The 57671-nt window shown below is 40.8% G+C and carries 45 protein-coding genes (1 of these 45 running past the window's edge); 23 read left to right on the top strand and 22 right to left on the bottom strand.

Going from position 1 to position 57671, the window contains the following annotated elements:
* The 5 genes from H5163_RS15360 to H5163_RS15340 all read left to right on the top strand — a co-directional run.
* Positions 1-1282: the 3' portion of a DUF3570 domain-containing protein gene (locus H5163_RS15360; protein WP_182731993.1), read on the top strand. It extends 23 nt beyond the left edge of the window; only the last 1282 of its 1305 coding nucleotides appear in the window; its start codon lies beyond the left edge, outside the window; the stop codon is at positions 1280-1282.
* Between the two features lie 24 nt (positions 1283-1306).
* Positions 1307-2200, top strand: a complete 894-nt coding sequence (locus H5163_RS15355; protein WP_310736649.1) for an FAD:protein FMN transferase — start codon at positions 1307-1309, stop codon at positions 2198-2200.
* 131 nt (positions 2201-2331) lie between these two features.
* Positions 2332-2808 (top strand): MarR family winged helix-turn-helix transcriptional regulator, encoded by a 477-nt coding sequence (locus H5163_RS15350; RefSeq protein ID WP_182731992.1) that lies wholly within the window; start codon positions 2332-2334, stop codon positions 2806-2808.
* Positions 2809-2811: 3 nt separating this feature from the next.
* Complete coding sequence (locus H5163_RS15345) at positions 2812-3873, top strand: HlyD family secretion protein (RefSeq protein WP_145238909.1); 1062 nt, start codon at positions 2812-2814, stop codon at positions 3871-3873.
* Between the two features lie 12 nt (positions 3874-3885).
* Complete coding sequence (locus tag H5163_RS15340) at positions 3886-4929, top strand: DUF2955 domain-containing protein (RefSeq protein WP_145238906.1); 1044 nt, start codon at positions 3886-3888, stop codon at positions 4927-4929.
* Between the two features lie 158 nt (positions 4930-5087).
* Here the strand turns inward: H5163_RS15340 and H5163_RS15335 are convergent, their stop codons facing one another.
* Both H5163_RS15335 and H5163_RS15330 read right to left on the bottom strand, forming a co-directional pair.
* On the bottom strand, positions 5088-6245 hold the full coding sequence (locus H5163_RS15335; RefSeq protein WP_145238904.1) for a benzoate/H(+) symporter BenE family transporter: 1158 nt from the start codon (positions 6243-6245) through the stop codon (positions 5088-5090).
* Between the two features lie 239 nt (positions 6246-6484).
* Positions 6485-7486, bottom strand: a complete 1002-nt coding sequence (locus H5163_RS15330; protein WP_145238901.1) for a RimK family alpha-L-glutamate ligase — start codon at positions 7484-7486, stop codon at positions 6485-6487.
* Positions 7487-7946: 460 nt separating this feature from the next.
* Between H5163_RS15330 and H5163_RS15325 the strand changes: the two genes are divergently transcribed.
* Together H5163_RS15325 and H5163_RS15320 are read left to right on the top strand one after the other, a co-directional pair.
* Positions 7947-8648 (top strand): hypothetical protein, encoded by a 702-nt coding sequence (locus tag H5163_RS15325; protein ID WP_182735481.1) that lies wholly within the window; start codon positions 7947-7949, stop codon positions 8646-8648.
* Positions 8649-8706: 58 nt separating this feature from the next.
* Positions 8707-9450 carry a zinc-dependent metalloprotease family protein gene (locus H5163_RS15320; protein WP_182735480.1) on the top strand — a complete coding sequence of 248 codons (744 nt, stop codon included), beginning with the start codon at positions 8707-8709 and terminating at the stop codon, positions 9448-9450.
* Between the two features lie 58 nt (positions 9451-9508).
* On the opposite strand, the gene H5163_RS15315 is transcribed toward H5163_RS15320, so the two are convergent.
* Positions 9509-10720, bottom strand: a complete 1212-nt coding sequence (locus tag H5163_RS15315) for an ectonucleotide pyrophosphatase/phosphodiesterase (RefSeq protein ID WP_145238892.1) — start codon at positions 10718-10720, stop codon at positions 9509-9511.
* A gap of 203 nt (positions 10721-10923) precedes the next feature.
* Between H5163_RS15315 and dgt the strand changes: the two genes are divergently transcribed.
* Entirely contained in the window at positions 10924-12387 is a 1464-nt protein-coding gene (gene dgt, locus H5163_RS15310) for a dGTPase (protein ID WP_182735479.1), read from the top strand.
* Between the two features lie 74 nt (positions 12388-12461).
* Positions 12462-13976, top strand: coding sequence for a hypothetical protein (locus H5163_RS15305; protein ID WP_182735478.1), 1515 nt, complete (start codon positions 12462-12464; stop codon positions 13974-13976).
* Between the two features lie 74 nt (positions 13977-14050).
* Here the strand turns inward: H5163_RS15305 and H5163_RS15300 are convergent, their stop codons facing one another.
* The 6 genes from H5163_RS15300 to H5163_RS15275 all read right to left on the bottom strand — a co-directional run bounded on the left by H5163_RS15300 (position 14051) and on the right by H5163_RS15275 (position 21331).
* Positions 14051-14710: a hypothetical protein gene (locus tag H5163_RS15300; protein ID WP_182735477.1), complete on the bottom strand. Its 660-nt coding sequence runs from the start codon at positions 14708-14710 to the stop codon at positions 14051-14053.
* A gap of 364 nt (positions 14711-15074) precedes the next feature.
* Complete coding sequence (locus tag H5163_RS15295) at positions 15075-15740, bottom strand: class I SAM-dependent methyltransferase (protein WP_182735476.1); 666 nt, start codon at positions 15738-15740, stop codon at positions 15075-15077.
* Between the two features lie 9 nt (positions 15741-15749).
* Positions 15750-19391: an AAA family ATPase gene (locus H5163_RS15290; RefSeq protein WP_182735475.1), complete on the bottom strand. Its 3642-nt coding sequence runs from the start codon at positions 19389-19391 to the stop codon at positions 15750-15752.
* Positions 19388-20632, bottom strand: a complete 1245-nt coding sequence (locus H5163_RS15285) for an exonuclease SbcCD subunit D C-terminal domain-containing protein (RefSeq protein WP_182735474.1) — start codon at positions 20630-20632, stop codon at positions 19388-19390. The genes H5163_RS15290 and H5163_RS15285 overlap by 4 nt, the downstream gene beginning before the upstream one ends.
* Positions 20633-20708: 76 nt before the next feature.
* The gene (locus tag H5163_RS15280) at positions 20709-20948 is read right to left on the bottom strand and encodes a hypothetical protein (RefSeq protein ID WP_145238872.1); all 240 of its coding nucleotides are present in this window, start codon (positions 20946-20948) and stop codon (positions 20709-20711) included.
* 128 nt (positions 20949-21076) lie between these two features.
* The gene (locus H5163_RS15275; RefSeq protein ID WP_182731983.1) at positions 21077-21331 is read right to left on the bottom strand and encodes a hypothetical protein; all 255 of its coding nucleotides are present in this window, start codon (positions 21329-21331) and stop codon (positions 21077-21079) included.
* A gap of 305 nt (positions 21332-21636) precedes the next feature.
* Here H5163_RS15275 and H5163_RS15270 point away from each other — a divergent pair, with 305 nt between their 5' ends.
* The 4 genes from H5163_RS15270 to H5163_RS15255 all read left to right on the top strand — a co-directional run bounded on the left by H5163_RS15270 (position 21637) and on the right by H5163_RS15255 (position 26285).
* The gene (locus tag H5163_RS15270) at positions 21637-24078 is read left to right on the top strand and encodes a M1 family metallopeptidase (RefSeq protein ID WP_182731982.1); all 2442 of its coding nucleotides are present in this window, start codon (positions 21637-21639) and stop codon (positions 24076-24078) included.
* A complete protein-coding gene (locus H5163_RS15265) occupies positions 24078-24596 on the top strand; it encodes a DUF6702 family protein (protein ID WP_145238863.1) in 519 nt (172 codons plus the stop codon). The genes H5163_RS15270 and H5163_RS15265 overlap by 1 nt, the downstream gene beginning before the upstream one ends.
* A 160-nt stretch (positions 24597-24756) precedes the next feature.
* Positions 24757-25392 (top strand): HAD family hydrolase, encoded by a 636-nt coding sequence (locus tag H5163_RS15260; RefSeq protein WP_145238861.1) that lies wholly within the window; start codon positions 24757-24759, stop codon positions 25390-25392.
* 167 nt (positions 25393-25559) lie between these two features.
* Positions 25560-26285 (top strand): YebC/PmpR family DNA-binding transcriptional regulator, encoded by a 726-nt coding sequence (locus H5163_RS15255; RefSeq protein WP_145238859.1) that lies wholly within the window; start codon positions 25560-25562, stop codon positions 26283-26285.
* Between the two features lie 200 nt (positions 26286-26485).
* Here H5163_RS15255 and H5163_RS15250 read toward each other — a convergent pair whose 3' ends face one another.
* On the bottom strand, positions 26486-28663 hold the full coding sequence (locus H5163_RS15250; RefSeq protein ID WP_182735473.1) for a malate synthase G: 2178 nt from the start codon (positions 28661-28663) through the stop codon (positions 26486-26488).
* 256 nt (positions 28664-28919) lie between these two features.
* On the opposite strand from H5163_RS15250, the gene H5163_RS15245 reads away from it, so the two are divergent.
* Positions 28920-30521, top strand: a complete 1602-nt coding sequence (locus H5163_RS15245) for an isocitrate lyase (RefSeq protein WP_145238853.1) — start codon at positions 28920-28922, stop codon at positions 30519-30521.
* Between the two features lie 627 nt (positions 30522-31148).
* Here the strand turns inward: H5163_RS15245 and H5163_RS15240 are convergent.
* Entirely contained in the window at positions 31149-33173 is a 2025-nt protein-coding gene (locus H5163_RS15240; RefSeq protein ID WP_182735472.1) for a S9 family peptidase, read from the bottom strand.
* Between the two features lie 99 nt (positions 33174-33272).
* A complete protein-coding gene (locus tag H5163_RS15235; RefSeq protein ID WP_182735471.1) occupies positions 33273-33992 on the bottom strand; it encodes a 4'-phosphopantetheinyl transferase in 720 nt (239 codons plus the stop codon).
* A 245-nt stretch (positions 33993-34237) separates the two neighbouring features.
* Between H5163_RS15235 and H5163_RS21525 the strand changes: the two genes are divergently transcribed.
* Positions 34238-34369 carry a MerR family transcriptional regulator gene (locus H5163_RS21525; RefSeq protein ID WP_404936316.1) on the top strand — a complete coding sequence of 44 codons (132 nt, stop codon included), beginning with the start codon at positions 34238-34240 and terminating at the stop codon, positions 34367-34369.
* A gap of 397 nt (positions 34370-34766) precedes the next feature.
* Complete coding sequence (locus H5163_RS15225) at positions 34767-35759, top strand: WD40 repeat domain-containing protein (protein WP_182735470.1); 993 nt, start codon at positions 34767-34769, stop codon at positions 35757-35759.
* Positions 35760-35833: 74 nt separating this feature from the next.
* Here the strand turns inward: H5163_RS15225 and H5163_RS15220 are convergent, their stop codons facing one another.
* Genes H5163_RS15220 through H5163_RS15200 form a run of 5 tightly spaced genes read right to left on the bottom strand, consistent with a single transcriptional unit; the run spans position 35834 to position 40918 of the window.
* Positions 35834-36691 (bottom strand): aminotransferase class IV, encoded by an 858-nt coding sequence (locus H5163_RS15220; RefSeq protein WP_145238837.1) that lies wholly within the window; start codon positions 36689-36691, stop codon positions 35834-35836.
* The gene (locus tag H5163_RS15215; protein WP_182731975.1) at positions 36691-37557 is read right to left on the bottom strand and encodes a glutamate cyclase domain-containing protein; all 867 of its coding nucleotides are present in this window, start codon (positions 37555-37557) and stop codon (positions 36691-36693) included. The genes H5163_RS15220 and H5163_RS15215 overlap by 1 nt, the downstream gene beginning before the upstream one ends.
* Complete coding sequence (locus H5163_RS15210; RefSeq protein WP_182735488.1) at positions 37542-38273, bottom strand: 5-oxoprolinase subunit PxpA; 732 nt, start codon at positions 38271-38273, stop codon at positions 37542-37544. The genes H5163_RS15215 and H5163_RS15210 overlap by 16 nt, the downstream gene beginning before the upstream one ends.
* Positions 38274-38285: 12 nt before the next feature.
* A complete protein-coding gene (locus H5163_RS15205) occupies positions 38286-39083 on the bottom strand; it encodes a putative hydro-lyase (RefSeq protein ID WP_149980357.1) in 798 nt (265 codons plus the stop codon).
* Between the two features lie 17 nt (positions 39084-39100).
* Complete coding sequence (locus H5163_RS15200) at positions 39101-40918, bottom strand: glycoside hydrolase family 3 protein (RefSeq protein ID WP_182735469.1); 1818 nt, start codon at positions 40916-40918, stop codon at positions 39101-39103.
* Positions 40919-41292: 374 nt separating this feature from the next.
* On the opposite strand from H5163_RS15200, the gene H5163_RS15195 reads away from it, so the two are divergent.
* Positions 41293-44157, top strand: coding sequence for an FAD-binding and (Fe-S)-binding domain-containing protein (locus tag H5163_RS15195; protein WP_182735468.1), 2865 nt, complete (start codon positions 41293-41295; stop codon positions 44155-44157).
* A gap of 13 nt (positions 44158-44170) precedes the next feature.
* Here the strand turns inward: H5163_RS15195 and H5163_RS15190 are convergent, their stop codons facing one another.
* The gene (locus H5163_RS15190) at positions 44171-45247 is read right to left on the bottom strand and encodes a DUF5009 domain-containing protein (RefSeq protein ID WP_182735467.1); all 1077 of its coding nucleotides are present in this window, start codon (positions 45245-45247) and stop codon (positions 44171-44173) included.
* A gap of 675 nt (positions 45248-45922) precedes the next feature.
* Here H5163_RS15190 and H5163_RS15185 point away from each other — a divergent pair.
* Both H5163_RS15185 and H5163_RS15180 read left to right on the top strand, forming a co-directional pair.
* Positions 45923-47521: a sensor domain-containing diguanylate cyclase gene (locus tag H5163_RS15185; protein ID WP_259399828.1), complete on the top strand. Its 1599-nt coding sequence runs from the start codon at positions 45923-45925 to the stop codon at positions 47519-47521.
* 66 nt (positions 47522-47587) lie between these two features.
* On the top strand, positions 47588-48301 hold the full coding sequence (locus H5163_RS15180; protein WP_182735466.1) for a M15 family metallopeptidase: 714 nt from the start codon (positions 47588-47590) through the stop codon (positions 48299-48301).
* A 188-nt stretch (positions 48302-48489) separates the two neighbouring features.
* Here the strand turns inward: H5163_RS15180 and H5163_RS15175 are convergent, their stop codons facing one another.
* Complete coding sequence (locus H5163_RS15175; protein WP_145238813.1) at positions 48490-50655, bottom strand: M3 family metallopeptidase; 2166 nt, start codon at positions 50653-50655, stop codon at positions 48490-48492.
* A gap of 615 nt (positions 50656-51270) precedes the next feature.
* Between H5163_RS15175 and H5163_RS15170 the strand changes: the two genes are divergently transcribed.
* Both H5163_RS15170 and H5163_RS15165 read left to right on the top strand, forming a co-directional pair.
* Positions 51271-51480 carry a cold-shock protein gene (locus tag H5163_RS15170; protein ID WP_058559473.1) on the top strand — a complete coding sequence of 70 codons (210 nt, stop codon included), beginning with the start codon at positions 51271-51273 and terminating at the stop codon, positions 51478-51480.
* Between the two features lie 121 nt (positions 51481-51601).
* The gene (locus H5163_RS15165) at positions 51602-52348 is read left to right on the top strand and encodes a transporter substrate-binding domain-containing protein (RefSeq protein WP_310736650.1); all 747 of its coding nucleotides are present in this window, start codon (positions 51602-51604) and stop codon (positions 52346-52348) included.
* Between the two features lie 4 nt (positions 52349-52352).
* Here H5163_RS15165 and H5163_RS15160 read toward each other — a convergent pair whose 3' ends face one another.
* From H5163_RS15160 to udk, 3 genes are all read right to left on the bottom strand, one after another.
* A complete protein-coding gene (locus H5163_RS15160) occupies positions 52353-53072 on the bottom strand; it encodes an ABC transporter substrate-binding protein (RefSeq protein WP_182735465.1) in 720 nt (239 codons plus the stop codon).
* A gap of 193 nt (positions 53073-53265) precedes the next feature.
* Positions 53266-54489: a NupC/NupG family nucleoside CNT transporter gene (locus tag H5163_RS15155; protein ID WP_182731970.1), complete on the bottom strand. Its 1224-nt coding sequence runs from the start codon at positions 54487-54489 to the stop codon at positions 53266-53268.
* A gap of 18 nt (positions 54490-54507) precedes the next feature.
* Complete coding sequence (udk, locus tag H5163_RS15150) at positions 54508-55137, bottom strand: uridine kinase (RefSeq protein ID WP_145238801.1); 630 nt, start codon at positions 55135-55137, stop codon at positions 54508-54510.
* 191 nt (positions 55138-55328) lie between these two features.
* Here udk and H5163_RS15145 point away from each other — a divergent pair, with 191 nt between their 5' ends.
* A complete protein-coding gene (locus H5163_RS15145) occupies positions 55329-56561 on the top strand; it encodes a phosphopentomutase (protein WP_145238798.1) in 1233 nt (410 codons plus the stop codon).
* Positions 56561-57262 (top strand): purine-nucleoside phosphorylase, encoded by a 702-nt coding sequence (deoD, locus tag H5163_RS15140; protein WP_145238795.1) that lies wholly within the window; start codon positions 56561-56563, stop codon positions 57260-57262. The genes H5163_RS15145 and deoD overlap by 1 nt, the downstream gene beginning before the upstream one ends.
* The last annotated feature ends 409 nt before the right edge of the window (positions 57263-57671 follow it).

Below are 57671 nucleotides of genomic sequence, written 5' to 3'. Positions count from 1 at the left end.
CGAAAAGAACCAAACCAGTAATATTGCTTCAGCACTAGGGCTGGCTGCTTGCGCATTACTAGGCACAGCGCCTGCAGAGGCGCAAATAAACAAAGATTGGCAGTTTGACACCGCTGTGTTGTATTACGGTGAAACAGATCGTGTTATGGCAACAGAGGCGATGATCAACGCCAATAAAGAATTTGCTGACGAGCACTTTTTAAATTTACGGCTAACCTTAGATACATTAACGGGTGCCTCAGCAAATGGCGCGGTAGCACAACCGAATGTACAAACATTTACCCGTCCTTCAGGCAATGGCCAGTATGATATTCAGCCTGGTGAAACACCGCTGGATGATACCTTTCGTGATACGCGTGTACAGCTTAATGCCCAGTGGACTCAACCCTTGGCGCAGGATTATACCGTCAGTGGTGGCGTGCATATTTCAAAAGAGTATGATTATTTATCGTTAGGTGTTAATGGTAACTTAGCCATCGACTTTAATAAAAAGAACACTACTTTGTCGTTGGGCGGCAGTTATTTTAGCGATACCTTTACCCCCGAAGGTGGTATCCCGAAAGCATTTGCATCTATGCCAATTGGTGACAGTGAAAGTGCGGCTTGGGACGACACTTTTAACAGTACGCGACGCACAGATCAAGATGATAAAACGACCACCGATTTACTTGTCGGTGTTACGCAAATCATCAACCGTAGAATGCTAATGCAGTTTAACTATTCATATTCAATGGTGGATGGTTACCAAACGGATCCGTTTAAAGTGCTTAGTGTGGTAAATAATGATGGTTTAACACAAGATTATCAATACGAGAACCGCCCTGATGAACGTACCAAGCAAAGCCTATATTGGCAAACCAAATACCATTTTGACAACAGTATTGTTGACCTTTCATATCGTTATATGTGGGATGACTGGGAGATAACATCGCATACGGTTGATTCACGTTGGCGTCTATTACTGGGGGACGACAGTTACCTAGAACCGCATTTTCGCTACTATCAGCAATCGGCGGCAGAGTTCTATCAGCCATTTTTAAATGCAGCAGCGCCTTTGCCGCAGTTTGCTAGTGCTGATTATCGTATTGGTGAAATGGATACTTACACGCTGGGTTTAGAATACGGTACTAAGCTTAGTAATGGCCACAGTATGTCGGTACGTGCTGAATATTACACTCAGCAGCCTACCAATAATGGGTTTGAGCAACCTGGTGCGCTGGCATCACTTGATTTATTCCCAAGTGTGGATGCGGTAGTGCTACAATTTAGTTATTCATTCTAACGAGTTATAGGTTAAGTTACTAACGTGGCTGCACAAGTAATATCAATCCATCCGCAAGCCGCTGGTCTAAGTGTAAAATTTAACGCTATGGCCAGCCCTTGTGAATTGTTAGTCGATAGCGTCGATCAGCAGCTTGGCGAGCAACTTGGGCAGCTGGTTGCAAACGAAGTGTGGCGTATTGAACAGAAATACAGTCGTTACAATACTCAAAGTGTTTGCTCTGCTATAAATCAAAGCCAAGGGCTGCCACTTGCCATCGATGACGAAACCTATGCTTTACTTAATTTTGCCAAGCTATGCTTTGATTTAAGCGACGGGCTATTTGATATTAGCTCGGGTATTTTACGGCGTGTATGGCATTTTGATTGTTCCGACAACTTGCCAACTCCGGCACAAATAAGTGCATTATTGTCTAATATCGGTTTCAACAAAATTGTGTTTGATCAGTCCAGTATTATCTTGCCTAAAGGTATGGAGCTTGATTTTGGAGGGATTGGCAAAGAGTATGCAGTTGATAAATGCATTCAGTTACTCCAAGCACACAGCCCTGTTGCAGCGTTAGTTAATTTAGGGGGCGACTTAGCTGTCACCACTGAGCGTAGTGACGGTCAAGCCTGGCAAATTGGCATTGAACATCCGGGCTTTGTACAACAACAAACTATGGTGGTGTCTTTGCGCAGCGGCGCTCTGGCAACCAGTGGCGATGCTAAGCGTTATTTATTAAAAGACGGCATTCGTTATAGCCATATTCTTAACCCTCTCACTGGCTGTTCGATCACTGATGCACCGCGCTCTGTTACCGTCGCTGCGCCGCAATGTATACAAGCAGGCATGTTAGCAACTCTGGCCATGCTACAAGGTCGCGATGCGCAGATATTGCTCGATTCACAACCCCTCCCCCATTGGATCATTCGCTAATTTGCTCAACACAGTGATATTAAATCGTTTTTAAAGCCCTCTTTGCCGTTATTTTTTAAATCGTTTCGATATTTACTTAGCATGCTAAGTAATGTTAAACTAGTTAGCATGCTAAGTAACTAGGTACTATTATGATTTCATCACCTCCTTTTCATGAAACTTTAGATTTAAGTTTATGCGGTAGCATGGGGCGCGTTTTTCGACTCTGTCGCGATGCCGTTACTCTCGCTGTTGAGCCTTTAGGGTTAACACAATCTCGTTGGACTGCGATGATCCATATCCATCATTTAAAACAAGGTGTTACACAACAAGAACTGGCTAGCAGTTTGGGGATTGAAATGCCTTCACTAACGCGAACAGTTAAACAGTTAGAGCAACAAGCGATTATTGTCCGTCGCATTGACAGCGATGATAAACGTAGTCGTAAAATCTATTTTACTGAGCAAGGATTACTATTATTAGATGCGCTTAGAGACATTATGGCTGAAGTTAAAACACAACTTTATGCAGAACTTACAACGCAGCAGCTTGATACTATGGCCTATGGTTTAGTGCAAATGGAAGCCAATGCTCGACGTTGTATTAGCCACTTTTCTGGAGAGAAATAATTCATGACACCGGATCAGAAATTTGCCCGCTATGTAAAAATATCATTAGTTGGGTTTATTTTATTGTTCGCTTACTTTGTCGTTGCCGATATGTTTTTACCGGTTACTCCGCAAGCGCGCGTATATCACCCTGTAGTACAAGTAACGCCACAAGTAAGTGGCCGCGTGAACCAAGTATTGGTGAATAATAATCAAGCGATTAAAGCGGGTGAAGCGCTATTTTTAATAGAAGCAGCCCCTTTTAAATTAGCACTAGAGCAAGCACAACTGGCTTATGCTGATGCGCAGTTGCAAAACCAGCGCTTAGATAGCAGTGTTAAAGCGATACAGGCTCAGCTAGCTGCTGGAAATGCCAAGCTGCATGAGCAACAGTTGTTATTTGATCGCAGTGAATCGTTATTGAAAAAACGGTCTATTTCGGAGCAAGAATACGAAACAATTAGTGCTAATTATCAATCAAGTCAAGCGAATGTCGCAGCTATTGAAGCACAGTTAACCGAGGCAAAACTGGCGCGTGGACAATTAGGCGAAGACAACCTAGCATTACGCCACGCGCAAAACCAACTGGCACAAGCGAAGCTCAATTTATCATACAGCATAGTGACTGCTGATGCTGATGGTAAAGTCGCAAACTTGCAAGTAAGCACCGGAACATTTGCTAATAAAGGTCAACCGATGTTAGCTATTGTGGCCAATAAAGCTGATTTAGTGGCTGATTTTCGTGAAAAATCGTTAGTTAATATCAAAGTGGGCAGCAAAGCAAAAGTAACGTTTGATGCTCTGCCAGGCCAAGTATTTGCAGCTACAGTGAGCTCTTTTGAAGCTGGCGTAAGTAATGGGCAGCTCAATGCTAATGGCTTATTAAGCAGTACTGAAAGCAGTAATCGCTGGGTTCGTGATGCGCAGCGCCAACGTATTCACATTGATTTAGAGCAAGCACAGCTATTAAGTAAACTACCTAGTGGTGCACGTGCAACAGTGCAGCTACTGCCTGAGTCAGTAATTGGGCAATGGTTTGGTGTCATGCAAATTCGCTTTATCAGTTTACTGCATTACATTTACTAATAAGGCTTTATTATGTCTGCATCAGTCCCTGTAAAACTAGACCAGAATGGCCTTCGGCAAGCGTTGCGTATCGCTGGCGGCAGCGCGTTGGGATTTAGTTTATGTAAATTGATGAATTGGCCAAATGGTATTTTCTTCACCGTTTATCCTATGTTGTTATTAGGATTAGTGCCGATTTTAAATGCACATATCATTCGTCAGTTTTTTGCCAGCGCGGCATTTAGTGGGTTATTTGTATTAATAGTACAGGGTTTATTTTCTCATTTACCAGTGGCGATGACCTTGCTGTGCTTTTTAGCGTTTGCATTTTTGTTTTATCAAATGAGCTGTGGTGCTAACTTTTTGTTTGGTGCTTTAAGTGTCGTTAGTTTATCTATTCAACTGCACTTTTCTAGTTATGTTGGTAATGGCACGAGTATTTATCCGTTGATCATCAGCAATGGTTTAGCAGTCGTAGTGACCGTGTTAGCGGCGGTATTAATGCACTTTGTATTTCCTGATGTTGCACCACGCCAAGGTCGGGTGATGCCAACAAAAGCAAAAGAGAGTATTCGCCACGAAGTACTGTTGTGCGCTACGGTTGCTACACTGTCGTTTGTGATTTTTCAGGTATTTGATTTACAAGATTCAATTTCAGCACAAGCGGCATCGATCTTAATTTTGTTTCCTTTGTGCTGGAAAGCCGCTGGCATGGCTGGCTGGCAACGAGCAATTGGCACATTAATTGGTTGTAATTTAGCGTTAGTATCGCAGCTGTTTTTGTATAATCACACCGATATTCTGATTTTTCCGGCGCTGATCTTGTGGATTTTAACTTTTATATTTAGCCGTTATCATATTTTAGGTGGCGGTATTCCTGGTGTTGGATTTGGGGTTATTACCACATTTGGAATTTTATTTGGTCAGTCTCTCGGACCTGGGCAAGACTTGGTTTACAGTGCGCTTTATCGGTTTTCGTCTGTATCGGTTGCGATAATCGTGAGTTTATGTGCGGTGTATATTATGCATCATATTCTTAATCGGTTTAGTGTCACCCGTCATCATACTTTCGACTAATATAATAACCGCCTTAGTCAGTTCCTTATGCACTAGGGCGGTTATTACTTTGTTATACTAACTGTGTTTAAATAATGATCACTTTAGGCGTGAGTTTATAAACCACTAATTAACACAATCGCTACTCAACGATGCGTTAAGCTGATTTATTGCGAGTGTTATTTTCGCGGGATCAACCATAAAGTCAGCGCGCCTAACAATATCCCCCAAAATGCCGAGCCAATAGAAAATAAAGTAAGATCAGAGGCGGTGACCAAAAAAGTGATCATTGCCGCCTCAGTGTAGTAACTATCAGACAAAGCTTGCTGTAAGCTCGAGGCAATGGTGGTGAATAAAGCAATCCCCGCCAAGGCTAAAATAAGTGCTTGTGGCAAACTTGCCACTAAACCCACTAGAGTCGCTGCTCCAATCGCCATCAGGATATAAAAACCACCGCCCGCGATACTTGCCCAGTAACGCTTTTTAGGGTCGCTGTCGGCATCTTCACTCATGCAAATTGCCGCAGTAATAGCAGCTAAATTAATGGCATAGCCACCAAAGGGGGCAATAAGGATATTACTAAAACCAGTGACATTGAGCGCTGCAGAGACGGGTGCAGGGTAATTATGTGCTTTTAACACTGCAATGCCTGGCAAGTTTTGTGAAGTCATGGTGACGATATAAAGCGGAATACCTACGCTGATCATCGCTTGTAAATTAAATTCAGGAGCGATAAACGCAAACTCGCTCATTTTCCATTGCCAACTGCTGGTATCTATTTGCCCTGTAACGCCAGCCATTACAAACCCAGCAATCAGTACCATAAGCATCGAAAAACGTGGCATTAAACGCTTACAGACTAAATAAACCAGCACCATCGCACCAATTAGCAATGGTTTTTCACCCATAAAGTTAAATACATCTATGCCAAAAGTCACTAAAACACCGCCAAGCATTGCACAAGCAATTTGACTCGGGATACGTTGCATTATTTTTTCAAACCAGCCAGTGATCCCTGATATAAATACCAGTAAAGCACTGAACATAAATGCGCCTACAGCTTGATTTAAACTATAACCTTGGGCACTGGTAATGAGTAAAGCGGCACCGGTTGTTGACCAGGCAATTAAAATTGGGATTTTATAGTAGTACGATAAGCCAATTGAAGTGACACCCATCGCAAGACCTAACATAAGTACCCAACTTGCAACGAGCTCCGCTGTGCCACCTAGCACAATAACGACTTGGTAAATAAGTGCGATAGAGCTGGTAAAACCGATGATCACCGCAACTAAGCCCGCAGTTAAACGGTTTAATAGTTGATTTGAGAGTTGCATGTGGTTCCTAAATCGTTGAATTCAATCGTTCTATTTATACACAAATATTACTTTGATGCTAGGGCGTGTTTATCTTTCGAGGTTACTTATGACTAAGGTCTTACTGGTTGGAGAAAGTATTGATGTTCTGAGGTAGTGATAAAGTGTTAGATTTGTAATGGCGACGGTGTAACAGTTTTCACACGTCACCAATGACAGCTTAGTATACAAAGCAATAGTCGTTATTTACGACTAAAATTTTACTGTACTACAGCGCTTAATATGGGGCTTGGAGTAGGCTGTTCCATCGCTGCTTTACTGTCTTCATCCAAGGCTAAGCTTAAATTCTCTGGGCGGTCAAAAATACCCAAGCGAATGCGAATAAAATGCAAGATTTCACGAGCCACATTGATCCCCAGTGCAGCTTCTAAGCCTTCAAATCCAGGGCTTGAATTTGCTTCGCAAATTTTAAAGTGATTATCATCAAATAATAAATCAATACCAGCAACGTCTAAATTGAGTACATTAGCTGTTTGTGTAGCTAACCATTCAATCTCTGGAGTAATTGGGTGCGGTTTACCAGTGCCACCTGCACTCACGTTCGCTTTAAAGTTTTTACCGCCAGAGTTTCGCTCCATACATGCGACAGCACGGCCACCAATAGTGAGTACTCGCAAATCACGACCATGGCTAGATTTAACAAACTGTTGCAAGATGATATTAGCTTGCGGGTTGGCGGCTTCAATTAATTGCATTAAATCGTCAAATTCGCTTTTTGACTTTGATAAAAATACGCCACTGCCCTGCGAGCCTGAAAGTGTTTTAATCACCACTGGAAAGCCTATTTGCCTATCTACTAAGTCGATATTTACTGGAAATTTTACCAGCATAGTATTTGGTGTAGGTAAGTTACGCTCAGCTAAAATTTGCTGTGCAAACAGTTTATCTTTTACCGTCTCAATTGATTGTGAGCTATTAACGCAGTACACCCCTAGTCGCTCGAGATGGCGAATAATTGCTAGTGCAAAATAGGTGGTGCTGGCGCCCATGCGAGGAATAACAAAGTCAGGCAAAGTTGTGGTTACACCGTCAATTAGAATGCTTTTGCCATCTTCGCGGGTGATAGTTAAATCAAATTGATCGGGAGAGAAAACTTGTAAATCGATACCTTCTTCTTTTGCTGCGGCCAGTAAACGCTCTACTTCGTAGGTCTCTTGTTTTAGTAATCCAGCACTGTCTTTATAAATGATCCAGCCACGCATGGTATTTCCTCTTGAGTATTGATCCGCAGCTCACAGAAAAAATAGGCTCACTACGTTATAGATGTTCACAGTCACTTATGATGATGAGAGTCTGCGGCAAAAGACGCGGAGTATGAGGTTCATCTGATGTGCAGTAAAACAAATAAATTTTATCGTCACGATAATATTATTTTTCATATCTCATTTTGGTTAATCAATAGTAGGTGTTTTTTTATTGCAATAAAGTATGTATCTACAAAAGGTATAATTGATAAGTTAATGTTAACTTAACGCGTTGTATTTTTAGTATTAAAGTTATTCATTCATAACTTTTATATATTTAATTTATTAACTGTAAGATTAATATGATAAATATTGAAAGTTTCGTTTTTGTTTTCGGTAACAAATTTATGCTTGCGATTTAATTTACTCTGATGTAAAAATAACAATATATTAACCTTTAGATCTAAAAGAGAGACAAATGAAAAGGGCTATTGCATTTATTGTTATCGTTCCGATCAGTGCTTTTTTGCTATATGAGTTCGTTATCTACAAAGAAAGCAATGTAACCCATTCGGTTCCTACGAGTGACGTTCAGTTATCGACTATAGCGCCTAAGTTAGGGGCTAAAACATCACCAGATATATCGTTACCAAGAATTTTAGCTAAACCTAAAGTAGCTGTAAATCAAACACATGATGAATTTGATGCTATTAATCGACTCTCAGAGAAAGCAGAGCAGATTCTCAAAGCCTCAGGATTTTTGCCTACAGATTTACATAATGAGGTTTATATAGAATTTGACTTAGTTGCGCTCAGAAAGCTCAAGCAAGGTGATAATTTTGATCTAGCTATTCCACAAACCGCTGAAACCTTTAGCGCAGAGGTTACCAATGTAATTGCTGCTAGCAATGGTGATAAAAGTATTTTTGGCCGAGTGCTTGGTGCTGATGGGCGATTTCACACCACCGTGATGACTATTGGCGCAGACGCTATATATGGCCAATTAACTGCACCAAGCGGTAATTATGTATTTGAAGGTAAAGGGCAATATGGTTGGCTTGCGACAAAGCGAGATCTTTATAAAAACCACATGGAACATCAAGTCACAAATCAACCCACATTAGAGCCAAGCAATGGTGAGGATCCGTTTGCACCAAAAGCAGAAGGTAATAACTTATAGAAATTTTTCAGAGCAGACTTTAACACAGTAATACAACACAACCTGACAAGGAACTACTATGAATAAACGACTAACTACTTTAGCTGCATTATGTGCATTAGGTATGACTGCAACTAGCCACGCCGCGACTATTGATATTGCGATTTTATATACAGATCAAGCGGCGGCCGCCACTGCAAACATTAATACTAAAATTAACCAGTATATTGCTTTTAGTAATCAGGTTTATAGCCAAAATGGTATTGATATTTCACTGCGTTTAGTAGGCAGCGAAAACTTAGGTAATCATGCAATTACACCTTCTAGCAGCTGGCTAAATTCAGTCACTAACAGTAGTTATATTCAAGGTTTACGCAATAGTTGGGGGGCAGATATGGTTGCGGTGCTTGGTACTGGTCAAAGTGCTGGCAGTAACCTAATTTCGTGTGGTATTGCGTGGGTTGGCAATGGCAGTAATGGTAATTTATATAGCTCAGTAAGTAACAGTATGTACAGTATTACAGCGGTAGATTGTGGAGCAACAACCTTTGTACATGAATTAGGTCACAATCAAGGCTTAGCACACTCTCGTAAGCAAGGTGATACATCAGGTGGTGTTTATGTTGATGGTATGGGCCATGGCGTACAAAATCAGTTTGCCAGTATTATGGCGTACCCTCATGTATTTGGTAGTGCCACGCAGTATGATTATTTTTCTAACCCGAACTGGAGTGTTAATGGTATTCCTTACGGTGTAACTAGTGAATCGTTTGCATGGCGTACAGTAAATGCCACTAAAGACAGTATTGCTAACTTTAAATAGCGTTTATTTTTAGTGAACAGTTTTTCCCTTTTGAGCGCATTAGCGCTCTTTTTATTATTTAATTTAAAGCAGGCCAAAGTGTTGCGCCATCGCCATCGATTGCATTGAGTACTTTAATTCCCAGTACTTTGGCAATAAGTGGGTAAACATCTAAGTTATTTACTTCATCGATTACTAATGAATTTTTAAATGCTGGGCCATTGGCAATAAAGGTTGCCGCCATATCTTCGCTATAAGCATAGCCATGGGTACCTAAATAGCTTACTTTACCGGTATCAGCAAAACTTCTTGGTGCTGTGGTTTGTAAAATAATATCACCAGTTCGGCCATTGTTAGCATAGTGATAAAGCTTACGTTGTTCATCACTTAGTACGGTATAGCGCCCTTTTGCTGCTTTCGTTAAGTGTTGTTTATATGCTGTGATCTCAGCTTTTGTAGTGCCTTTATTAGCATAGATCAATACTCTCGGTCCGGTATTTTTAACCATAAACTTGTCGTCTTTCGGTAAGCTACTGATAGCAATACTTTGGTTTGGCTCAACGGTACTCATACCATGATCGGAGACAATCACTAAGTTAACATTTTGCTCTAGTTCATTGAGGCGTTGCTGTAATTGCCCCATTAATACATCTACTTCTTTTACCGCTTGCTTGGTTTGCTCCGCATCAGGCCCATATTCATGGCCCATACTATCTACCAGTGAAAAATAACTAACAACTAATTGCGGGCGCTGCGCTGCTGGCAATGTTAGCCATTGAATAATTTGATCAACACGATTTTGATAATTACTGTGTTTTGAATAATGGTAAAAGTAATTCGGCAGCATGCCATTAAATCGCGCATCTGATTCGGGCCAAAAATAAGCGGCTGATTTTAATCCCTGCATCGACGCCAAATTCCACAGTGGAATGCCGTTGAACCATGTGCTGTCGTCTTTCCCTTTTCCCATGCTATAGCATTCATTTCTTTGTGTATCGCAAAAGCGGTTATCTACTACGCCATGATTAATTGGCAATAAACCAGTAATGATAGATATATGATTAGGAAATGTTTTAGTCGGATATACCGGGCGCATTTTAGTTGCGCGAACTCCCGATTTAGCTATTGCGGCTAAATTTTCAGCACCGTGTTTTTCGATGTAATCCCAGCGGAATCCATCAAGAGAAACAAGTACTACGGTATTATTAGCAGAGTTTCTATCGTCTTTAGCGTGGCTAAAAGAGCCATAAATGAGCAATGCTAATAACAGAAAACTTAAAATAGGCTTCATTGTATTAATACCTTTGTTGGGCGTTATTGGTAATCAGAAAATAAACAAATACGTTACGATATGCTTATGCTTAATATGCAGTGTACCGCTATTTTATGACCGTGATAATTATTAATAGATAAATTTATGTGCGAACAGCAGTCATAGATATTAATTTAGTAAACAAGCTGTTAGATTAAAAGTAGACAATAAAAGGAGCGTCTATGATCGATTTCAGCAAAAAAATAACGTCAGCGCGTGAGCTGCGCTCAACCCCTAATTTACAGATGGCGTTAGAAAGCGATCGTGGCCGTATCATCAATAGTGCTGCAATTCGCCGCTTACAACAAAAAACGCAAGTGTTTCCGTTGGAGCGCAATGCTGCGGTACGCTCGCGGTTAACTCACTCTCTCGAAGTACAACAAGTTGGGCGTTTTATAGTGCAACGCATCTTTGCGAATTTAACGGCCAAACAACAAGCTGAATATGGCCTAACAGGATTAGAGAGGCCGCTAGAAAGTCTGGTTGAAATGGCCTGCTTGATGCACGATATAGGTAATCCACCGTTTGGTCATTTTGGTGAAGCGGCGATTAATCACTGGTTTAACGCAAATTTAGCAACGCTTACCCCTCAGCGCTGCGCCGATCCACACACGGGAATTGGCTTAATATTTAAACATTTAGCACAAGATATTTGTAACTTTGAAGGTAATGCGCAAGGTATCCGTATTGTACACTCACTGTTATCACTTAATTTAACCTATAGCCAAACGGCTGGTATTTTAAAATACACGCGTCCGGCAAGTATGGCTAAAGAAGATATACCACGAACTAAAAATTATTTGATGAAAAAAGTAGGCTTTTACTACAGTGAAAAAAACTTTGTTGAAAGATTGCAAAAAGAGCTATTGATAGAGCCACAATGTCGCCACCCCGCCAGTTATATAATGGAAGCGGCTGATGATATTTCATATTGCTTAGCTGATATTGAAGATGCCGTAGAAAAGGGCATCATCACTGTTGAGTTATTATGCGATAAACTCAAACAGCATTATCAAAAAGTGTTAACTAATCTTACTATTGACGATGCAGAACATCAGCACGTGGTCGAAAAAGCAGTTAACTATGCCCTCGATAAGGCCGCTCAGCAACCTTATAACTTTAATAGCGAGTTTTTTATTTATTTACGGGTAACTCTACTCCACCCTCTGGTTAATTATGCGGCCAAACGTTTTATAGATAATATTGAAGCGGTTTATCATGGTGATTTTAATCAAGCCTTGTTAGAAGACCGCAGTCATTTACACGCTATAACCACCACTTTGAAACAAGTGGCGTTTGAGTATGTGTTTTCACATAAGGAAGTCGGTAAACTTGAATTACAAGGCTATCGAATTATCAATGGATTACTTGATTGTTATAAGCCATTACTGCTGTTAAGTCATGATGACTTTAAACGGGTGGTCAAAGGGGATGGTCGCTTCTTAATTGAAACACGGTTGCTCAAAAAACTTTCGAAAAAGCATTTAAATAGCTATTTACAAGCCATTGAAGCGATGCAAGCTGAACCCGATCATGTACTCGCTTATGAGTTTTATTATCGCTGTCGATTTATTCAAGATTATATCAGCGGCATGACAGATCAATTTGCTTACGATGAATACCGTACCTTGATGGTAATTGATTAGCAAAACACACTGCTAGATAAATTTGCGCACAACTATTAAACTGGGTTTATTGTGTTATTTTGTTTAATAGATTTATGATGGCTCACGTATTACGACTTTGCTTATTTATTTTATTTACTTTTAGTTTCAATAGCTTTGCTAAATACAGTGAAGCTATGTGCATTTTGTATAAACAACAAATGCAACAATACAGCGATAATACAAGTAGCCGTAGTTATCGAAATGCGGCAAAAGATTATAAAAACAACTGCAGTAACCCACCTCCAGCGTCTCAAGCGCAACCAGCACCTGTAGTGGTTGCACCAAAAACACATGTTGATAATAAAATAAAATCTACATTAGAGACGCAAAACTCGACTGTAAACCCCCTTGACAGCAATTCGTCAGTAGCCAAAAATGAGCCAGCAGAAGTTCAAAGGGAGGCGTCTGTAATTGTTGAAAATGTTGAGAATGTCCAAAGTATTGAAGTTGAGCAAAAGAGCAGCGCAGAAACCACAGTCGAACAGCCGCTTGGGCAAAACAATGATGAAGTTGACGCTACACCCGAAGCCGTAATAACAAGCGAACCTGCGACGATAAAGGTAACAGCCCCAGAACCAGTGCGCACTGAGTCGGATTCGTTATTAATGCCAAGTTTATTGTTGTTAGTAGTTTTATTATTAGCTGCAATGTTGCTGCTGCGCTTACGCGCTAACAAAAAAGCAGCAGTTGAAACTGCACCGCTAATTCCTGCAACTGATGAGGTTTCAAGTACAGAAGCCGCTGTATCAAAATTAACCCCCGCAAAGGCTGAGCCCGTAGCAAGCGAATCCACTGTTGCGCCAAAAAAAGCGGTTATAGCAGAGCAAGTAGTGATTGCAACTCCACAAACTGAAATGATAAATTCAGACGATGTGAACGTAAAAGTTGAGCTAACGCAGCGGCTTTTTAAAAATGAGCATGATTTTAAAGAGCCTGAAGTGCGTATGTTTGATCCTGATGCGCCATTACCAGGTCAGAAACCACAACAACCTAAAGATGTCATAAAGTCTGCGACGATAAATGTTGAAGCTGATCTTGAAACTAATTTAGAACCACACCAAACGACCACAACAGAGCTCGATAGCGAAGCTGAGCAATTACCTAAAATGGATGATGAAAACGTTATTCATTGCGCAACGAATGAAGTAGTAAATGAAATTGTCCATTCGGATGCTGTTAATAGTAGTGGCCAAGTGCTCACATCAGGCCTTTCGCAAATGAGGGAAGTTAAGCTATCAACGACCGTCGATGTTCAACCACAAGCTGATACTTTAACGGTAACTGACAGTGATGATGAAATAGCACAGGCGCTTGCGGCATTAAACGATGAATTAGCAGCAGAGCAGCATAGTGCATCAGAGCAAGATGAAAGAGATGATATATCTGGCGCATCTGTAGCAGATCCAAATCAGAGTAAAGCTAACCCATTTGCTAATTTATCACTCGACCCCACTTGGGATCCAAATTCAAAAGAAAAGCCGACGATTGTCCCGAAAAAAACAGTGCCAAAATCAGCCAAATTAATTGCAGCACAAGAGCGTGCAAAACAGTTAAAAACCGACGATTAATTTATTAATTGTCGCTGGAGATTGATTCTCCAAAGCTCAGACTATTTCGTTTAGTAGCAGCCTGCTCTGGGCTGTTACTTGCTGCTATAAATTACTTTATTTGTATGAGTTAAGATTACGAACCGCTTCACCCTTTTAGCATGTCGCCAACTAAAAAATAAAATCACAACGGTAATAAACAAACAAATACAGACAATCCCCATTAATGAAGAGGCATGCTGTAATAAGCTTGTTTGGGGGAGTGACTTTACGTTTTGAGTAGCTAAACTAATCGATTGCATGCCTTTTCTGGGTAGGATGATTTCATAGACATGATCATTTGGTTGCACTTCGGCACGTTGTAAGTTGCCCGCTGTTTGCCAATGTAATTCAAACTGTTGGCGTTTTTTTCGCTGATGCTCCGTACACCAAAGTGCATTAATGGTGGCGTTTTCTTTAATTTTACAGCGCGCTGGCAACTCATAAAAACTGCGCCATGCAGTCTGTTTTGCCGTGTTGTTATATGAGTGTAGATAAAAACCAGCTGTTATTGGTGATTCAATTATATTCGCGAAGCTGTCTTTATCGGTTGATGTTGTGATGTTTTCTCTGCGATTACAAAAATCAGCTAGTCGAGTGAATAGTGTTGTGTCAGGTTGTTCTAATTGCGGTTGTGTCAAAGGGGAGTAAACAGCGGATGCAGTACATAGCGGGCTGAAACTGAGGGAGATTAATATAAAAATCCATTTTTTCATTAGTTACGTCCTGTAAAAGATGAACGTACAGCCTACCATTATTTTTTGTTATTGCAAACTTTATAGGTACAACCAAATAAGACGGTAACCGTTAAAAGCTTATATTTGGCTTAAAAGCACATGAAAAAATTATTGTTGATTCTAAGTGTGTCAGTACATTGTTGTTAGTGGGATGATACACAATCCCAAGTAATGGTGGTTTTATTAGACCTAATACGAATCTATTTGGTTAGGATAAAATATTGAAAAATAAAGTGTCAATATTAAAACCGTTAACCAGCGTTGGGTAAACGGTTTTAAAAATGCTTTAATGCATGTCTAAGTAGTAATAGAGCATTGTGAAAGGTAAATTATTAGTTTACGTTTAGCGTTTTTGTGCCACATAACCACTAAAACCAAGTGTTTTAAAATACAACTTGCCACTATTGAAGCCTGTTTCATCGAGTAAGTCGGCAAGACGAATTCTATCAAGTGGGAAAAACTCATGCTCAAAATTATGCTGCATGCGCTCTACCCCTGTTTCAGTTAAGCCTAATTGTTTGCTGAGTATCAATTGGGCATCACGCTCAAAAAGTGTTTCTGGACGCATTAAATCGGCTAAATATAATTGCCCATGTGCTTTTAGCTGTGCGCTAATTGCTTGCAACATGGCTTTTTTATCGCCGTTATCTGCCACAAAGTGCATCACTAATAAGCATAATGCGGCATCCGCTTGTTGTGTAAGTTCGGATGGCGAGCCTAAGTGTAAAGTAACCCGCTCACTGATCCCAAGCTCAACAAATCGTTGCTTTGCGATATCGAGCATGTCTTGTGAGGTGTCTTGTGCAGTAAAATGCCATTTAGGCTGCAAGGCAGCAAGGAGGGCGACTTCTTTACCGGTACCGGCGCCTATTACCAAAATATGCGCTTCATCGCCGAGCGTTGCTTGTAGTTGCGCTGCGGTACTGTTGTGCAGCAATTCATACCCCGGTACTAAACGAGGAATGCGAGAATCATACTGCGTTGCTTCGTCTTGTGTAAATGTTGGCATTACTATTCCTTAAATAATTGTAACAGTCGAATAGCCACCAGGTTTCTTGGCGACATGAACTTGGGTAGCAACCCGTTCTGTCATTTGAGATACATGGGAGATCACGCCCACTTTGCGCCCCTGCGCTTGTAATGAATCAAGTGCATCCATGGCAATGCTTAATGTTTCACTGTCTAACGTACCAAAGCCTTCGTCAATAAACAAAGAGTTAATACTTACTTTATTGGATGACAAAGATGCAAGGCCCAGCGCAAGTGCCAACGAGACTAAAAACGACTCGCCGCCGGATAAGGTATTAACTGAACGTTGCTCATCGGCCATGTCCTTATCAACAATGGCGATATCCAAGGTTTGCTCAATAGCTGTAAGTTCATAGCGTTTGTTTAACGTTCGTAAGTGGCTGTTTGCATAGTGTAATAATATTTTTAGCGTTTGCGTTTGTGCTAAGTTACGCATGGTTTTACCCGTTGCATCACCCAAGACTTTATTAAGTACATGCCATTGCTCGACGTGTTTTTGCACGGTTGCCAATTCAGTTTGCTTGCCTTGCAGCGCCTGACGGTTTTGATTGTGCTGTTCAAGTACAGTATTGGTTGCAAGCTGTGCTTTGTGCTGCGCAGCTTGCTGATCGTTTAAATTGGCTAACTGTTGAATAAGCTCAGCATGGCTTTGCTTAGGTTTGTCGCTGTTTTGATGCTGTAAGTAAGCGTGTTTGTGTTGCTTTAACGCGGCATTTTCATCTATTAAAGCTTGCGCTAATTGTTCATGTTGCTTTAAATGCGTTTTAATTTCATCGCTACTTAGTGTTAGTAAAATTGTGACCTGTTCGTGGTTTGCATCGCTGTAGCGGCTTTTAAATTCAGCAAACCATTGATTATAGCGAGTATCGAGGTCGGCTTGTTCTTGCGCATTTTCAAGTAACCGTTGCTCGAGGCCTTGCAGCGTTATCGCGTGCTCGTCGCGTTGTTTTATCGCGTTATCGTGCGCTTTTTGGCTGTGCTGAAGCTGTGCTTGGCATTGCTCTTGTTGAGCAGCTAGCTTCGTTTGGTAGTCGTCAGCACTAATGTGTTCATTATTAAATAGCGCTAAGCGCTCACTTTGCGAGCTGCTATGTTGTTGCTGTGCTTTGGCTAAATCATCTTTTAGGTTTTTTAAGATTTGCTCTGTATCACTGATCAGCGGTGTAAACTGCTGCATCTGTTGGTCAGCGCTATCGAGTTGTTTTTGCGCTTGCTCAAGCTGCTCTTGGTTGTGCTGATATTGCTCAACTTGCTGGTTTAACTCAATTAAATTAAGCGAATTATTTTGCAGTTGTTGCCAAAATTGAGCCTCTTGAAATTGTGAACCAAGGGTCGCGGTTAGCTCATTAATTTGTGTGCTTAGCTCACTTAGCTTGCTATTGAGCTGGCTTTGTTGATTGCTTAGTTCAAGGTGGCGTGTATGTAACTGTTGTTGAGCTTGCTGCTCATTTTTAAAGATACTTTGCAGTTGGTTTACCTGCTCTTGCAAGTTGCGCTGTTGTTTTTGCGTTGCATAATACTGTGTTTTTTGTTCATTGAGCGCAATGTAACTGGCCTCCAATTGCTCTGAGGTTAAGTCATTAAGTTCAGTACGGGCCGCTTGCATGGTATGTTTTATTTCAAGCTGTTTAGTCTGTGCAGTCTGTACCGCTTGGCTGTGTTGTGTGTGTTCAGCAACGAGCACAGCATGCTGAGTTTGATGCGAGTGAAGCTCTGCTAGGGCATTTTCGTAGTGCTGTTTTGCAGTTTTATAGTCATTTTCAAAAGCAGCGATCAAGTTAGTTAATTGCTGATCTGCGAATGGGTGTTCGGTTGCTCCACATACCACACAAGGTTCATTTGGCGTAAGTTGAGCACGTAAATGTTCGACACTTTCGCTGGCACGCAAGCGAGCTTGATTTAGTGCGTATTCACTGTGTTTAAGCGTTTGTTCTCTTGTTACAAGGTTCTGGGTTAGCGTTGTTTGTGTTTGCTCGCCCTGACTTAGTTTGCTTGCAATAACACTTTGTTGTTGCGTGCTTTGCTTTAGCTCTTGATTAAACTGTTTGTAACGTTCGCGTTGCTCTTTTAAGTAATCGATACTTTTAAGTTTGGCATCACATTGCTCAATATTAAATTGGCCGTGTTGCTTGTTGAGTTGATCAAGCTTTTGTTGTTCGCTTAAAAGTGTTTGTTCGCTTAGCGTCAGTTTTTTAGTTTGTGTTTCCAGCTGCTCGTTTTGCCGTATAAGCTCAGCTGCTAACTGTGTACTTTGTTCAGTCGTTGTTGCAAATTGCTGCTTAGCGTGCAAAAACTGATTAAAGCTATGCTGATAGTAATTCCAATCACTCGCTAGTTGCTTAAGTTGACTATGCTGGTTTAGCCATTGCTGGTGTTGCTCGGAATGTTTTTTTGCTTGTTGATGACTTGCTTGGCTTTGTTTAAATTGCTGCTGTAAATGAGTAAGTTGTTTTTGCTCTTTTTCATTTTGCCTTGTAATGCTGGTTATTGTTTGTGTTTGCATCGCAAGTTGATTGTCGAGCTCACGCGCTTTAGCAATGATTGGTTCTGCGCTTTTTTGCTGTTGTTTCGCCGTTTGCAAGCTCTCGTTGTGCTTTTCAAGTGCGCTGGCAAGATCAGTAATGAGTGCCATATGATCGATACTCTTTAAATCATTTACCTTGGTATTTAGTTCATTATTTTGCGCCGTTAAGCTTTTAAAGCGATTGCGATTGTCTTTAATTTCCAGTGCACTTTGCGCTTGTTTAGCCTGTTCACTTTGTGTTGCAATGGCTTTAAGCGCTGTACTGGCTTGTTGTTGATTTTGTTGTGCTAGATTAAGTGCTTGCTCTAAGCTATTGGCTTGCTTATACCAGTTTATACCCTGCTCGATGCCAGCTAAGGTTTTTGTAGTATCTTCAATTTGCTGTTTTAAATCATCAAGTAGTTGAGTTTTCGCGGCAAGTTCTTCGTCAGTGAGTAAGGTATAACTGGCTAAACTGGCTTTGAGCAATTCGAGTTTATTTAGCTGTTCTTTATGGCGCTCAAAAATACGTTTACCAATCAAGCTAAATTTATCTGTGCCAGTTAAGCATTCTAAAAGCTGGGCTCGTTCATCACCCGTTGCCTTTAAAAATGCCGCAAACTCATGCTGCGCTAATAATACCGCCCGCGAGAATTGTTCAAAGTTGAGCCCTATTTTACCTTCGACTTCTTTTATGGTGTTGCTTTTATCAGCTATTAGCGTTTCGTCTGGCAAAGTATAGAGGCTGTGCTCAGCTACTTTTAACTTGCCGGTTATTTTTTTATGAGTTCTTTGAATGGTATAGCGCGCGCGATAGAGCTGTTTATCTTGGCCTAAAAAATCGACCTCGGCAAAACCTTCCCATTTACCCTTGCGTAATAAGTTACGTGGATCATTTAACTTTATACTGTCGCCATTAAAATCTATTAAGTTACCTTTATCACCTCTTAATCGAGCTGTTTTGGTATAAAGGGCTAAGCAAATCGCATCTAAAAAAGTACTTTTTCCTGCACCGGTGTCGCCCGTTATGGCAAATAAACCAGCATCCCTTAACGGTGCTTTGGTAAAGTCGATTTCGGCGTCAACAATTGAGGCTAAGTTATGGATGCGTACTGCGGTTATTTTCATAGTTGTTCTTGCTCCGCAAGTTCGCTTATTACATCGTTTAAAAGGGCTTTTAGCTCATCCGGGACAGCTTGCCCCGCCATGTCTTTGTTATTGGCAAACGCTTGCTCTAATAACATTTGCGGGTTGAGCATTTCGACTTGGCTTAAATCTTCAAAGACAGTTAAACGCTGCTCTTTATTTTGCTGACGAACGCGTTCTATGCCGCAAAAGCGCACTTCTTTGTTCTCTAGTGCTTTTTCAATTTGTTCTCGAAAAGTTGTATCGGTATCCCCTGCACTGAGCTTTACTCTTAAATACGGAGCTTGGCTATATTGGCTTAGGTCTAGGCTCGATAGTTGTTGGCATAATTGTTCAAGAGGTACGCACTCACCTTCAGGTAATAGAATCACTTCTGTTGGGCGAGGAATGTAAAGGGGGTTTACAGTCACTGCAATCGTATCATCAGTGGTGGTTGTAAACTCAGCAACACTTACTTGGTGTTTATAGTTGCGCTCTGAAAACGACATCGGCATTGGTGTACCGCTATAGCGGATAGTCTCGGACTTTGCGACTATTTGCGCTTTATGCAAGTGGCCCAGCGCAACGTAATCAGCATGATTGCTAAACACGTTTGCTGTGACTGATTCTTCTCCGCCAATTATCAAATTTCGCTCAGAATCACTGGAGATATCGCCGCCCTTGGCATGTAAGTGCCCCATCACTATCAGCGGCGTTGTTGCAGGCTTATCAATGAGCGCATGCTCAATACTTAGCTGGTACGCCTTAGCTATGCCTTGAGCGTAATCGTGACCGTTTTCAGTGTGACTAAGTGAACTAACATCACTGGCACGTAAAAATGGCATTGCAACGATATGAGCTGTTACAGAGTTGCTATTTAAACGCAGTACCACATCTGCTGGATTATTCGCATCAAAACGGCCTACGACCTGAGTATCAAACTGAGCAAGCAGCGGCTGGGCGGCCATTATGCGATTTGCAGAATCATGATTACCGGCAATAAGCACTATTTGCAATGCAGGGCAGTGCTTTTTGGCATCTTTTATAAATTGGTAGAGTTGATTTTCACTGCTAGCAGGCGGGGTAGCTGTGTGATAAATATCACCAGCGACTAACAGCAGATCTATTTGTTGTGTGACGAGCGTGTCTATCAGCCAACTGAAAAACACCTGATGCTCTTGGCAGCGATTGTGTTCGTAAAATTGTTGGCCTAAATGCCAATCTGAGGTATGTAAGACTTTCATGTCACGCTCTTAAAAAACAGTTAAGAGCGTCAATATACCCAAGCTAAATTAAGATGCAAGGGCACAAGCTGAATCTTTAACTTGTTAGGTTATACCAAGCAAAGATCACCATGGGTAAAGCTAACAATGCCAGCACTAATGGTACTTTGAGTGCTTTGGTTTGTTTGGCCTGCAGTACTTTTAACGCATTCGTTTCGTTACAGGCAGCTACTTTATCAATATAAAAATAACCTGAATCTAAATACTGTTTACAACTTTGTTCATCTGCTGGAATTGCAATTACTTCTTGTTGTTTTTTTAGGATATAAAAATCCATATGCCCACCGCATTTTACTAGTATGTTGAAACACTTTTGAGGAGAAAAGCGATGCTTTTAACCCCCTCAAATCAAAAAAGTGGGCGATTTTAAATACAAATGACTATAAAGGTCAACTAAAGAATTCATTATTTAGCCATTAATACAAAAATAGCCGAAATTAAGCTAAAAGTTATGCTTATAACCACCAAACTACTGCATAAAACAAGCCACTTTTTACGTTTTTTACTATGTTTTGGAAAGCGATCGAGTGCGTCGTTTTTATCGCAAGCCGCAACGACTTCAACAAACTCGAAGCCCCGCTTTTGATATTCATTTAGTTGCTCAGTCTGAGCTGGAATTGCCGCAACACTATTATCTTTTTTTACAATGTAAAATTTCATTGGTTACCCCTGCAAGCTGTCAGCTAGCTTATTCAATACTATGGTAAGAGGGTTTACTACTCATCGTTTAGGTTAACGTGTTTACAAATTGTAAAGCTAACTGTAATAGACTTGCATTAATTAAGCCTGAATTTCGTACAAAAGTTGCTGTAAACCCCCTTTACAATAATTGCCTTGTTGTTAATCATCAGTATTTAAGAATAAGTTATTTTTTACCCTATAAATGCGGCGGTTTATCGCTATTTTATTGAATATATCTGACTATTTTGACAAAGTATGCTTACGAAAAATTAACAGGATTAATTATGAAAAAAGCAGTTGTAACTTTAGGGGCTATATTTTTACCGTTAGCTCTCTCAAGTACTGTCATGGCTTCTGCAGTTGAGCAAACAAAAGGCAGTTATGTTGATAAGTTTCGCCAACTCGATGAAGTGCTGCCTACACCGAATGTTTATCGCAGTGCAGCAGGTGAACCTGGTGAAAAATACTGGCAACAGCATGTTAATTACGACATCGATGTAAAGCTTGATGAAAAAGCGCGTCGCTTAACAGCAAGTCAAACCATAGAGTATAAAAATAATTCACCACACACACTCAAGTATTTATGGTTGCAACTCGATCAAAATATTTTTAAAAGTGACTCTATTGCAGAACGTACTGCTACATTTAATGGTTCTGCCTTGCAGGGAGATCCACAACCCAAAGCAACTAAATTAAGTTTAAGCCAGCTACGTCGTCAACAATTTATGAGTGACAATGAACTTGGCTTTACAATTGCTAATGTTAAAGATGACAACGGTAAAGAATTAAAAGTCACAGTTGTTGATACACTAATGCGTATTGACTTAAATGAACCACTGAAACCAGGCAAAGACACCGAATTCAGCATGGACTTTGCTTTTAACATCGTTGAAGAAGATGCCGTTGGCGCTCGCTCTGGTTACGAGCATTTTGAAAAAGATGGCAACGATATATTCTTACTTGCTCAATGGTTTCCACGTTTAGCTGCTTATACAGATTACGAAGCATGGACTAATAAAGCCTTTTTAGGCAGTGGTGAGTTTACGCTAGAATTTGGTGATTATGATGTTGAGATCACTGTTCCTGCCGATCATATCGTCTCAGCAACGGGTAAGCTTGATAATGCTAGTAGCGTGCTGACCCGTACTCAGCGAAACCGTTTAGAACAAGCCAAAAATACAAAGCGTCCAGTATTTATCGTTACTGAAGATGAAGCCTTAGAAAATGAAAAAGAAGGCACAGACAAGACCAAAACATGGCACTTTAAAGCGGAAAATGTGCGTGACTTTGCATGGGCGTCGTCGCGTAAATTTATGTGGGATGCAAAAGGTTACCAACAAGGAGGTAATGATCAGCCATTAGTGATGGCTATGTCATTTTTCCCCAAAGAAGGTGGCGATCTATGGAAGAAGTATTCGACCGAAGCAATCGTACATACAATGGAAGTTTATTCGCGCTTTTCATTTGATTATCCATACCCTGTTGCGCAGTCAGTCAATGGTCCAGTAGGCGGTATGGAATACCCAATGATCACATTTAATGGCCCACGAACTGAGTTACAGGATGACGGTTCGCGTACTTATTCACAAGCTGAAAAGCGCTTTTTAATTGGCGTGGTGATCCACGAGGTTGGTCATATTTATTTTCCTATGGTGGTGAACTCTGATGAGCGCCAATGGACTTGGATGGATGAAGGTTTAAACAGCTTTTTAGATGGTGTTGCTGGGCGTGAATGGGATCCAACTATTCCATGGGGGGTTGAACCGCGTGACGTTGTTGCCTACATGAAGTCTGAAAATCAAGTGCCGGTAATGACTCAGTCAGACAGCGTACTGCGTTTAGGGCCTAATGCTTATACCAAACCTGCGGCCGCACTAAATATTTTGCGTGAAGTGATTTTAGGCCGTGAGCTGTTTGATTTTGCGTTTAAAGAGTACGCCCAGCGTTGGAAGTACAAGCGCCCTACCCCTGCTGATTTTTTCCGTACCATGGAAGAAGCATCAGGTGTTGATTTAGATTGGTTCTGGCGTGGCTGGTTCTATAGCACTGATCATGTTGATATCTCGCTCGATAAAGTCTATCAATTACGTTTAGATACTAAAAATCCTGATATAGATTTTAATCGCCTACGTGATATTGAAGCGGCTAAACCTATGCCACTATTTGTGGAACGCAATAAGGCTGAAGCTAAAAAGCTATGGGTTGAAGAAAACTCCGACGTAACTGATTTCTACGATGAAAACGACCGCTTCACTGTTACTAACAAAGAGCGCAACTCGTATAATAAATTTTTAAAAGGCTTAGAGCCATGGGAGCGTAAAGTACTCGATCGCGCAGTTGCAGAAGATAAAAACTATTACGTGCTTGAATTTTCGAATTTAGGCGGCCTAGTAATGCCAATTTTACTTGAGCTTACCTATGAAGATGGTACTAAAGAAGATCGTATGATCCCTGCCGAAATCTGGCGTCGCAACCACAAACATGTGCAAAAACTTATTATTACTGATAAGAACAAGCCTTTGGTATCTGTAACGGTTGATCCTCGTTGGGAAACTGCAGACGTAGATGTTGAAAATAATAACTACCCTCGTCGTATTATTCCTTCACGTATTGAAGTGTATAAAAAAGAGCAAAGTAAAGCCAAAGTCAGCCGCGATATCATGCATGATATTAAAACTGAACTAAAAACAGATGACGAAAAAGATGACGCTAAGGAACAAGAATAATGCGTTTTATGCTTATTATTCTTGCTTTTATAGTTGCTATGCCAGCGACGGCACATCAACTTAAAGCATCAGTAACTACTGTTTTATTCAATAAACGTACTAGCAATATTGAGCTAATGCATCGTTTTTATTTACATGATACCGAGCATGCTGTGGAGCATTTATTTGCCGGTGGCGCCGATATTATTAGTAATAAAGAAGATCAACAACGCTTTGTAGATTACATCGAATCACATGTTGCTTTACAAACACTCGATGGAGAGCCGCTAGTGTTGAAAGAAGTGGGTGCGCAAGTTGATGGTAAGTTTTTTTGGGTTTACCAAGAAGCACCGATCCCAAAGGATATTAAAGGTATCCGTATGAGTCACGGCGCGCTGCGCGATTTATGGCCTGCGCAAGTGAATATGGTTAATGTTGAAGGTAAAGGCAAAGTGAAAACACTGCACTTTACCCAAGATGACACTTGGCTAGAAGCGCGCTTTGAACCAGCTAATACAGCGGTAGAGCAAACAAAGTAGGCAAGTTTAATAGTCCCCCAACCGACGCGCACAGTGGTTTTGTGCGCGTTTTTTATTAATTTTTAATTAAATACGAATATGTTTCTTTTCATATCCAATTGCTTAAACTATCTTAAAGTAAGTAATTTGGATGAAAATTAAATCATATACAAGGAGTGGTATGAACACGTATCAAAGTGCAGTAGCTGGGGTTATTTTTGATTTAGATGGCACCTTAGTATCATCTGAACTTGATTTTACTCTTATCAAAGCTCAAGTCGGGTGTCCTGACGAGCTTGATCTACTTAGTTTTATTGATGGTCTTCCTTCGCCTTACATGCGTGAGGAAGCAATGAATATTGTCCATCAACATGAGCTTATAGATGCTCAACATGCAACGTTGTTACCCGGCGTAGCGCAAGCTATCGCGTGTTTAAAAGAGCAAGCAATACCAATGGCAATCGTGACTCGCAATTACGATCGCGCTACTGCGCTGAAATTAAAAAATAATCCGTTGCCAATTCAAACAGTACTCACGCGTAGTGATGCCCCCCCTAAGCCAGATCCGAGCGCTTTGAATGCAATTGCAACGTTATGGGGAATAGATCAGCAACACATACTTTATGTTGGTGATTATCTTTATGATATCCAGGCTGCACATAATGCCAATATGCGTGCTTGCTTATATGCACCGAGTGATGTGCCTGCATATGCAGATCAAGCTGATTATATTCTGCACCATTTTTCTGAATTGCCTAACTTAATAAATAATTTAGGGCAAACACGACAATCACGTATTTTAAATGTCTCCATTTAAAGGTATTAAATATGTTATGTTAAATAGTGCGTTGTTTAACTTTTATAAACATGAGTACTGTCAAATGAAATGTCATAATTGTGATTTTGCAGTCATTTAATCACTAGCTCAATACCGCGCTAATTGTTAAAATGTTGCCAATATCGAGTTTCCAATAGAGGCATAAGATGGGCAGAGCATTTGAAGTACGTAAAAGCTCCATGGCGAAAACAGCGAATGCTAAAACCAAAGTTAATTCTAAGTACGGTAAAGAAATTTACGTAGCAGCAAAAAATGGTGAACCTGATCCAGAAGTAAACCAGTCGCTAAAACGCTTAATCGAACGCGCAAAGCGAGATCAAGTACCAGCACATGTCATCGAAAAAGCGATAGAAAAAGCTGCTGGCGGAGCTGGTGAGGATTATGCAACAGCCCGTTACGAAGGCTATGGCCCAGGTAACTGTATGGTGATTGTTGACTGTTTAACAGATAACCCAAATCGTACTATTAAAGATGTTCGCTTACCGTTTACTAAAACTGATTCAAAAATAGGTACGCCAGGCTGTGTAGCACATATGTTTGATCATTTAGCTGTACTTGGCTTTAGTGGTGACGATGATGAAGTGGTACTTGAAGCTTTAATGATGGCTGATGTTGATGTAACCGATGTAGAAGTTGAAGATGGCAAAGTATCGGTTTTTGCTCCACATACCGAGTATTACAAAGCAAAAACAGCATTAGAAGAGGCGTTTGAAGGTATTATTTTTGAAGTTGACGAAATCACCTTTGTACCACAAGTGCATATAGAAATTACTGATGCTGATGTTATCGCTAATTTTGATAAATTTATTGCAATGTTGGAAGATTGTGACGACGTACAAAACGTTTATCATAACGCCACGGTAGTGAATTAGGCTGAAGTTATAAAGTTAGCAAGTTAGTAGTTTCGAGAAGATGCAAAAGCGCATTTCATTGTTGGAATGTGCTTTTTTGTTGTTGATAGCTTATTTTTCTGAATGCTGATTATTCAGGAAAGTTATGGTTAAAGGATAATTTAAGCAAAAAAAACCAGCCCGAGGGCTGGCAATATGACACTAACAAACTCGAAGGGGAGCTATTGTTGCGCTTTATATCTTATACGAAACGCATGCAATAATGGTTCAGTATAACCACTGGGTTGTTTAACTCCTTCTAATACAAGGGCTAATGCAGCTTGATATGCAATACTTTGTGCTAAGCTTTGCACTGAATCGGCCATATTAACATAAGCCGGATCCCCTTCATTTTGGCCATCCACTACTTTTGCCATTTTCGCCATAGTAGTTTCTATTTGTGCCTGCGTGCATACACCATGCTGCAACCAGTTAGCCATATGTTGGCTTGAAATACGCAGTGTAGCCCTATCTTCCATTAATCCTATATGGTTAATGTCAGGCACTTTAGAACAGCCTACACCTTGATCAATCCAACGTACTACATAACCTAAAATACCTTGAGCATTGTTATCCAGCTCTGCCTGAATATCTTCTTTGCTCAAACTATTAGGATCAACCATCAAAGGCGGAGTTAATAGTTCTGTTAAACTAGCTTGTTGACGCTGGGCAATCGCTTTTTGACAGGCAAACACATCAACGTCATGATAGTGCATAGCATGTAAGGTGGCTGCAGTAGGGGAGGGCACCCAAGCAGTATTAGCGCCTGCTTGCGGATGGGCAATTTTTTGCTCCATCATCAACGCCATTTTATCGGGCATTGGCCACATACCTTTGCCTATTTGTCCGCGACCACTTAACCCGGTTTGCAAACCGATATCGACATTTCTGTCTTCATAAGCATTGATCCAAGGTTGTTGTTTAATGGCTGCTTTTGGTAATACTACACCTGCTTGCATTGAGGTATGAATTTCATCACCTGTACGGTCTAAAAAGCCAGTATTGATAAATACCACACGTTGTTTAGCAGCATTAATACAGGCTTTTAAGTTCACCGATGTACGGCGCTCTTCATCCATAATGCCCATTTTGATGGTGTTTTTGGGTAACTGTAAAAGCTGTTCAATACGACTAAATAATGTATTGGTAAAAGCAACTTCTTCAGGACCATGCATTTTCGGTTTGACGATATTGATACTGGCTGCAGTTGAATTTTTTACCGGGCTATTGCCATTTAAGTCATGCAGTGCGGCAGTGACCGTGATCATTGCATCCATGATACCTTCAAATACGTCGCGGCCTTGGCTATCTTGAATCGCAGGGTTTGTCATTAAATGGCCAACATTACGCACAAACATCATACTACGCCCTTTTAGACTTAGCGGTTTCCCATCAATACCTGAATAACTGCGGTCTTTAGCGAGTGTACGCTCAATCGTTTTGCCATCTTTTGTGAATGACTCAGCGAGAGTTCCTTTCATTAAGCCTAACCAATTTTGATACACTTGCACTTTATCTTCGCCGTCAACGGCGGCAACGGAGTCTTCACAATCCATAATGGTGGTAAGTGCAGCTTCGAGGAGGACGTCTTTTAAGCCCGCTTTGTCGGCTGCACCAATGCTATGATTATGATCTATTTGTAGCTCTATATGGAGGCCATGACTGAGTAATAAAATTGCACTGGGGTTTTGTGCTTCACCTTGAAAACCAATAAGTTGCGCTGGTTGTTTTAAGCCTGTTTGTGAGCTATCACGTAAGGTGATGATGAGCTGGCCATTAACTACCGAATAATTAGTACTTTCAATATGTGAGCCATTTTCAAGTGGTAACGCTTTATCTAAAAACTGCCTTGCGTAGGCCATTACTTTAAAACCGCGAACAGGATTATAGTTGCTGCCTTTTTCAGCGCCATCTTCTTCGCTAAGTACATCAGTGCCGTATAAGGCATCGTATAACGACCCCCAGCGTGCGTTAGCGGCATTAAGTGCAAAGCGTGCATTACTTACTGGCACAACCAGCTGAGGGCCAGCTGTGCGGGCTATTTCAGGCTCAACATTTTCTGTCTCAATGCAAAAATTATCGGGCTCAGGGACTAAATAACCAATGTCAGTTAAAAACTGTTGGTATTGCGCTGCATCCCAGTGTTTATTTGCTAGGTGATAGCTATCAATTTGGTGTTGTAGGTCTTCACGCTTGACTAATAATGCACGGTTAAGCGGACTAAGGTCATCAATAATTTCAGCAAATCCTTGCCAAAAGTGTTGTTCGCTAATACCTGTACCGGGTAGCAGTTGCTGGTTAACAAAATCGGCTAATTGGTTATCTACGGTTAATCCAAATTGGCTGTGAGAGAGTGTCATAATCGATATCCTTTTAAACGGTCGCGGTGCAATTGACTGCATGTGAGCAATCTTTTGTTAACCATAACCTAAAAATACGCAATAGGTGTTCTTTTAGCCATTCACTAAATATATAGCCAGCATAACAACTATAAATTTACTAAATCCAATAAATCGGCCTAATGTTGATTTAAGCGCTACAGAGCATTAACTCTTAGCCTCTCACACAACCATATAAATAAAATTTAGTTTTAACCCGTTCAGAGGATTTTTTATTATGACTACTTATCAACGTGAAACCGATACTTTAGCTACACTTTGTCAAGCACAAGGTAAAACATGGCAAGCAATTAATCCTGAATACGCAAGTCGTATGCGCTTGCAAAATCGTTTTCGTACGGGATTAGACATCGCCCAGTTTACAGCTGACATCATGCGTGAAGACATGGCTGCATATGATGCTGATACCAGCCAATACACACAATCGCTTGGTTGCTGGCATGGTTTTACTGCCCAACAAATGATGATGGCGATTAAACGTCACCAAAAAACCACTAAGCGTAGCTACGTATACCTAAGCGGTTGGATGGTTGCTGCGCTGCGCTCTGAGTTCGGCCCACTACCGGATCAAAGTATGCACGAAAAAACCTCAGTACCGGCGTTGATTGAAGAAATTTATACTTTCCTAAAACAAGCCGATGCTCGTGAACTTGACCATTTATTTAAAGACTTAGATAACGCCAAAGCAACTGGTGGTGATGTACAAGCGGTACTTGATAAAATAGATAACTTTGAAAGTCATGTGGTGCCGATCATCGCAGATATTGATGCTGGTTTTGGTAATGAAGAAGCAACCTACCTACTCGCTAAAAAAATGATTGAAGCGGGGGCATGTGCTATCCAAATCGAAAACCAAGTTTCAGATGCGAAGCAATGTGGTCACCAAGCAGGTAAAGTAACTGTGCCACACGAAGACTTTTTAGCAAAAATTAACGCCGTGCGTTATGCCTTTTTAGAACTGGGTATTGATAACGGTATTATTGTCGCACGTACTGACTCACTTGGTGCCAGCTTGACCCAAAAAGTGCCGGTATCACAAACACCTGGCGACCTTGCTAGTCAGTACAATGCGTTTTTAGAAACCACACCAATTAACGGTGTTGAAGATTTAAATGAAGGTGATACGGCAATGAAGCTGAACGGCCAACTATGTAAGCCGACTCGCCTTGATAATGGTTTATACCAATTCCGCGAAGGCACAGAAAAAGACCGTGTTGTACTAGATTGTATTACCAGCTTGCAATCGGGTGCTGATTTACTGTGGATTGAAACTGAAAAACCACATGTAAAACAAATTGCTGAACTGGTTAATCGGGTTAAAGAGCAAGTTCCTGACGCTAAACTGGTTTATAACAATTCACCTTCTTTCAACTGGACATTGAAATTCCGCGAGCAAGTTTATCAACAGTGGTTAGACGAAGGTAAAGACTTATCTGCTTATCCAAGCATTGATGATAATAAGGCGTTAATGGCACCAGAGATGGATGCAACTGAACTTGCAGTCGCAGCAGATGAGTTAGTACAAAACTTCCAACGTGATGGCGCGCGCGAAGCTGGTATTTTCCACCACTTAATTACGCTACCGACCTATCACACGGCTGCATTGAGCACTGATATTCTGTCAGAAGGCTACTTTGGTGACTTAGGTATGCTGGCTTATGTACGTGATGTGCAGCGTCAAGAAATTCGCCGCGAACAAGCATCCGTTAAGCATCAAGACTTAGCAGGTTCTAACATGGGAGATACCCATAAAGAGTACTTCTCAGGTGAAAATGCGCTTAAAGCTGGCGGCGAAGCAAACACTATGAACCAGTTTTAACATAACAGTCCAACTCAACAATGTTACCAAGGGCCGCAAGGCCCTTTTTTTGATGCTAGCAATTACAGAGGATATACAGCTTTACACTTGCTAACTTTACCGCTCAGATCAGATTTTAACTAAGGCTTGGATCAGTATTTAACTAGCATCAGATTTATTTTCAATTTTTGGATCAGAGTTTAATCAAGTGAATTTTTTGGCGGTATTTTTTATCAATTTAGCGATTTAATCAGCTTTTAGCTCTTTGGAAAGGGGGGATTTTGATAAAAATGGCCGTTATTAGCCATTAATCAGAAAATATAAACCGATTTTTTACCAACTCTAACCGACTACAAACCACTTTTTTACCAACTTAAACGCCATAAACAGTGACTCAAACCGATTTTTTACTAACTCGATGACCAAAAAATGTCATAAACCGAAATTTTACTAACTCGATTTTTTACAAAGTCCGATACTTGTGTAAACTTTAGAATATGTGAATGAGCACTCACTTTTTGTAAAGGGGGTTTACAGGGGATTTGACTAGTGACAAATTAGCGAGAGTAAAAGTTGTTAAGGACCAAGCTACGGTTTCTAGCTTCACACTTGCAACTTGTTAACTTTACTCTCGCCGCTAACTAATTTCTATTTACTATGCTTATCAAACCACCATTGAATATAAGCTACTTTAGCCATCAAGTTTGACGGCCGTTTTGTTATGCCATGTGATGCATCAGGAATACGTACCATTGCTGTATCAACTCCTTGTAGCTTTAATGCTTGATAGAATTGCTCGGTCTCAGAAATAGGAGTGCGGTAATCCGCTTCACCAGTGAGTAGCATGGTTGGTGTTTTAACATTACCAACATAGCTAATTGGCGAGCGTTTCATATAATGCTCAATATGATCCCATGGCTTACCTGGGAACCAGTAATCGGCAAAGAATGGGTAGAAGTCAGCAGTTAGTACAAAGCTGATCCAATTGATCACCGGCTTGGCAACAACAGCGGCGGCAAATCTGTCGGTATGGCCAACAATCCACGCCGTAAGTACACCGCCACCTGAGCCACCGGTTACAAACAGTTTTGACTGATCAATAAAACCTTTGCCAATAAGCGCATCAACGCCAGTCATTAAGTCATCAAAATCGTTACTAGGATAATTGTGATGAATAGTTTGCGCGAACTGCTTCCCATATGAATCACTACCACGCGGGTTCATATATAAAACCACATTACCTTTAGCGGCAAATAATTGTATTTCAGCGCTAAAGTGTGGACCGTAGTTAGCGACAGGGCCGCCGTGTATTTCTAAAATAAGGGGATATTTTTTACTACTATCAAACCCAGGAGGGTAGGCGACCCAACCTTGAATTGGTAAGTCGTCATAACTTGATTTCAGCCAAATTTCTTCTACTTTTGCCAGCTGTTTATTACCAAGCGCGTCGTCATTTAATTTTGTTAAACGTTGTGTTTTACCATTTTTAACTATTGCTATATCAGCTGGACGTTGGGTATCAGCAAGCGTGATTGCCACATCACCATCGTCGCTTATATCAAAGTCACCACCAGAATAAGGGCGACCGAATGAAACACTCCCTATTTTTTGTGTGATCACTTTTCGTTTGCCGCTACGTGGTTGATAAGCGAGTGCGGTTTGGCCTTCACTGGCGTAACTAAAATAAAGCCCTCTAGAATTATCAGCCCATTTAATTTGCTCGACACTGCGGTCAAAATCAGCGGTTAAACTTGTGGTATCACCCGATTTTAAATCGAGAATATATAGCTGGGTATTTTCATAATTGGTACGTTTATCATCATAACCGGTATAGGCAAGATAACGCCCATCTGGTGATATTTGCGGTTGCTGATCAGGACCTTCTCGGTCGGTAAGCGCTGTTATTTGTAGATCATTTAATGTCAGCTGATATATTTCAGAATTTGTTGGTTTGAGTTTAAAGTCAGCATGGCGATTAGCCGAAAAATAAAGGCTGTTACCATCTTCAGAAAAGCTAACTGGCCCGCCATGATCAAAGTCGCCAGAGGTTAACTGACGGGCATTACCGCCATTGGCATCAATAGTAAACAAATGACGAAAACCAGGCTTGGTATAACCGCCGCCATCGGCACGATAATATACGTCATCAATAAATTTAGCAGGCTCTGCCCAGCTGGCACCTTCAGGCTTGCCTGGTAAGTTAATAGGAGAACTAACTTTACTCGGTACAAATTGGCTAAACAGTAATTGCCGACCATTAGGTGACCACTGCAAACTTGCAGGGCTTTGAGTAAGATTACTAATTTTTGCAACAGCGCCTGTTTTTAGCCATTTTACATAAATTTGGCTACTGCCATCACGAGTTGAAATAAACGCTAAACGTGATTGGTCTGGCGACAAGACAGGGGAGTAATCCATATGTACACCCGATGTAAGCGGTTGTAATTGCTTTGAACTACTGTCGACAGACCAAATATTACTAACTTTACTATCTGATTTAATGTCCATCCGATTTCGAACAAAGTAGACGGTTTTACCGTCGTTAGTCATTTCAATTTGATTGGCATATTCAAGGTCGAATACATTTTCTAGTTGAAAAGTTTGCAGGTTATCATTGGCTAATACTGAAAAACACAGCGAGGTTAGGAGGGCTGCGGGGGCAATCAATTTCATTTTAATTCCTTGTTATTAATTATCGCACCTAACCGTTATAGAATAACAAAACCCAAAGGTACACCATCATGCGATGAATACCTGATTGATTATTAGTGGCTACTTGCCGACATTAGTATTTTTGAGTGGTTGAGCTGCGATAGTAAATTCACACTCGGTGAGTACTACACTTTTATTACATTGATAGAAAACGGTTACGTAAGTGTCTTGAGGCACTTGCTCTGCGAGCGTTTTAGTAATTTTAAACTGCAACTGTTGCTGATTAAAAGCAATTAGCTGTGCAGCTTCAAAACCAAAAAATTGCTTTACGCTTGGATATAGTGCTTTAAAAATACTTTCTTTTGCTGAAAAAATGACGGTTAATGGATGTGAAAGCTGCCCAGCCAATCGCCTAAACAGTGGATATTCATCAGGATGCAAAATTTGCTTTTGTAGCTCTAGCTCTTGTTTGGCACTCATTAGTTGCTCTATATCAATACCAATTCCAGCGATATCAGTGTGCTGACATGCTATAGCCATTGCGATCCCTTGCGTGTGGGTAATGCTACCAATAATGTTTTTAGGCCATATGGGCGCGCGATCGGGGCCTGAGATAATATCAAAACAGGGGATATTGAGGGCGGTTAACACCTGTTTTGCGCAAAAACGGCCGGCGAGGTATTCAGCTCTTCGTTTAACAACAGCCTTTTGTAGTTGTTGCGGTAACACAATCTGATAATTTAAAAAGTCACTGTCAATAAAACTGCTACTGTCGAACTCACAGCAATAACTATTATGACTAAGTTGTGGGCTCAGTTTAGTATAAAGAGAAAAATCCATAACATTTTGCTGTTTTGTTTAGTGTTATTAGTAAGACTTTGATAATACGCTAATAACTTCATAAATAAAGTAAAGGCTATGACTATTTAAGCTGAGCTTTGGTTAAGAGATTTACTAACATATTTATTTTAGCATTAATATTATTTTACTCCCCAGCCGGAAATTTTCAGGGATAACAAAGCGATTGAGCTTGGCGCTACTGATAAGGGCGCAGCCGGTCTACGTGAAATGGCAAGCATTCAGGCGTGTCAATTAAAGCAATTAGGCATTATGAAAATATAGGTCTACTGACAAACATAGAACGTCAAGGTTGTTACCGTATTTATGATAACGCTGATGTGGAATTTGTTTCGCTTATAAACGTGCACAATTATTAGGGTTAAGTTTAACTCAATTAAAACAGCTAAAAGTCACTAGACATGACTTAGATTGGCCTGCGTTAATGGCTTTGCCTTTCAATATCAACCTAATAAAAGCATTCCTGAAAAACTTCTTAAAGTACTTACCGCAGAGGTTGTACTAACGCTTGATACCCCCGTTTATTATCGTTATTTTCAAGGAGACTGTGTGACAAAGCAGTTGAAGCACACAATTTTAGGCTTGTGTGGCATTAAAGTGCTAAAAATAACGCATATTGGTCCAATCATCAGTTTAACGACAAAGTAGCGGGCTAAGTGCTTAAAACAGATGGCTAAAATGGCGATGAAATGAGAGTATAGACTTTACTTTATAGCTTGTAAGATCTTTAAGTACCGTTTAATAACAATAATATAAGTGAGAATACGTGTGCGCTTTTGTATTTTAACACTCGTTTTAATAGGGATTTTATCGGCACTGGTTGGTTGCTCAGGAGAGCCAGTTTTTGAAGCTCCATCAACATCACAATTTCGCCATACGCAAGAAATTGTTGAGTCAGCGGCGTTATCTAATGATGGCCAGCTAAGTGTTGTCTCAGAGCAAGGTAAGGTATGTGTATGGGATAATAAGATAAGCAAAACCTTGTTTAGTTGCATTTCCGGTGATGATGCAAAACATATTGAATTGCTTGGCTTTAGTGATGATAAAACTAAGTTTTATATTTCTAACCGCACGTCAGTACATTTATTTTCAGTTGCAAATGGTCAACTACTGGGTAGTTGGTCAACAGGGAAAAACATTGCTCGTGATATTGCAATATCAGCAAACGGTCAGTTAATAGTGGTAGGCTATCGTAGCGGTGAAGCTGATGTGATCAACTCTCTAACTAAGCAAAATACGCTATTTCAAGTTCATCGCCTTGATATTAATTCTGTAGCACTATCTGCAGATGGACAAACAGCATTAAGCGGTTCAAGCGATAAGTTTACTTATTTATGGTCAACGAAAGATGGCACTATTTTAAAAGAGTTCAAATTAGCGACTCGTGTTAATCATGTCAATATAAACGAAAATGCAAGTTTAGGTTTTGCGATAGATTCTGTTGATGATCGTATATTTCTTGATTTAAACACCGGTATTAAAAAAGCTGAACTAAATATATTTACTAATTTTATAGAGTTTAACCACTCGCGGTTTGTAAATGATGATAAATGGTTTTTAACCGGCTCACCGAAAAGCACGATACAATTATGGCGTGTAAAAGATGGTACATTATTGGCTGAGTATAAAGCGACACAACTGCGCATTCGTGGCTCAGTTTTAGCTGTAGCGTATGATAAAGAAAATAAAACAATTGTCAGCGAAAGCAGTGATGGAGTACTAGAAGTTTGGCCGTATCAGCCTAAGTAAGCGAAAACTTAATTGGATTTTAAAAGCCGTGTTTACTTAACAAACACGGCTTTTATAATTACCGCTTAGCGCTATTAATAATCAAACTTATGTTCAGTAAATAAGCTCTGTACTTGTTGCCATATTTTCCCAGGTTTGCCATCAGCGACCAGTTGACCGTTGAGTTTTACCACTGGGCCAACTTCTTTTGTGGCACTGGTGATCCACACTTCATCGGCTGCAAATAGTTCCTGCTTGGTAATAATACGTTCTTGGACTTTAAAGTCACTGTGGCTGTGTAATATCGTTAAAATTAACCAGCGAGTGATACCCGGTAAAATTTGGTTATCCAATGGGGGTGTGCTGATCACGCCATCTTTAACAATAAACACATTACTTGAGCTTGCTTCGGTAAGCTCATCTAAGCGATTGTATAAAATGGTTTCTTTATTGCCAGCCGCCGCACCATGCTGGTAATGAATCACGTTGCCGAGTAATGCGGTTGACTTGATGTGGCAACGCTGCCAGCGCTTATCTTGCTCAACGGATACAGTATAAGTCGTGGCGTTGTCGATATCACTAACGGGTTGTGCTGGAATTTCAAAGGCGTAGGCAAATACCGTTGGCGTAATACCACTCGGGTAGGCATGAGCACGCTTAGTATCAGCGCCACGGCTAACGTGCAAATAAATACCAAGGTTTTCGCCGTGATTTTTCTCACACAGCTGCTGGCAGATTTCACGCCATGTATCAGCTGTATAATCGAGTACAATTTCCAGTTCATTTAAACCATTCTTCATGCGTTCAATATGCGCTGCAAAGCCAAGCATGTTGCCATTATAGGCAGGGATCACTTCGTAAATACCATCGCCAAATAAAAAGCCTCTGTCCATTGGCGATATTTTTGCGTGCTCTGCGTTCATATAGTCGCCGTTTAAATACACCGTACTCATTATAAATCCTCATTCTGATTGGCAACATCGCTAAGCTGACGTAGTCTTGCGATGAGTTGTTGGCCATGCATAGCATGTAAGCCATCTTCGGTTAATTCGTTTTTGTGAGTAACGCCATCTACACTGCCACGTTCACTCAAATATTGCAGGATTGCTAAAGTATCGACTTCTGCGAGTAAGTCTTGGCTATGCCAGCGGCTTAAAAACGCAATAATGCCGTAAGCTGCCCAGTTTGATACATCCGCTAACAGCAGTTCATCGCAGCAAGTAAGGCACGGCATAATGCTCAGCTCGGTCATATATTGTGATAAATTGCCCATCCCTATTTCGTTACCGCCATCACCAATAGCTACCGTTGGGCAGGGTGCTTGGCTGACAAAAAAATCAAAACAACCACAATCAGCCGAAATATCAATACCACGCATATTGTAATATTTATTGCCGTGACACAGCCCGGGGCGCTCGATAGACAATACGCAATCTGGCTTTAATTCAGCCAGCGCAGCTTTGCTAAAAGCCATTGCATCAGTAAAATTATTCAGTGGCAATTCAAAACAGTTAAATTCATTTTTCAGTGCACTGTAAAGGGGGTTTCCACAGACTAAAATAGGATTTTTACCCAGCGTAATTAAAGCATTGTATAAAGCAATGGCGCCTACAGGGCCATCGGTTTCAAAGGTTTGCTTGACGGCAAAACCGGTACCAATGAGTACCGTACTTTTGGCATCAAATAACGACTTTGCAGCGCGCAGATAAGTACCTGTCTGTTGATAGGCATAGAGATTTTGCATACCACGTAGGTTTTGTTCTACCATCATGGTTTCGATTGCTTGACTTAATTGTTCATCACTTAACGAGTGTGGCATAACGCTTTGATCTCTTGAATAAGGGCAATGCCTGCAGCGTTATCGCCATGCACACATAAACTGTCTGCGTGTAAAGGCAGTTGTTTGCCCGATTGTGTGGTTACGCAGCCGGTGGCGAGTAACTGTTTAACTTGCGCTATTAGCGCAGGTTTATCATGCACACTACCAGCAATTTTCCGTGATACTAATTGACCGTCATCGGTATATTGGCGATCAGCAAATGCTTCTAAAATTAATTCAAGGTTATATTGTTGAGCAAGTTGTTGATGTTGCGCTGCTTTCGCAGTGGCGAGAAGCATTAGTTTTAAAGGGCTCGGGTAACTGGCAACAGCTTGTATCACCGTGGTCAAAATTGTTTTATCGGCCATCATATCGTTATATAACGCGCCATGTGGCTTCACATACTCTAAAGTGAGGCCTTGAACTTTTGCCATGCCTTCAATTGCGGCTATTTGATAATGCAGGCAATTGCTTAGCTCTTGTGGTGTTAATGCCATGGAGCGACGCCCAAAGCCCTGTTTATCAGGATAGCTGGGGTGCGCGCCTATAATGACGTTATGTTGTTTAGCAAGCATCAGGGTGCGTGCTAGAACATCACTATCACCGCCATGAAAACCACAAGCAATATTAGCCATATCAATATGCGGCATTACCTCTTCATCAAGGCCCATTTGCCATGCGCCAAAGCTTTCCCCTAAATCACAATTGAGCTTCATCATTATTTCCGTTTAAAAAGCCGAGATATGGGCGTTTTGAATGTCGGTGATCAGCATATGACCTGGGCTATGTGTAATGCAAAAATCAGGCGCAGCATTAGCGATGGCTACTTGCGGCGTGACACCACAGGCCCAAAATACCGGTACTTCACCGTCTTTAATGGTGACAGATTCACCAAAGTTAGGGCGATTAATATCTTTAATACCTATTGCAGCTGGATCCCCAAAGTGAACTGGCGCTCCATGCACATCTGGAAAGCGGCTACATATTTGGATTGCCCGAATCGCATCTGCCGGCTTCATCGGTCGCATACTAACGACCATGTTAGCATGAAATATACCGGCGCTTTCGCAGGGAATATTAGTCATGTACATAGGTACATTTTTATTTTCCGTAATATTACGTATTTCTAGGCCCGCCAACTTTAACGACTCTTCAAATGAAAACGAGCAACCAATTAAAAAAGTGACCAAGTCATCGCGCCATTGCTCTTTGATATTCGTTACTTCTTCAATCAATTGGCCATTTTTAAAAATACGATAGCGAGGTATGTCAGTCCTAATATCTAAATCATGAGCAACATTTGGAATGCTGGTAGCTCCAGGCGTGCGGCTACTTGCTACAATTGGGCACGCTTTTTTGTTTGCTTGGCAAAATTGTAAAAAATCAAACGCATAGCGCTGGGGCAAAATCACTAAATTAGCCTGTACAAAGCCGGGAACAAAGCCCGATGTACTACCGGTATAATCTTCATTCCTGATCATATTACGAATAGCGTAAGGCGTAGTAAGTGATGCGTTATGTTGCATAGTATCCTCGTAAACTTTTAGTTGTTGTTAATGCCACTGACGGTAACAGGCAAAGTACCTTGCGCTGGCTTTTTACCAACTAGTACTTTTGCAAGAGCAGTAAAAGCTGGCCCTGCTACTTTAACATCATTATCTACATCTATGTTATACGCATAAGTTGCTAAAATTGCATCCGCATATTGGCCAAATGTGGCAATATCGTATGGTGCTCGTAAACTAACAAAAACGGTTTTCTTATCAGCTTGTTGCGCTTGCTGAAGCAGTTTTTCAAGTGCCGGACCTTGCGCCGATTTTGCAATTGCAAATGCAGGGTTATCAGCAAGGTCATCCATGCCGCCAATTTCTACCGCGCTTTGGTTTGGTGATGCATTGCCTGCAATGATGATATCCGCTTCATTGATTGCTTTTAACGTCGCTGTGGGCTCAAAGCCTTGTAAACTGGTGCAGCTAAATGCAAGTGGTTGCTGAGTATTTTCTGCAATTGCCTGTTGTAGCGCCAAACACTTGCGGGTATCAGGCATGATGATATGTACTTTACTATTTGCCGTCAGTTTAATCGGTAAAGTGTGCTGGTCATTTTTAACTTGGGTAATGGCGGCAAGAGCCAGCTCAGCTTCGACTTTGCGATGATTATCATCACCGAGAATAAGTTGTGCTTTTTGCATTGCTAACGATTCGTCAAGCTCTGTGGTCAGTTTAAATTTACTTTTTAAATTGATGATGCGTTGAGCAGAGATAGCGACTTCGTCGGCTTGTAAATTACCTTTTTCAACTTCGCTCACTAAGCGGCTGATCAGTTTATCTAATACGACTAAATCTTTTGGACTACGAATTTCAATTGGCATCAAAGCAATATCAACCCCGGCAGCAAAAGTATTTACAACGGCTTCAATTGGTTCGAAAAAGTGGCTAATACCAGCCATATCTAGCGCATCGGTGATCACTACACCTTGATAGCCCATTTCATCGCGTAATAATTCGCTGATGATTTTATGCGACATCGTCGCAGGTTTGATCATGGTTTTGCCATCTTTACTAACAAATGTGCTGCTATCCAGTGCTGGGTACTGAATATGCGCAGTCATGATCATGCCAGGGTTTTGCTTTTTAATAATAGTTTGAAACGGAGGTAAATCTTTTTCCCAGATAGTTTCTTTATCGTGCATTACTTTTGGCAAGCCGGTGTGGCTATCAACGTTTGTATCACCATGGCCTGGAAAGTGTTTCAGTGAGGTAATTACGCCATTACCTTCAAAGCCAGCAACTTGTGCGCCACCTAAAATACTCACAAGTGTTGGATCTTCACCGTATGAGCGCACATTAATAACCGGGTTATCAGGGTTCATGTTTACATCAACAGTTGGTGCATAGTTAACATTCACACCAATGGCTTTTAATTCATCAGCAATCACTTGTGCAGATTGTGTAGCAAACTTGGTGCCGTGAACCGCATAACTTGCGCCAATCGACATATTACCAGTAAATGAAGTGGCAATATCACGAGGAATACGTGCAACACGTCCGCCTTCTTGGTCAATTGAAATAAATAATGGTGCGCCTAAGCTCGACTTTGCCGCAGCTTGTTGCATAGCATTATTTAATTTAACGATTTGCGCAATATTATCGATATTTTCAGCAAATAAGATCACCCCACCAATATTATGTTTAGTGATCACCTTGGCTAAATCTGCAGGTAATTCAGTGACTGCATTACGGCATTTTTGCTCAGGTGTGTTCTCGCTGTCTTGCTCACAATAATAACGAAAATCGAGCATCAGCTTTTGGCCAAGCTGTTGCTCAAGGGTTAAATTGGTCGCTGCAAAGGTCGATTTCATTGGTAATAAACACCCTAGTCCAAAGAGAATTGATGATATGGCAAACTTATTTAACACAGTAGGCTCCAAAGCTGAATTGCTTATTTTATTTATGAATATTTTATTCCTGATGGTAATGCCATTTTGGATTAAAATACAACATATTTTTGTCACATTAACGTTTTTTTTGCAGAACTGCAAAAACCACCGACGAATCACATGCTTGCCTGATCATTACATAAATATTAAGAGTTAATAGTTATTTAGATGAAAAAAAATAATATTAGACGAGCTTTTATTAATGGTAATTCGCTCTTATTTCAAGTAATAATATATTCCATAATGCTTGGTGGGTCGCCAAGCGAGTAAATTAACAGAACGCAAAGGGGCAAATAATGGCAACAGCACTGACACTATTTCAACAACAACTCAGTGATAAGCTGCCTGCCTCGGCGTTTATTGAAGATTACCCTAGGCGCTATGCTTTTGGCACTGATGCCAGCTTTTATCGTTTAGTGCCGCAATTAATAGTACTGGTTGCTGATCAGCAACAAGCGCAACAGGTCATCAGTGCCGCTGCAACATATAAAGTTGCCATTACTTTTCGTGCCGCCGGTACTAGCCTATCAGGCCAAGCAATTACAGATTCTGTATTAGTGCTGCTTAGTGATTGCTGGTCTGGTTATCAAATTGAAGATAACGGCGCTGCTATTCGGTTAGAGCCAGCTATTATTGGTGCTCGTGCCAATGCCGTACTTGCGCCTTTTGGCCGTAAAATTGGCCCTGATCCCGCTTCAATCAACAGTTGTAAAATCGCTGGCATGGCAGCCAACAATTCATCAGGTATGTGCTGTGGCGTGGCACAAAATAGTTACCATACAGTAAAGGACATGACCTTAATCTTCGCTGACGGTACAGTGCTTGATACACGCAGTGAGCAAAGCCGTTCTGAATTTTTACATAGCCATCAACCGTTTATTAACGATATCACTGCGCTTGCCCAGCAGGTTACAAATAATCCTGAGTTGGCACAGCGTATTGCTCATAAATACCGCTTAAAAAATACCACGGGTTATGGTTTAAACGCGCTAATTGATTACACTGATCCGATTGAGATCATTAAGCATTTAATGATTGGCTCTGAAGGTACGCTGGGGTTTATTGCTGATATTACTTACCACACGGTGATTGATCATGCTCATAAAAGCTCAGCGTTTATTATTTTTGATGACATAAGCCAAGTCTGTGAATTAGTAAAGCAGCTAGCAACGCTTGATGTAGCGGCGGTTGAGTTATTGGATAAGCGCTCGCTCCTGTGCGTCGCGCATCATGACATCATGCCTAAAGATGTTCATAACTACCCAGCAGATAGTGCAGCATTATTAATCGAAGTACGTGCAGAAGACGCAACAAAATTAGTTAATTTACAACAACAAGTGGATCAGCTTGTCGCACATTTTAGCGCCCATCAATTAGCGATTATGGCGTTTTCAACAGATGCTAAGCGCAATGCATCATTATGGAATATTCGTAAAGGTACGTTCCCGGCAGTCGGTGCAGTGCGCGAAAATGGCACCACTGTGATCATCGAAGACGTGGCTTTTGAGCTGGATGTATTAGCTCAGGGTGTTAAAGCTCTGCATCAATTATTTGATAGATACAGTTACGATGAAGCGATTATTTTTGGCCATGCCTTAGCGGGTAATTTGCATTTTGTATTTACCCAAGCGTTCGATACACCAGCGCAAGTAGCGCGTTATGAGCAATTTATGCGGGACGTGTCGCAACTGGTGGCGGTTGAACTTAATGGCTCATTAAAAGCTGAGCATGGTACTGGGCGAAATATGGCGCCGTTTGTGGCAACTGAATGGGGTACTGATGGCTTTGCTGTGATGCAGCGTATTAAACAATTGTTTGATAAAGACCACATTTTAAACCCAGGAGTGATCATCAATACCGATGAAAACTGCCATATTCAACATTTAAAAACCATGCCTAGCAGCGACGATATAATTGACAAGTGTATTGAGTGTGGTTTTTGTGAAACCGTATGCCCATCAAAAGGACTCACCTTAACGCCGCGCCAACGTATTACGCTGTGGCGACGTCGCACTGAATTGGTTAATCAACTTAGTAACACCCGTGATATTAGCGAAAAACAGCACATTAATCGTCAGCTCAGCAGTATCGAAAAAGATTTTCAATATTTAGGTATTGATAGCTGTGCAGCAACCGGGCTGTGTGGCATGAAATGCCCCGTTGGTATTAACACCGGTGAATTTATAAAATCCCTGAGGGCAAAAAAGCAACTCAATGCAAAAGTGGCGCCGCGCATAGCCAGTTTTGCGGTCAAACATTTTGCGATATTAGCAAATACAGCACGCTTTGGTTTAACCAGTATGGCGATGGTGCGAAACATCATTGGTGCACAGGCACTGCGTACTTTAACCAAACCTACTAATAAGCTGATTGGCACCCCACTTTATTACTCAGCGTGGCCAAGGGGGGAGCAGCCAATTAATCACAGCATAGTACACGCACAACAGCCTGATAAAGTGGTTTATCTTCCCAGTTGTGCCAGCAGGGTGTTTGCAGCCGATGAGCAAGCGGATGATCGCCGCTCAATTATGCAAGTTATGCATAGCCTCGCGACTAAAGCGGGAATTGAACTGTTACTGCCGATGCAAATTAATGAGCTATGTTGTGGCATGCCCTTTGCCAGTAAAGGCTTACCTGAACAGGCAAAAAGTAAAGCTGAGCAGTTACTCGATATCGCGCAGCAGGTGTCTGAAAATGGTCGTTACCCGATTATTTTTGACGCCAGTCCATGTGCATTAACAAGCAATGATGCAGCGCAACAGCGCGGTTTAACAGTACTCGAAAGCGCTGAGTTTGCTTATCAATATTTATTGCCTAAGCTGACCATCACAGCCCAACCAGAGCCGGTTATGTTACATGTTACCTGTAGTAGCAAACGCCGTGGCAGTGAACAACAACTTGTTGCCGTAGCTAAAGCATGCAGTGACGAAGTGATTATTCCGGCTGATATTGAATGTTGTGGCTTTGCCGGCGATAAGGGCTTTAACTTGCCAGAGCTAAATGCTAATGCATTAAAAACGCTGCGTAACCAAGTGCCTCAAAATTGCAGTAGCGGTATTTCTAATAGCCGCAGTTGTGAAATTGGCTTAACTCAGCACAGCGGTATTAACTACCAATCTGTGCTGTATTTATTAGATAAAGTGAGTCAAGCAGCCTCTTGATGAGGCTTAGACATTATACTTTCCAAAAAATCCCGCGTTTATAGCACGCATACATCACTAGATAAGAGGCGAGTAAAAATAGCAACGAATAGCTAAAAGAGCCTAAATAATTACCAAATAGCGGTTGTAATACTTGATTAAATATAGCACCTTTTAAACTTGTATCAGCCACTGGGATCATAATTAAAATACGCGCTACGATGCCAGCAAACATAAAGAACAAAATAGCGTTAGCGCCAAACACTAAAAACGGCGCACTCCACAAGCGAACTTTACGAATATCGAGAATATAGCTACACAGTGCATAGCATAACATCGCTAGTCCTGAGCTGATTATTACATAGCTTGGTGTCCATAGTGCTTTGTTTATTGGTATTAAAAGTGAAAGTAAGCACCCGCAAACAATGCTTGTAATAGCCACTAGGTTAAATATTCTGACTTGTTTGCCAAGGTTTTTTTCAGTGCTTATATAGTATCCGCACAATATTCCTGATAATGCCGTTGCAATTGCAGGTAAGGTTGAGAGTATTCCTTCTGGATCAAATGCTAAAGGTTTTGCTGTAGCATAGTAAACATGATTTGCACCGAGCAGTAAATTATCAAGCCAAGCGCTGAGGTTATTACCATGCAGCCACAGCCCTTTAACGATTTCACCGTTAGGCAATGAATAGGGCGTATATATCATTAATGCGCCGTACCCGATGAGTAAGCTAACAAAGGTAAGCGCAATATACTTTGGTTTTATATAAAGGTAACAAGCTAAGGCAATCAGATAAACTAGACCGATGCGTTGTAAAACGCCCATGATCCTAATACCTGCTAAACGTTCATCTAGCCAGCTGAAATTAGGATCGCGAAAATTATAGTAGAACAGGGCTAAAAACCAACCTAATGCAACTAGCTTTACCGTACGCACTACACCAGATCTGAGTATACTTTGTTTCGTAATTCCTTTTGCCTGCATGGCATTAACCGATAGTGTGATCGACATCCCAACAATAAAAATAAAAAATGGGAAAATTAAATCAGTGGGTGTTAGGCCATGCCAATCAGCATGTTTAAGCGGCCAGTACAGAGATACCCAAACCACCTCAAGATCCGAGTTTCAGTTGGAATTAAAAGCGATGTAGGCAAGGCATTGATTGCAAGTAATAGTGGTTCTATTGTTAAAATCAATAACGCAGTATAAATCGCTTTTAAACCAAACCGTTGGGCGTTTCACAGGCACTTACTCTCATCGTTGTTACTTCTTAAAAGGGACTGCCATTGTTGCAAAGTAACGCCTTGATATTAAGCCCCTGTGCAACGCTGAATTCTGTATCATGAGGTGGTTTGGGTATATAACCAACTTCCTGGGTTATTGACTAGAATCATCGCAGTGATAGTGAGCCCTCGCAGTACATCTAAGGCGAGCAAACGATGACTGGGTAATTGTGACAATATATTCTGACAGTGATGTTTAACCATAATGTTCTTTTATTTGTTTTTTGTTTTTTAATTGTAATAATTTATTCATTTTGCGCAAGGTAAATTTTCTTCGCTTATTTTGTTAAAAGCGCAAACAGATAAATTGATTTTTCTATGGGGAAACAGCAATCGCTTAGCGCCAGCGATTAGAACAAGTAAATGTTAATAAATACACTGTTAATTTGCGCTAAATCAAGTTTAGAGCGGATTGAGTTGTCGGTTGTGAGAGTAACTTGCTAGTATGGGTTGTTTACATAACCGCCAAGGAAATACAAGGCCAGCATAGAGAAAAACTATTTTGCGAAGCCTTAAGAATATCAACCTTGATTTAAAAAAGTTAATCTTGTTTTTAGCTATTTCAGTGACTGTGATCACCTTTCTAAATGGCTTTTATTCCAGCTACCAAGTACAAAAACAGCAACTACAATCACAAACCTTAAAAAACCATAATGCGTATGCCGCTAAACTTGTCTCTGCCACTGACCGTTTTTTATTGGCTGCTCAGCAGCAACTCGCTTATTCAGCAAAAATCCTTGCTATCCAATTTAATGATGCAAACACTCTTGCACAAGAAACGCAGCGACTTCGGTTGCAAACTGATAGCTTTAACTCAACGGTTGTCGTTGACAAAGATGGCGTAGTTTTGGGGCTCTCGCCATTGAGTCTAAAGCTCAAAGGACAGCTATTAGAAAGTGATGGCGCAAAACAAGCGTTAGCGAATAAAAAGCCAATGATCAGTGAGCCTTATATTTCTGCGGCAGGGAATCTCATAATATTTATTTCGCATCCGATATTTAACTCTCAAGATGAATACCTTGGTTATATAGGAGGGACCTTGTATTTAAAGCAAAAAGGGATTTTACATGATTTGCTACAACTACATTTTTATAAAGACGGTTCTTATACTTATGTTGTTGATAAGAATAGGCGCTTACTTTATCACCTTGATGTTGCTCGGATCGGTGAACAAGTTTTTGGTAATCCAGTGATCGAAGCGGTGCTAAGAGGTGAAAGTGGCACTAGGCAGTTAAAAAATAGTCAAAACATTGTCATGCTGGCAGGTTATGCACCATTAAAAAGTGCTTCTTGGGGCATTGTCACACAACGACCATTAGACGCTACATTTGCGCCACTAGATGGTTTGATGATGAATGTTTTATATCGAACCCTGCCGGTAGGGTTGGCAACCTTTATATTTATTTGGGTGCTAGCTCGATTAATTTCACAGCCTTTAAGGCAACTTGCAGAAACGGCTAAAACACTTGATAACCCGTCAACTTCGCAACAGTTAAAGCAAGTGCGGTCTTGGTATTATGAAAGCTCTGAACTGCGTTTAGCTATGCTAAAAGGAGTCGGCTTATTACAAAACCAGATTGGTCTATTACAGCATGAAGCACAAACAGATCCACTTACGGGCTTACATAACCGACGTAGCCTGGAGCTCATGTTAGATCAATTAACTTTACAGCAAACACCCTTCACTGTGCTTGCTATCGATATTGATTTTTTTAAGCGTGTTAATGATGAGTTTGGCCATGATATTGGTGATATTGTTTTGCAATCGTTGGCTACAATTATTGTTGATGTAACCCGTGAAAATGATTTTGTTGCACGTACGGGAGGAGAGGAGTTTATTGTTATATTACCAAATATTAACGCCAAGTCAGCTTATCTACTTGCGGAACGATTACGTATGCGTGTATCAGAAACAATCATCGAACCAGTAGGAAGTATCAACATATCAATAGGTATTTCTGGCTGGCCACTGATGCAATTGAGTGTTGAAGAGATACTCAAACAAGCGGATCAGGCTTTATACAAAGCGAAAAAAACGGGTCGTAATCGGTGTATTATCGATTCTCAGTTTATCCAATCTGAGTTTGTCGAACAGCAATAATTTATTGGCAATGGCTTTTAACTATGCAATATTAATAGTCTGTTTTTAATGTTATAGGCTACTACAATGTTGTTAAATATCAGTTTTAAACTAATATCACTGCTTGGAGTGTATGCTTTAAGCAGTACAGCAATTGCCCATGACGCTAACGCTAAATATCCCGACCCAACTCAAAGCCATCGCAGTGAGTTTGTTGATGTGGCAACGTTAATACCAACTGCATTCTTTGATATCCGCTATTTTAGTGGGCAAAACTTTGTCGGTAAACCAATCGAAGGTTATAACGCACCTAAATGCTTATTGCATAAAACGGCAGCTGCAGCGCTGGTAAAAGCACATTCTCAGGCGGAGCAAGCAGGTTATAATTTTAAAATCTATGATTGTTATCGGCCACAACGAGCCGTTGACCACTTTGTGCGTTGGGTTAACGACGAAACTGACACAAAAACCAAAGCTGCGTATTACCCTAATTTAGGAAAAGATCAGTTACTCGGTGATTATATCGCAGCTAAATCAGGCCACAGCCGTGGTTCAACAATTGATTTAACTTTGACTGATAGTCAAGGCAAAGCATTAAATATGGGCTCATTGTTTGATATGTTCGATACCATCTCAAATACCGATGATCCGCGTATTACTCAAGATCAACAAGCAAACAGATATAAGTTAAAAAATATCATGTTGGCCGCTGGATTTTCGCCTTACGCAATGGAGTGGTGGCACTTTACCTATCAGCCACAAGCCTATCCAAATACTTATTTTGATTTTGTGGTGCAGTGAGGGGCTAGCGAGTTAAAAACAGTAAAGTTAGTGAGCTGAACTAAGTACATCTATTCAGCCTACTAATTTATACATTCATAATGAGGCGGTATATAGCCATTGCTAGTTACAGGCGCGAAATTAGTTTCGCGCCTTGATCGTTAAGCAGGAAATAGCTAGTTTCTAACTTTCCCCTCCGTAGCTTGTTTTTACTGAACGGTTGCTTTTAAACCACGGCGTTTTAATAACGCTGAGGTGTCAGGCTCTTGACCGCGGAACGCTTTGAACGACTCCATTAGGTCACGTGAGTTACCAACTTCTAAGATCTCTTTACGGTATTTATCGCCCATTTTACGGGTTAAACCGCCTTGCTCTTGAACGTAAGCAAATGCATCGGCCGCTAAAATTTCACTCCACATGTATGCGTAGTAGCCCGCTGAGTAACCGCCACCCATTGAGTGTGAGAAGAACGCAGACTTATAACGCGGTGGCACAAATGGCACATTTACACCGTGCTTAGTTAGTGCTTGTTGCTCAAATTTCTCAATATCTTGTAACGGGGCATCAGCAGGCAATGAGTGCCATTCCATATCTAAAAGTGCCGCTGCAACGTACTCAAGGGTGTCATAGCCTTGGTTGAAGCTACGTGATTGAATTACTTTAGTCAGTAACTCATCAGGAATTGGCTCACCTGTTTCGTGGTGTTTTGCATAGTTTGCGATAACTTCAGGATACATAGCCCAATCTTCTTCAAACGTTGATGGGAACTCAACGAAGTCACGAGATACTGAAGTACCCGATAAAGTTGGGTATTTCACGTTCGAGAACATACCATGTAGGCCGTGACCCAATTCGTGGAAGATAGTTGTTGTTTCGTCATAGCTGATTAGCGTTGGTTCACCTTTGGCGCCTTTTTGAATGTTCATTACATTCACAACCACAGGCTTTTGTTCTTTTAAGCCAGATTGTTTTACAAACGAGCTCATCCATGCGCCACCACGTTTGCCTTCACGCGCAAAGTAATCAGCAAAGAAAATCGCAAGGCTCTTACCATCAGCATCAAATAGCTCATATGCTTTTACATCTGGGTGATAAACCGGAATATCAGTGCGTGGTTTGAAAGTAATGCCATATAAGCGGTTCATGGTAAAGAATACGCCGTCTTCTAATACACGATTAAACTCAAAGTATTCTTTTACTGCATTTTCGTCTAAGTTGTACTTATCTTTACGTACTTGCTCTGCGTAGAATAGCCAATCCCAAGGCTGTAGCTTAAATTGATCGCCAGACTCATCGATTTTCGCTTGGATCGCAGCAGCTTCAGCATTAACGTTTTGCATCAACGCAGGGATCATGCTGGCAAACATATCAAATACTGCTTCTGGTTTCTTCGCCATTTGTGATTCTAATCCAAACGCAGCCCAACTGTCGTAACCAAGTAGTTTTGCTTTTTGAGCACGTAGCTGAGCTAGTTCAGCCACGATTTCGCGGTTACTATTTTCACCCGATAGCGCACGCTCTGATGATGCACGCCATACTTTTTCACGTAGTTCACGGTTTTTAAGCGCTGCTAAAATTGGTTGGCGCGTTGTGTTAGTGATTTTTATCAGATATTTACCTGAGTGACCCGCTTGTGTTGCAGCATTGGCAAGTTGCTCTATTTGGCCTGCTGATAAACCATCAAGCAGCGCTTTATCGTCAACGATAACAACATTGCTGTTAGTCAATGCTAGTAAGTTTTGTGAAAACTGAGTGGTTAAGCTTGAGTGCTTGGTATTGATATCACGAATTTGTTGTTTTTGTTCTGCGTTTAATTTCGCGCCCGCTCTGATAAAGCGTTTGTAGTAAACGTCGAGTAAGCGAGTTTCTTCAGCTGTTAAAGCCAGAGTGTCTGACTCTGCGTGTAATGTTGCTACTTTTTCAAATAATGCTTTATTTAAGAAAATGTTGTCGCTGTGTGCTGCCATTTTTGGCGCTAGCTCTTTTTGTATCTCACGACGCGTTGGGTTTGAGTCACTGCCTGCTAGGTTATAGAAAATGCTACGGGTACGGGTTAATAATTCCCCACTTTCTTCAAGCGCAACAATTGTATTAGCAAAATCAGGCTTAGCAGGATTATTGATAATCGTTTGTACTTCAGCCATTTGCTCAGCCATACCTTGATTAAAAGCCGGCATAAAGTGTTCGTCTTTAATCGCATTGAAATCTGGCGTTTCGTATTGTAAAACGCTTTTCACTAACAGTGGATTAGCTTGCTGTACTTGATCAGCTGTAGCCGTTTGTTCGGCTTTAATGTTGTTTGCTGTTGTTTGGGGCTCAGAACAGGCTGTTAATAATAACGCTGAACTGATCGCGGTTGCTAATAAGTGTTTCATTATTTTTCTCTTATCATTTTTAAAAATTAAATTGTGCCGATATAAGCGCAGTAAGCGCTTTGTAAATCAGCAGGTGCCTGCTGTCATAAAAGTTGAAGTGCACAAAAAATAGCAGCAAAGCGCAATTAAATGGGGCAAATATCACTATGTGCTCAATGGCCCAAGCATACTGCAGATAACTACTAATGATCTCACCTATTGAGATAAGGCGATTATTAGCTGCGATAAGTGGTGAAATCTCACTAAGAATGGAATATATTTTTACTTTTACGCAATTTTTTCAGTGAGTTTTCAAATATGTGATAGATTGCAAAAAATGATGCTGAGCAATCAACTGTAACAAAAAAAGTAACACTCATCCGTGATAGAAAAAATTACTCAACGCGCCTTAAATATTGGCTAAGGTAAATAAAGACTCGAAAGGGGGTTGACATAACTTATTAACCCTGTATAGTTTGCTGCAGCTAGAAAGAAAGCATGAAAGCTATAAATCTCCATTTCGATGTTGTATAAGTAATACTTGTAGTACCGTCCTGAAGTTTTTAAAGTACCATCTCATTTTTTGCTACACCGCTCATTAGAGCAATTATTTTATTTTTATATCAGGATATTACAATGTCTAACATCGTATCAGGTACAGTTAAGTGGTTCAACGAGTCTAAAGGTTTTGGTTTCATCGAGCAAGAAAATGGCCCAGACGTTTTCGCACATTTCTCAGCAATCAAAAGCGAAGGTTTCAAAACTTTAGCTGAAGGCCAACGTGTAGAGTTTACTCTTTCACAAGGTCAAAAAGGTCCACAAGCAGAGAACATCACTGCTGTATAATTTTACCTTTTAGGTAGAATAAAAAAAGCAAGCTTAGGCTTGCTTTTTTGTGTTTGAAAATTGACGTAACTTGCTCCCCCTCCTATTCTTTATCTATTATTATTATTCTGTAACGAGATAGATTATCTACCGATTACTCATCCTAGTAATTAGCCTTGGATTCACATTTACTTGCATTGCAAAGCCAACAATTACTATTTTTACTGAACAGTTTCCTCCTTATAATTTTTCGAATAAAGGGCAGCTGCAAGGGATAAATTTAGATATTGTCCGTACAGTGTGTGAGCTTGCACAAGTGGAGTGCAAGTTTGAGCTGTTGCCTTGGGCACGCGCATACAGTTTAGTGCAAAAAAGTCCGCTCTCAGGGTTAGTATCAACCGCTCGCAGTGCTGAGCGAGAAGAGTTATTTTACTGGGTTGGCCCGCTGGTTTCTTCGCGTACATTTTTTTATCGCCTTCGTGATAACAAACACATTAACCCAACTGATATTACTCAGGTTAGTGCATATACTTTAGGGGTTGTTAGGGGCAATATTTATGAGGATTTAGTGGAGAGTATTGGCTTCAAACAAGATAAAAACTTATTAAAAGTAGCTCATCACTATGAGTATATGAACCTATTTTTTAAAAATAAAATCGATTTAATTCTCGGCTCAGAGTTTGCCTTAGATTACCAACTACAGCAATTTGGTCACGGTGGTAAAGAAGTCGTCAAACTTGTTGAGCTGCCAGTAAATACATTACAGGGTAATTATTTAGTTTTTAATAAAGAGATGCCTATTGAGATAGTTGAGCGCTTCAATGAGCAGTTAGAAAAACTCAAAGCGGTGGATAACTTTGATGCTTATCGGCATCGTTATGTAAAATAGCTAATTAATTAGCCGTTATTAATTGACGGTATTTTTCAGTATTTTTAACCTTTAAAAAAGCCTGCTGCAGTGCCTTTATAATATCTTCATCAGTATTAATATTTGCAGCTAAGTAACCAGCTACTGCCAGTCCTTCTATGGCATGTACGAATGTCAGTGCGTTAGCATTGATCGCTAGCTGCTCACTCATTGAAGCTAGATAATTAGCATCGTCGACTACCAGATCAACTTTTCTTGCTAGTAGCAACTGATATGACTTTTGAATATCAGTTGTTAACAATACTTCGAAACCACGTTTTACTAATACTTGCGCTGCAAGGTCATGGCGCTGTAAGGCAATTTTATATTGCTTAGCTTGCTCTGTATTCTCAAAGTTAATATCGCTGCGCTCAGAGAGTTTCACAAAGCCCATTTCAAACTGTGCTACTGGCCCTATCCAATGGAATAGTGTCTCGCGATCCGTTGTGCGTGCCATACTGTAAATTAAGGTGTTGCTATTATTAACCGCCATTTTATAAGCACGTGCCCAAGGGTACATGTTGATTGGGGCATTGAGCTTAGCCTCTAAAATAATCATATTTACTAACTCAGTACTATAACCAGTTACCTGATTATTCAGCAAAACTTGATTCGGCGGTGACAACTCGGTCACAACCATTAAGTTTTGATTTGCAGTACTATGGACACTGATACAAAGAAGTAGCAGATTAATAAATAGCCGCATTTATTTTCTCTTTTTGACGATAGAACTTTGAGTATAGCAATAACTAGGAAAAGTATTATGAAAGTAAACAGTGAATTAAAAACGATAAAAGGGCCATAAAGGCCCTTTGTGAAGTATCGTTCAAGTAAGATAAGTCTTTAACCCCTTAAAGGCTTATCTTATTGTTTTGCAACCAAGGCTCATCTCAAAGTTTCTAAGCTAGCGAGAGGAAAAAACCTGCAATTGCGGCGCTCATAAGGTTAGCCATAGATCCTGCTAACACTGCTCTGAGCCCTAAGCGTGCGATATCCTTTCGCCGACTAGGCGCCATACCGCCTAATCCACCTAGTAAAATGGCTATCGATGATAAGTTAGCAAACCCACATAACGCGAATGTGACAATCGCTTGTGTGTGCGCACTTAACGTATCGCGATAATTCATAAAGTCTAAATAAGCAACAAACTCGTTTACTACTAATTTTTGACCAATAAAGCTACCAGCTATAATTGCTTCATTCCACGGTACACCTAGTAACCAGGCAACCGGCGCAAATATATAACCTAAAATTTCTTGTAGTGTTAGGGTTGGATAATCAAACCAACCACCAATACCACCTAATAAACCGTTTAACAGCGCAATTAAAGCTACAAATGCCAGTAACATTGCGCCTACATTCAAGGCTAAATGCATACCGTTTGCTGCACCCGATGCTGCTGCATCAATTACGTTAACAGGCTTGTCTTCGTCAAGCTCTAAATCAGCTAAAGTATCTTTTGGTGTTTCGGTCTCTGGCACAATCATCTTGGCCATTAAGAAACCACCCGGCGCTGCCATAAAGCTGGCTGCAATTAAATATTTAAGCTCTACACCAATAATCACGTAACCGGCCATTACTGAGCCCGCTACCGTTGCTAAGCCACCTACCATTACTGCAAATAACTCTGACTTAGTCATCGTTGCAATGAACGGCTTAACAATCAGTGGCGCTTCAGTTTGACCAACAAAAATGTTTGCGGTTGCTGAAAGCGACTCCGTGCGTGAGGTTTTCAACAGTTTTTGTAAACCACCGCCTAATATTCTAATTATCCAATCCATAATGCCTAAGTGATATAACACAGCAACTAATGCTGAGAAAAACACAATAACTGGCAATACCTGAATAGCAAAAATAAACCCTAACGTATCCTGATTTGCTAACGGTCCAAATAAAAAGCTGATCCCATCATTAGCAAACCCGATCACTGATGATACGGCTTTTGACATGCCAACTAATGCATTTTTACCTGCGTCTGAAAACAGGACAAAACCACCAATTATAAATTGCAGGGCAAAAGCGATACCGACAGTTCTAAAACTAATTGCTTTGCGATTTGTCGAAGCCGCAAATGCAATGCCTAGCAGCATACACATGCCGACTAAGCTCATAAATGTTGTCATCTTTGCTTATTCCCGTTGTTATTTTTGCAGTAAATATTTTATTTTACTTTTAATTATATCAATCGCAACACGATTCATACCACCACGTGTAACCACTAAATCAGCCTTGTGCTTTGAAGGCTCAATAAACTGATAAAACATCGGTCTCACAGTAGCTTGATATTGTTCAACAACGGACTGTAATGTTCTGCCTCGTTGCTCCATATCACGTTGCATACGGCGCATCAGGCAAATATCAAGCGGTGTATCAATAAACACTTTGATATCAAATTCTTTACGTAGCGCTTTATCACTAAGCAATAAAATTCCTTCAACTATGAGAATTTCTGCTGGCATCACAGTGCGTGTTTTGTCACTGCGAGTATGCTGCGCATAATCATAGGTAGGTACTTCTACCGCTTCGCCATCACGTAACTGTGTTAAATGTTTACACATTAACTCATGTTCAAACGCATCAGGATGGTCGTAATTCGTTTGCGTACGATGATCAAACGGCAAATGCGATTGGTCTTTATAGTACGCATCTTCTTCAATCACGGCGATGGCGCCTGGTTCAAGCTCATTCACCAATTCATTGTAAATTGTTTGGCTAAAAAGAGATTTGCCAGACGCAGAAGCGCCAGCAATGGCTATTATTGTTCGTGTCACTAAAGTTCTCATCCACACAGAAGGATACATTGTTGGTAGATCACAATAGCAAAAAAGACACGAATAATCTCTCTTGCTTCGCTTTAAGGTGTGAAATTTATAATGTTTAGGTTTTATGAAACAGGACTTATGTCCTGTACGTTAAAAAGCACAAAAATATAAAGTAGCTACATTGGATAATCGAGGTGAGTATGGCAAGAGCAATTATATTAATGGCAGATAGCCTAGGCATAGGTGCAGCACCAGACGCTGACAAATTTGGCGACTTGGGCGCAAACACTTTTGCACATTTGCTTAAAGCATACTTTGAAGAAACCGGCGAACGGCTATCACTACCTAACCTATCGTTATTAGGTTTAGTTGATGCATGTGAAGCTGCAGGCAATGAACCGTGCCTTGTTAGCGACCGTCAAACACCGATTGCTGCTTGGGGTTACGCAAAAGAGCTTTCTAGCGGCAAAGATACTCCATCAGGTCATTGGGAAATGGCAGGTGTACCGGTGTTATTCGATTGGGGATATTTCCCTAAAACACAACCGAGTTTTCCACAACAGTTAATTGACGAGCTGATTGCTCGTACCGGTATCCCGGGGATTTTAGGTAATTGCCATGCCTCGGGTACTACGATTTTAGAACAGCTAGGTGAAGAGCACATAAAAACAGGTAAACCAATCTGTTACACCTCAGCTGATAGCGTGTTTCAAATAGCCGCGCATGAACAAACTTTCGGTCTAGAAAAACTTTATCAGGTCTGCGAAATCACACGGGCGCTGCTTGATGAAATGAACATAGGACGAGTGATTGCGCGGCCATTTTTGGGTTCCAATAATCAAGACTTTGCCAGAACGGGCAATCGTCGAGATTATTCAGTGTTACCGCCAGCGCCAACATTGCTAGACAAACTAGCAGATGACGGTGGTGAAGTGATTAGCATAGGGAAGATATCTGACATCTATGCGCATCAAGGTATTACCCAAAAACACAAAGCCCCAGGCTTACAAAACTTGTTAGCAAAAACCACTGAGGTAATGGCATCAGCGCCAGATCACAGTTTGATATTTACTAATTTAGTTGATTTTGATGAAAAATTTGGTCATCGCCGCGACCCTGTTGGGTATGCAAAAGCGCTTAAACAGTTGGACGATTACTTACCAACGATACTTAAGCAGCTTAAAGCCGACGACGTACTAATTATAACGGCGGATCACGGTTGTGATCCAACATTCCCGGGCAGTGAGCACACCCGCGAATATGTGCCTGTACTTGCTTATCAGGTAGGGCTTGAAAATACCCCGCTTGGTGAACGTGCTAGTTTTGCAGATATAGGTCAAACACTTGCCCAGTGGTTTAACTTACCTGCACTTGAATATGGCGATGGCTTTATTGATAAGCTTAACGCGCTAAAAGTAAAAGGAAACGAATAATGAGTACTCCACATATTGACGCAAATAATGGCGATTTTGCACAAACGGTATTAATGCCGGGTGATCCATTACGTGCGCAATACATTGCTGAAAATTTTCTTGATGATGCTGTAAAAGTAACTGGCGTTCGTAACATGTATGGTTTTACTGGCACTTATAAAGGTAAACCAGTAAGCATTATGGGTTCTGGTATGGGCATTCCATCAATGTCGATTTATGCACGCGAACTAATCGTCAGCTACGGTGTTAAAAACCTTATTCGTATCGGCACTTGCGGCGGTATTGGTAGCGACATTAAAATTCGTGACGTTATCTTTGCACAAGGCGCAAGCACAGATTCAAATGTAAACCGTGCACGTGTACGTGGTTATGATTTCTCAGCAATTGCTGATTTTGATTTACTATTAAACGGCGTTAATGCAGCAAAAGAGTTAGGTATTAAAGCGAAAGTGGGTAACGTATTTACCACCGATACCTTTTATCAAGCCGATAACAGCTTTTATCAAGAACTTGATAAACTAGGCATGTTAGCGGTAGATATGGAAACAGCCGGTTTATACGGCGTTGCTGCTGAATATGGCGCAAAGGCCATGGCATTATTTACCGTGAGTGACCACGTGATCACCGGTGAAGCAACCCCAAGTGAAGAGCGTCAAAGCACCTTCAATGAAATGGTTAAAATTGCCTTAGAGTCAATCTAAGCGTAATAAACAAAAAGTTCCTTGGTAACGTATTCGCAGTATTTTGGAGACACGCCCAAAATAATGTGAGACTAACCTCCAAAGCCGCCTAGTTAAACTAAGCGGCTTTTTTTATGGGGAAAAGCTAGCGAGGGTAAAGCTAGCGAGGGTAAAGTTAGTGGGAGTAAAGAGACGAAGTACTTGACTACCGCGTTTAAAAATTCATTCTGATAAAACTCGCAAACTCGCAAACCCGCAAACTCGAAAATTTAATAAGTCGAACACTATTTCTCCTACCAGCTTAAAAACTGGCAAAATTTATAAGTCGACAATCTCTAACCAAGCAAGACAATAACTAAACTTATCTTCAATAACCCATTAGCTAAAAGCTTCATAACTGAAATGTACGACATTCTTAATATCTACTCAA

The sequence above is a fragment of the Pseudoalteromonas sp. SG44-8 genome (assembly GCF_014164125.1).
Taxonomy (GTDB): Bacteria; Pseudomonadota; Gammaproteobacteria; order Enterobacterales; family Alteromonadaceae; genus Pseudoalteromonas; species Pseudoalteromonas rhizosphaerae.
This window is presented reverse-complemented; position numbering and strand designations above follow the sequence as displayed.

Bases quoted from the DNA above. Each gene is read 5' to 3' on its own strand.
- H5163_RS15350 (WP_182731992.1), top strand. From the start codon at position 2,332: ATGATTTCATCACCTCCTTTTCATGAAACTTTAGATTTAAGTTTATGC.
- H5163_RS15345 (WP_145238909.1), top strand. From the start codon at position 2,812: ATGACACCGGATCAGAAATTTGCCCGCTATGTAAAAATATCATTAGTT.
- H5163_RS15340 (WP_145238906.1), top strand. From the start codon at position 3,886: ATGTCTGCATCAGTCCCTGTAAAACTAGACCAGAATGGCCTTCGGCAA.
- H5163_RS15335 (WP_145238904.1), bottom strand. From the start codon at position 6,245: ATGCAACTCTCAAATCAACTATTAAACCGTTTAACTGCGGGCTTAGTT.
- H5163_RS15330 (WP_145238901.1), bottom strand. From the start codon at position 7,486: ATGCGTGGCTGGATCATTTATAAAGACAGTGCTGGATTACTAAAACAA.
- H5163_RS15325 (WP_182735481.1), top strand. From the start codon at position 7,947: ATGAAAAGGGCTATTGCATTTATTGTTATCGTTCCGATCAGTGCTTTT.
- H5163_RS15320 (WP_182735480.1), top strand. From the start codon at position 8,707: ATGAATAAACGACTAACTACTTTAGCTGCATTATGTGCATTAGGTATG.
- H5163_RS15315 (WP_145238892.1), bottom strand. From the start codon at position 10,720: ATGAAGCCTATTTTAAGTTTTCTGTTATTAGCATTGCTCATTTATGGC.
- dgt (WP_182735479.1), top strand. From the start codon at position 10,924: ATGATCGATTTCAGCAAAAAAATAACGTCAGCGCGTGAGCTGCGCTCA.
- H5163_RS15305 (WP_182735478.1), top strand. From the start codon at position 12,462: ATGATGGCTCACGTATTACGACTTTGCTTATTTATTTTATTTACTTTT.
- H5163_RS15300 (WP_182735477.1), bottom strand. From the start codon at position 14,710: ATGAAAAAATGGATTTTTATATTAATCTCCCTCAGTTTCAGCCCGCTA.
- H5163_RS15295 (WP_182735476.1), bottom strand. From the start codon at position 15,740: ATGCCAACATTTACACAAGACGAAGCAACGCAGTATGATTCTCGCATT.
- H5163_RS15290 (WP_182735475.1), bottom strand. From the start codon at position 19,391: ATGAAAATAACCGCAGTACGCATCCATAACTTAGCCTCAATTGTTGAC.
- H5163_RS15285 (WP_182735474.1), bottom strand. From the start codon at position 20,632: ATGAAAGTCTTACATACCTCAGATTGGCATTTAGGCCAACAATTTTAC.
- H5163_RS15280 (WP_145238872.1), bottom strand. From the start codon at position 20,948: ATGGATTTTTATATCCTAAAAAAACAACAAGAAGTAATTGCAATTCCA.
- H5163_RS15275 (WP_182731983.1), bottom strand. From the start codon at position 21,331: ATGAAATTTTACATTGTAAAAAAAGATAATAGTGTTGCGGCAATTCCA.
- H5163_RS15270 (WP_182731982.1), top strand. From the start codon at position 21,637: ATGAAAAAAGCAGTTGTAACTTTAGGGGCTATATTTTTACCGTTAGCT.
- H5163_RS15265 (WP_145238863.1), top strand. From the start codon at position 24,078: ATGCGTTTTATGCTTATTATTCTTGCTTTTATAGTTGCTATGCCAGCG.
- H5163_RS15260 (WP_145238861.1), top strand. From the start codon at position 24,757: ATGAACACGTATCAAAGTGCAGTAGCTGGGGTTATTTTTGATTTAGAT.
- H5163_RS15255 (WP_145238859.1), top strand. From the start codon at position 25,560: ATGGGCAGAGCATTTGAAGTACGTAAAAGCTCCATGGCGAAAACAGCG.
- H5163_RS15250 (WP_182735473.1), bottom strand. From the start codon at position 28,663: ATGACACTCTCTCACAGCCAATTTGGATTAACCGTAGATAACCAATTA.
- H5163_RS15245 (WP_145238853.1), top strand. From the start codon at position 28,920: ATGACTACTTATCAACGTGAAACCGATACTTTAGCTACACTTTGTCAA.
- H5163_RS15240 (WP_182735472.1), bottom strand. From the start codon at position 33,173: ATGAAATTGATTGCCCCCGCAGCCCTCCTAACCTCGCTGTGTTTTTCA.
- H5163_RS15235 (WP_182735471.1), bottom strand. From the start codon at position 33,992: ATGGATTTTTCTCTTTATACTAAACTGAGCCCACAACTTAGTCATAAT.
- H5163_RS15220 (WP_145238837.1), bottom strand. From the start codon at position 36,691: ATGAGTACGGTGTATTTAAACGGCGACTATATGAACGCAGAGCACGCA.
- H5163_RS15215 (WP_182731975.1), bottom strand. From the start codon at position 37,557: ATGCCACACTCGTTAAGTGATGAACAATTAAGTCAAGCAATCGAAACC.
- H5163_RS15210 (WP_182735488.1), bottom strand. From the start codon at position 38,273: ATGAAGCTCAATTGTGATTTAGGGGAAAGCTTTGGCGCATGGCAAATG.
- H5163_RS15205 (WP_149980357.1), bottom strand. From the start codon at position 39,083: ATGCAACATAACGCATCACTTACTACGCCTTACGCTATTCGTAATATG.
- H5163_RS15200 (WP_182735469.1), bottom strand. From the start codon at position 40,918: ATGAAATCGACCTTTGCAGCGACCAATTTAACCCTTGAGCAACAGCTT.
- H5163_RS15195 (WP_182735468.1), top strand. From the start codon at position 41,293: ATGGCAACAGCACTGACACTATTTCAACAACAACTCAGTGATAAGCTG.
- H5163_RS15180 (WP_182735466.1), top strand. From the start codon at position 47,588: ATGTTGTTAAATATCAGTTTTAAACTAATATCACTGCTTGGAGTGTAT.
- H5163_RS15175 (WP_145238813.1), bottom strand. From the start codon at position 50,655: ATGAAACACTTATTAGCAACCGCGATCAGTTCAGCGTTATTATTAACA.
- H5163_RS15170 (WP_058559473.1), top strand. From the start codon at position 51,271: ATGTCTAACATCGTATCAGGTACAGTTAAGTGGTTCAACGAGTCTAAA.
- H5163_RS15160 (WP_182735465.1), bottom strand. From the start codon at position 53,072: ATGCGGCTATTTATTAATCTGCTACTTCTTTGTATCAGTGTCCATAGT.
- H5163_RS15155 (WP_182731970.1), bottom strand. From the start codon at position 54,489: ATGACAACATTTATGAGCTTAGTCGGCATGTGTATGCTGCTAGGCATT.
- H5163_RS15145 (WP_145238798.1), top strand. From the start codon at position 55,329: ATGGCAAGAGCAATTATATTAATGGCAGATAGCCTAGGCATAGGTGCA.
- deoD (WP_145238795.1), top strand. From the start codon at position 56,561: ATGAGTACTCCACATATTGACGCAAATAATGGCGATTTTGCACAAACG.